General features: G+C 63.0%; 44 protein-coding genes, 2 tRNA genes and 1 pseudogene (2 of these 47 cut by a window edge). 36 read left to right on the top strand and 11 right to left on the bottom strand.

All coding sequences use genetic code 11. From position 1 onward, the window contains the following. From carB to BSE24067_RS10330, 3 genes are all read left to right on the top strand, one after another. Nucleotides 1-915 carry the final stretch of a carbamoyl-phosphate synthase large subunit gene (gene carB, locus BSE24067_RS10340; protein WP_151062940.1) on the top strand. Its footprint begins 2340 nt before the window's first position, so only the last 915 of its 3255 coding nucleotides appear in the window; its start codon lies beyond the left edge, outside the window; the stop codon is at nucleotides 913-915. Between the two features lie 118 nt (nucleotides 916-1033). Next, nucleotides 1034-1510, top strand: a complete 477-nt coding sequence (gene greA, locus BSE24067_RS10335) for a transcription elongation factor GreA (RefSeq protein WP_006476345.1) — start codon at nucleotides 1034-1036, stop codon at nucleotides 1508-1510. Between the two features lie 14 nt (nucleotides 1511-1524). After that, nucleotides 1525-1983: a DUF4149 domain-containing protein gene (locus BSE24067_RS10330; RefSeq protein WP_059449360.1), complete on the top strand. Its 459-nt coding sequence runs from the start codon at nucleotides 1525-1527 to the stop codon at nucleotides 1981-1983. 86 nt (nucleotides 1984-2069) lie between these two features. On the opposite strand, the gene BSE24067_RS10325 is transcribed toward BSE24067_RS10330, so the two are convergent. After that, nucleotides 2070-2597, bottom strand: a complete 528-nt coding sequence (locus BSE24067_RS10325; RefSeq protein WP_151062941.1) for a YhbY family RNA-binding protein — start codon at nucleotides 2595-2597, stop codon at nucleotides 2070-2072. A gap of 193 nt (nucleotides 2598-2790) precedes the next feature. On the opposite strand from BSE24067_RS10325, the gene BSE24067_RS10320 reads away from it, so the two are divergent. The 11 genes from BSE24067_RS10320 (at nucleotide 2791) to phoR (ending at nucleotide 15034) form a co-directional block, all read left to right on the top strand. Beyond that, the gene (locus tag BSE24067_RS10320) at nucleotides 2791-3453 is read left to right on the top strand and encodes an RlmE family RNA methyltransferase (RefSeq protein WP_040143905.1); all 663 of its coding nucleotides are present in this window, start codon (nucleotides 2791-2793) and stop codon (nucleotides 3451-3453) included. Nucleotides 3454-3619: 166 nt separating this feature from the next. Beyond that, a complete protein-coding gene (ftsH, locus tag BSE24067_RS10315) occupies nucleotides 3620-5515 on the top strand; it encodes an ATP-dependent zinc metalloprotease FtsH (RefSeq protein WP_040143906.1) in 1896 nt (631 codons plus the stop codon). A gap of 160 nt (nucleotides 5516-5675) precedes the next feature. Then, nucleotides 5676-6485: a dihydropteroate synthase gene (folP, locus tag BSE24067_RS10310; protein ID WP_477021217.1), complete on the top strand. Its 810-nt coding sequence runs from the start codon at nucleotides 5676-5678 to the stop codon at nucleotides 6483-6485. Between the two features lie 33 nt (nucleotides 6486-6518). Further along, nucleotides 6519-7874: a phosphoglucosamine mutase gene (glmM, locus tag BSE24067_RS10305; protein WP_151062943.1), complete on the top strand. Its 1356-nt coding sequence runs from the start codon at nucleotides 6519-6521 to the stop codon at nucleotides 7872-7874. 457 nt (nucleotides 7875-8331) lie between these two features. Then, the gene (gene pstS, locus BSE24067_RS10300) at nucleotides 8332-9366 is read left to right on the top strand and encodes a phosphate ABC transporter substrate-binding protein PstS (RefSeq protein WP_151062944.1); all 1035 of its coding nucleotides are present in this window, start codon (nucleotides 8332-8334) and stop codon (nucleotides 9364-9366) included. Between the two features lie 94 nt (nucleotides 9367-9460). Continuing rightward, a complete protein-coding gene (gene pstC / locus BSE24067_RS10295; protein ID WP_151062945.1) occupies nucleotides 9461-10447 on the top strand; it encodes a phosphate ABC transporter permease PstC in 987 nt (328 codons plus the stop codon). Further along, nucleotides 10444-11337: a phosphate ABC transporter permease PstA gene (gene pstA / locus BSE24067_RS10290; RefSeq protein ID WP_151062946.1), complete on the top strand. Its 894-nt coding sequence runs from the start codon at nucleotides 10444-10446 to the stop codon at nucleotides 11335-11337. The genes pstC and pstA overlap by 4 nt, the downstream gene beginning before the upstream one ends. A 15-nt stretch (nucleotides 11338-11352) precedes the next feature. Next, the gene (gene pstB / locus BSE24067_RS10285; protein ID WP_151062947.1) at nucleotides 11353-12201 is read left to right on the top strand and encodes a phosphate ABC transporter ATP-binding protein PstB; all 849 of its coding nucleotides are present in this window, start codon (nucleotides 11353-11355) and stop codon (nucleotides 12199-12201) included. Between the two features lie 18 nt (nucleotides 12202-12219). After that, on the top strand, nucleotides 12220-12924 hold the full coding sequence (gene phoU, locus BSE24067_RS10280; RefSeq protein WP_151062948.1) for a phosphate signaling complex protein PhoU: 705 nt from the start codon (nucleotides 12220-12222) through the stop codon (nucleotides 12922-12924). Nucleotides 12925-12955: 31 nt separating this feature from the next. Continuing rightward, nucleotides 12956-13657, top strand: coding sequence for a phosphate regulon transcriptional regulator PhoB (phoB, locus tag BSE24067_RS10275; RefSeq protein ID WP_151062949.1), 702 nt, complete (start codon nucleotides 12956-12958; stop codon nucleotides 13655-13657). 57 nt (nucleotides 13658-13714) lie between these two features. Next, entirely contained in the window at nucleotides 13715-15034 is a 1320-nt protein-coding gene (gene phoR / locus BSE24067_RS10270; RefSeq protein ID WP_151062950.1) for a phosphate regulon sensor histidine kinase PhoR, read from the top strand. A 122-nt stretch (nucleotides 15035-15156) separates the two neighbouring features. On the opposite strand, the gene ppk1 is transcribed toward phoR, so the two are convergent. Beyond that, a complete protein-coding gene (ppk1, locus tag BSE24067_RS10265; RefSeq protein WP_151062951.1) occupies nucleotides 15157-17220 on the bottom strand; it encodes a polyphosphate kinase 1 in 2064 nt (687 codons plus the stop codon). A 279-nt stretch (nucleotides 17221-17499) separates the two neighbouring features. On the opposite strand from ppk1, the gene ppx reads away from it, so the two are divergent. Then, complete coding sequence (gene ppx, locus BSE24067_RS10260) at nucleotides 17500-19014, top strand: exopolyphosphatase (RefSeq protein ID WP_151062952.1); 1515 nt, start codon at nucleotides 17500-17502, stop codon at nucleotides 19012-19014. 67 nt (nucleotides 19015-19081) lie between these two features. Here ppx and BSE24067_RS10255 read toward each other — a convergent pair whose 3' ends face one another. Then, a complete protein-coding gene (locus BSE24067_RS10255; protein WP_151062953.1) occupies nucleotides 19082-19522 on the bottom strand; it encodes a hypothetical protein in 441 nt (146 codons plus the stop codon). Between the two features lie 166 nt (nucleotides 19523-19688). Between BSE24067_RS10255 and BSE24067_RS10250 the strand changes: the two genes are divergently transcribed. The 7 genes and pseudogenes from BSE24067_RS10250 to BSE24067_RS10225 all read left to right on the top strand — a co-directional run bounded on the left by BSE24067_RS10250 (nucleotide 19689) and on the right by BSE24067_RS10225 (nucleotide 27659). Next, nucleotides 19689-19907, top strand: coding sequence for a hypothetical protein (locus tag BSE24067_RS10250; protein ID WP_151062954.1), 219 nt, complete (start codon nucleotides 19689-19691; stop codon nucleotides 19905-19907). Next, nucleotides 19879-20164: pseudogene (locus tag BSE24067_RS32480) on the top strand (PAAR domain-containing protein). The gene BSE24067_RS10250 and the pseudogene BSE24067_RS32480 overlap by 29 nt, the downstream one beginning before the upstream one ends. 514 nt (nucleotides 20165-20678) lie before the next feature. Further along, on the top strand, nucleotides 20679-21038 hold the full coding sequence (locus BSE24067_RS10245) for a hypothetical protein (protein ID WP_151062955.1): 360 nt from the start codon (nucleotides 20679-20681) through the stop codon (nucleotides 21036-21038). 346 nt (nucleotides 21039-21384) lie between these two features. Beyond that, the gene (locus tag BSE24067_RS10240; RefSeq protein ID WP_151062956.1) at nucleotides 21385-23892 is read left to right on the top strand and encodes a type VI secretion system Vgr family protein; all 2508 of its coding nucleotides are present in this window, start codon (nucleotides 21385-21387) and stop codon (nucleotides 23890-23892) included. Nucleotides 23893-23952: 60 nt separating this feature from the next. After that, the gene (locus BSE24067_RS10235; RefSeq protein WP_244130422.1) at nucleotides 23953-26700 is read left to right on the top strand and encodes an SH3 domain-containing protein; all 2748 of its coding nucleotides are present in this window, start codon (nucleotides 23953-23955) and stop codon (nucleotides 26698-26700) included. A 135-nt stretch (nucleotides 26701-26835) separates the two neighbouring features. Continuing rightward, on the top strand, nucleotides 26836-27411 hold the full coding sequence (locus BSE24067_RS10230; RefSeq protein WP_244130421.1) for a hypothetical protein: 576 nt from the start codon (nucleotides 26836-26838) through the stop codon (nucleotides 27409-27411). Continuing rightward, nucleotides 27408-27659, top strand: a complete 252-nt coding sequence (locus tag BSE24067_RS10225; RefSeq protein WP_151062958.1) for a PAAR domain-containing protein — start codon at nucleotides 27408-27410, stop codon at nucleotides 27657-27659. Before BSE24067_RS10230 ends, BSE24067_RS10225 begins: the two co-directional genes overlap by 4 nt. A 1030-nt stretch (nucleotides 27660-28689) precedes the next feature. Here BSE24067_RS10225 and BSE24067_RS10220 read toward each other — a convergent pair. Continuing rightward, a tRNA-Pro gene (locus BSE24067_RS10220) sits at nucleotides 28690-28766 on the bottom strand. Between the two features lie 164 nt (nucleotides 28767-28930). Here BSE24067_RS10220 and sixA point away from each other — a divergent pair. Together sixA and BSE24067_RS10210 are read left to right on the top strand one after the other, a co-directional pair. Next, nucleotides 28931-29392, top strand: coding sequence for a phosphohistidine phosphatase SixA (gene sixA, locus BSE24067_RS10215; RefSeq protein WP_151062959.1), 462 nt, complete (start codon nucleotides 28931-28933; stop codon nucleotides 29390-29392). Between the two features lie 159 nt (nucleotides 29393-29551). Next, on the top strand, nucleotides 29552-30358 hold the full coding sequence (locus BSE24067_RS10210; RefSeq protein ID WP_151062960.1) for a GNAT family N-acetyltransferase: 807 nt from the start codon (nucleotides 29552-29554) through the stop codon (nucleotides 30356-30358). A gap of 215 nt (nucleotides 30359-30573) precedes the next feature. Here BSE24067_RS10210 and BSE24067_RS10205 read toward each other — a convergent pair whose 3' ends face one another. Then, nucleotides 30574-30744: a hypothetical protein gene (locus tag BSE24067_RS10205; RefSeq protein ID WP_167357983.1), complete on the bottom strand. Its 171-nt coding sequence runs from the start codon at nucleotides 30742-30744 to the stop codon at nucleotides 30574-30576. A 135-nt stretch (nucleotides 30745-30879) separates the two neighbouring features. Here BSE24067_RS10205 and BSE24067_RS10200 point away from each other — a divergent pair, with 135 nt between their 5' ends. Further along, nucleotides 30880-31068 (top strand): hypothetical protein, encoded by a 189-nt coding sequence (locus BSE24067_RS10200; protein WP_151062962.1) that lies wholly within the window; start codon nucleotides 30880-30882, stop codon nucleotides 31066-31068. A 29-nt stretch (nucleotides 31069-31097) separates the two neighbouring features. Here BSE24067_RS10200 and BSE24067_RS10195 read toward each other — a convergent pair whose 3' ends face one another. The 5 genes from BSE24067_RS10195 to BSE24067_RS10175 all read right to left on the bottom strand — a co-directional run bounded on the left by BSE24067_RS10195 (nucleotide 31098) and on the right by BSE24067_RS10175 (nucleotide 36614). Next, nucleotides 31098-32468, bottom strand: coding sequence for an MATE family efflux transporter (locus BSE24067_RS10195; RefSeq protein ID WP_151062963.1), 1371 nt, complete (start codon nucleotides 32466-32468; stop codon nucleotides 31098-31100). A 10-nt stretch (nucleotides 32469-32478) separates the two neighbouring features. Then, nucleotides 32479-32805 carry a DUF2288 domain-containing protein gene (locus BSE24067_RS10190; RefSeq protein WP_151062964.1) on the bottom strand — a complete coding sequence of 109 codons (327 nt, stop codon included), beginning with the start codon at nucleotides 32803-32805 and terminating at the stop codon, nucleotides 32479-32481. A gap of 79 nt (nucleotides 32806-32884) precedes the next feature. Continuing rightward, nucleotides 32885-34504, bottom strand: coding sequence for an acyl-CoA synthetase (locus BSE24067_RS10185; RefSeq protein ID WP_151062965.1), 1620 nt, complete (start codon nucleotides 34502-34504; stop codon nucleotides 32885-32887). Between the two features lie 372 nt (nucleotides 34505-34876). Further along, the gene (locus BSE24067_RS10180; RefSeq protein ID WP_151062966.1) at nucleotides 34877-35569 is read right to left on the bottom strand and encodes a peptidoglycan DD-metalloendopeptidase family protein; all 693 of its coding nucleotides are present in this window, start codon (nucleotides 35567-35569) and stop codon (nucleotides 34877-34879) included. Nucleotides 35570-35702: 133 nt separating this feature from the next. Then, nucleotides 35703-36614 (bottom strand): aldose epimerase family protein, encoded by a 912-nt coding sequence (locus BSE24067_RS10175; protein ID WP_151062967.1) that lies wholly within the window; start codon nucleotides 36612-36614, stop codon nucleotides 35703-35705. An 11-nt stretch (nucleotides 36615-36625) separates the two neighbouring features. Between BSE24067_RS10175 and BSE24067_RS10170 the strand changes: the two genes are divergently transcribed. From BSE24067_RS10170 to BSE24067_RS32960, 11 genes are all read left to right on the top strand, one after another. Beyond that, the gene (locus BSE24067_RS10170; RefSeq protein ID WP_170297419.1) at nucleotides 36626-37006 is read left to right on the top strand and encodes a hypothetical protein; all 381 of its coding nucleotides are present in this window, start codon (nucleotides 36626-36628) and stop codon (nucleotides 37004-37006) included. 92 nt (nucleotides 37007-37098) lie between these two features. Further along, nucleotides 37099-37929, top strand: a complete 831-nt coding sequence (locus BSE24067_RS10165) for an undecaprenyl-diphosphate phosphatase (protein WP_040143926.1) — start codon at nucleotides 37099-37101, stop codon at nucleotides 37927-37929. Between the two features lie 184 nt (nucleotides 37930-38113). After that, nucleotides 38114-38190: transfer RNA gene (locus tag BSE24067_RS10160), tRNA-Arg, on the top strand. Between the two features lie 830 nt (nucleotides 38191-39020). After that, nucleotides 39021-40133, top strand: a complete 1113-nt coding sequence (locus BSE24067_RS10155; RefSeq protein WP_151062968.1) for a pyridoxal-dependent decarboxylase — start codon at nucleotides 39021-39023, stop codon at nucleotides 40131-40133. A gap of 583 nt (nucleotides 40134-40716) precedes the next feature. Further along, complete coding sequence (locus BSE24067_RS10150) at nucleotides 40717-48957, top strand: two-partner secretion domain-containing protein (protein WP_244130420.1); 8241 nt, start codon at nucleotides 40717-40719, stop codon at nucleotides 48955-48957. 9 nt (nucleotides 48958-48966) lie between these two features. Next, nucleotides 48967-49245, top strand: coding sequence for a hypothetical protein (locus BSE24067_RS10145; RefSeq protein ID WP_151062970.1), 279 nt, complete (start codon nucleotides 48967-48969; stop codon nucleotides 49243-49245). Nucleotides 49246-49768: 523 nt separating this feature from the next. Further along, on the top strand, nucleotides 49769-51805 hold the full coding sequence (locus BSE24067_RS10140; RefSeq protein WP_151062999.1) for a two-partner secretion domain-containing protein: 2037 nt from the start codon (nucleotides 49769-49771) through the stop codon (nucleotides 51803-51805). A gap of 1 nt (nucleotide 51806) precedes the next feature. Further along, entirely contained in the window at nucleotides 51807-51944 is a 138-nt protein-coding gene (locus BSE24067_RS10135; RefSeq protein ID WP_170297420.1) for a hypothetical protein, read from the top strand. 2 nt (nucleotides 51945-51946) lie between these two features. Beyond that, the gene (locus BSE24067_RS10130; RefSeq protein WP_151062971.1) at nucleotides 51947-53749 is read left to right on the top strand and encodes a ShlB/FhaC/HecB family hemolysin secretion/activation protein; all 1803 of its coding nucleotides are present in this window, start codon (nucleotides 51947-51949) and stop codon (nucleotides 53747-53749) included. A gap of 101 nt (nucleotides 53750-53850) precedes the next feature. Then, on the top strand, nucleotides 53851-54693 hold the full coding sequence (locus tag BSE24067_RS10125) for a peptidyl-prolyl cis-trans isomerase (RefSeq protein ID WP_151062972.1): 843 nt from the start codon (nucleotides 53851-53853) through the stop codon (nucleotides 54691-54693). Nucleotides 54694-55795: 1102 nt separating this feature from the next. After that, a complete protein-coding gene (locus BSE24067_RS32960) occupies nucleotides 55796-56005 on the top strand; it encodes a DUF746 domain-containing protein (protein ID WP_249043802.1) in 210 nt (69 codons plus the stop codon). Nucleotides 56006-56080: 75 nt separating this feature from the next. Here the strand turns inward: BSE24067_RS32960 and BSE24067_RS10115 are convergent, their stop codons facing one another. After that, nucleotides 56081-57671: the 3' portion of a LamG-like jellyroll fold domain-containing protein gene (locus BSE24067_RS10115; RefSeq protein WP_151062973.1), read on the bottom strand. Its footprint extends 635 nt past the window's final position; 1591 of the gene's 2226 nt are visible here — the last part of the coding sequence; its start codon lies beyond the right edge, outside the window — the gene reads right to left on this strand; it ends in the stop codon at nucleotides 56081-56083.

The raw sequence follows: 57671 nt of genomic DNA, 5'->3' as shown, positions 1-57671 counted from the left end.
GAGCACATCGAGCAGGCGGGCGTCCACTCGGGCGACTCGGCATGCTCGCTGCCGCCGTACTCGCTGTCGAAGGAAACCGTGGCCGAGCTGAAGCGCCAGACGGGCGCGATGGCGAAGGCGCTGAACGTGGTCGGCCTGATGAACGTGCAGTTCGCGATCCAGCAGGTGCCGCAGGCTGACGGCTCGAAGCAGGACATCATCTACGTGCTCGAAGTGAACCCGCGCGCGTCGCGCACGGTGCCGTACGTGTCGAAGGCGACCAGCCTGCCGCTCGCGAAGATCGCGGCGCGCGCGATGGTCGGCCAGAAGCTCGCGCAGCAGGGCGTGACGAAGGAAATCGAGCCGCCGTACTTCAGCGTGAAGGAAGCGGTGTTCCCGTTCGTCAAGTTCCCGACCGTCGATCCGGTGCTCGGGCCTGAAATGCGCTCGACCGGCGAAGTGATGGGCGTCGGCCGCACGTTCGGCGAAGCGCTGTTCAAGTCGCAGCTCGCGGCCGGTTCACGCCTGCCGGAGTCCGGCACGGTGCTGCTGACGGTGATGGATGCGGACAAGCCGAAGGCCGTCGAAGTCGCGCGCATGCTGCACGACCTCGGCTACCCGATCGTCGCGACCAAGGGCACGGCAGCGGCGATCGAAGCGGCCGGCGTGCCGGTGAAGGTCGTGAACAAGGTGAAGGACGGCCGTCCGCACATCGTCGACATGATCAAGAACGGCGAGATCGCACTCGTGTTCACGACGGTCGACGAGACGCGCCAGGCGATCGCCGATTCGCGTTCGATCCGGATGAGCGCGCAGGCGCACAAGGTCACGTACTACACGACGATGTCGGGCGCGCGCGCGGCAGTCGAAGGCCTGCGCTATCTGAAGGATCTGGAAGTCTATGATTTACAAGGTCTTCACGCTCGCCTAAACTAAGCAGTCAGTTCCCTGTCGAAGCAACACGTGCCGCGGTTAAGCGGTGTTTCCGGTCCGCCGGAAATGCGCTTAATCGCGGTGATTTTTTTTATAGCCGTTTTTAGCGATTGAGCCGTTTATGAGCACCATTCCGTTGACAAAGCGTGGCGCAGAACAACTGCGCGATGAATTGCAGCGCCTCAAGTCCGTCGAGCGGCCGGCCGTGATCAACGCGATCGCGGAGGCCCGCGCACAGGGCGATCTGTCCGAAAACGCCGAATACGACGCAGCGAAGGAAAAGCAGGGCTTTATCGAGGGCCGTATCGCGGAACTCGAATCGAAGCTGTCCGCCGCGCAAATCATCGATCCGACCGTGCTCGACGCCGATGGCCGCGTGGTGTTCGCCGCGACGGTCGAGCTCGAGGATCTCGAGTCGGGCGATACCGTCAAGTACCAGATCGTCGGCGACGACGAAGCCGACATCGATCACGGCCTGATCTCGGTCAGCTCGCCGATCGCGCGCGCGCTGATCGGCAAGTCCGAAGGCGACGTCGCGGCCGTGCAGGCGCCGAGCGGCGTGCGCGAATACGAAATCATCTCGGTCAGCTACATCTGACGCGGGGCGACGTGATGCCGCATCGCGTGTTCCGTCTGCTGTCGGCCGTATGGGTCGGCAGCTTGCTGACGATCGGGTATGCGGTCGCGCCCGTGCTGTTCCGGACGCTGGAGCGGATGACGGCCGGTTCGGTCGCCGCCCAGCTGTTTCGTATCGAGGCGATCGTCGGTGTCGTGTGCGGCGTGCTGCTGCTCGCGCTGTCGAACCAGCAGGTGCGGCGCGGCAGCGGCGATTACCGGCGCGTGCGCTGGATCGTCGCGGCGATGGTCGCGTGCGTGCTGGTCGGGTATTTTGCGCTGCAGCCGTTCATGAACGCGCTGCGGGTGGCCGCGATGGAAGCGGGCACCGATATCGCGAACTCGCCGTATGCAAGCCGCTTCGGGATGCTGCACGGTGTCTCGAGCCTGTTCTACCTCGTCGAGAGCGTGCTGGGGCTGATGCTGATCTGGCGTCTGCCGGCGCGCGACGCCTGAATGGCCGGCGCGCCCGGCACGGCCTGCGCGGGCTGAGCGTCGCACGGGCCGCGCGGCACGGAGCGCTGCGTGCCGCGCCTGCAGGCTTACTTGCCCTGGTGCGGCCGCTTCGCGCTGGCCTGGCGCTTTTTCGCACGCTTGACGGTGCCGCCCGCGGTCACGCGCTCGTTGCCGCGCACGACGACCTTGGTCGGCTTCGGGCGGCGCACGGGGCTTGCGTTCGGCGATACCTTGATGACCTTCACCGTGCGCGGTGCGCGGCCTTTGCGGTCGTCGGCGGCTTCGGCCGCGCTCGGCAGCGCGCCGGCACGGCGGCCGCGAGCCGGGGCCGCCGCGGGCGCCTCGGGCTTCCAGATCACGAGCAGCTTGCCGATGTGCTGGATCGGCGCCGCGTTCAGACGGTCGCAGATCTCGTCGTAAATCGCGACGCGTTCGTCGCGTTCGTCGCCGAACACGCGGATCTTGATCAGCTGGTGCGCGGCGAGGTGCACCTTGATTTCCTTGAGCACGGCGTCGGTCAGCCCTTCGGCGCCGATCAGCACGACGGGCTTGAGCGCATGGGCCTGGGAACGCAGCGCGGAGCGCTCGGCGGGGGAAAGCGAAAGGGCGGGCATGGGAATGTCGAAATCTAAATAAGGGCGCGTTGCGTGAGAAGCGAATCGCGGGAAGTTACCGCGTCAGCCGCGCGCCGAAACCACGTAAAATCGCGGCTTGGGCTCGAAAGGGGCCGCAGCCGCGCGAAGAAGACGCGTATTATCCGCCAAAAGCACGGCTTCACGAAGCAAATAGCAGCAATCTCTCTCTCGAATGGCAAAAAACCGCTTTAACCAGCACTGGCTGCACGACCACATCAACGACCCGTACGTCAAAATGGCGCAGCGGGAGGGCTATCGCGCGCGTGCCGCGTACAAGCTGAAGGAAATCGACGAGCAGGACAAGCTGATTCGCCCGGGCCAGGTGATCGTCGACCTCGGCGCGGCCCCCGGCAGCTGGAGCCAATATGCGCGCAACAAGCTCGCGCAGGGCAAGAAGCGCGACACGCAGCGCGAAGGCGGCATCGACGGAACGATCATTGCGCTCGACATCCTGCCGATGGAGCCGATCGCCGACGTCCATTTCCTGCAGGGCGACTTCCGCGAGGACGACGTGCTGCACCAGCTGGAGGACGTGCTCGAAGGTCGCCCGGTGGACCTTGTTATTTCCGACATGGCCCCCAACCTGTCGGGGGTGGCGTCGGCCGACGCCGCGCGCATCGAGCACATCTGCGATCTGGCGCTCGAGTTTGCGCAGAATCACCTGAAACCGGACGGCGCGCTGCTGGTGAAGTGCTTCCATGGCAGCGGCTACAGCCAGATCGTCGAAAAGTTCAAACAGCAGTTTAAGGTCGTCGCACCACGCAAGCCCAAGGCGTCCCGCGACAAATCGTCCGAAACGTTCATTTTGGGTCGGCAGCTGAAGCATCCGCGGTGACGCGGAGCGCGATGCCGCAAACGGGCTCCGGCCCTTGCCAGACAAGCGAAGCGCTATCGCGGCGGTTGTCAATGCTTATGGCAGGGGTGGTCGGACTGGATTAGAATGACCGAGGAGCGCCGCAAGGAAAATGTAGGCGCTCGTCTACGAGTGAAGGAGTGGTGCTTTGAACAACAATATGTTTTCGAAGGCAGCAGTGTGGCTGGTGATCGCACTGGTGCTGTTTACGGTGTTCAAGCAGTTCGACAAGCCCCGCGTCCAGGAAGGTGTGTCCTATTCGCAGTTCATGGACGACGCCAAGAACGGCAAGGTCAAGAACGTCGTCGTGCAGGGGCGCAACCTCACCGTCACTCCGGCTGATGGCCAGAAATACCAGATCGTGTCGCCGGGCGACATCTGGATGGTCGGCGATCTGATGAAGTACGGCGTGCAGGTCAGCGGCAAGGCCGACGACGAGCCGAACGCGCTGATGTCCGCGCTGTACTACCTCGGGCCGACGATCCTGATCATCGTGTTCTGGTTCTACATGATGAGGCAGATGCAGGGAGGCGGCAAAGGCGGCGCATTCTCGTTCGGGAAATCGCGTGCGCGGCTGATCGACGAGAACAACAACGCGGTCAACTTCTCCGACGTCGCGGGCTGCGACGAAGCGAAGGAAGAAGTGTCCGAGCTCGTCGATTTCCTGCGCGACCCGCAGAAGTTCCAGAAGCTGGGCGGCCGCATTCCGCGCGGCGTGCTGCTGGTCGGCCCTCCGGGCACCGGCAAGACGCTGCTCGCCCGCGCGATCGCCGGTGAAGCGAAGGTGCCGTTCTTCAGCATCTCGGGTTCCGACTTCGTCGAAATGTTCGTCGGCGTCGGCGCGGCCCGCGTGCGCGACATGTTCGAGCAGGCGAAGAAGCACGCGCCGTGCATCGTGTTCATCGACGAAATCGACGCGGTCGGCCGTCATCGCGGCGCCGGCATGGGCGGCGGCAACGACGAGCGCGAGCAGACGCTGAACCAGATGCTCGTCGAAATGGACGGCTTCGAAGCGAACTCGGGCGTGATCGTGATCGCCGCGACCAACCGCTCGGACGTGCTCGACAAGGCGCTGCTGCGTCCGGGCCGTTTCGACCGCCAGGTCTACGTCGGCCTGCCGGACATCCGCGGCCGCGAGCAGATCATGCGCGTGCACCTGCGCAAGGTGCCGATCGCGAACGACGTCGATGCGGCGGTCATCGCACGCGGCACGCCGGGCTTCTCGGGCGCCGATCTCGCGAACCTCGTGAACGAAGCGGCGCTGTTCGCGGCCCGCCGCGGCAAGCGCATCGTCGAGATGCAGGATTTCGAGGACGCGAAGGACAAGATCTTCATGGGTCCGGAGCGCAAGTCCGCCGTGATTCGCGAGGAAGCGAAGCGCGCGACGGCTTACCACGAGTCGGGCCACGCGGTGATCGCGAAGCTGCTGCCGAAGGCCGATCCGGTGCACAAGGTCACGATCATCCCGCGCGGTCGCGCGCTGGGCGTCACGTGGCAGTTGCCGGAGCATGACAACGAGACGTATTCGAAGGACTACCTGCTCGACCGCCTCGCGATCCTGTTCGGCGGCCGCGTGGCCGAGGAGCTGTTCCTGAACCTGATCAGCACCGGCGCGTCGGACGACTTCAACAAGGCGACGCAGACGGCGCGCGCGATGGTTGCCCGCTTCGGCATGACCGACGCGCTCGGGCCGATGGTCTACGTCGACGATGAAAGCGACAACGGTCCGTTCGGCCGCGGGTTCACGCGCACGATCTCGGAAGCGACGCAACAGAAGGTCGACGGCGAGATCCGCCGCGTGCTCGATGAGCAGTACAACCTTGCGCGCCGGCTGCTCGAAGAGAACCGCGACAAGGTCGAGGCGATGACGGCCGCGCTGATGGAGTGGGAGACGATCGACGCCGATCAGATCAACGACATCATGGAAGGGCGTCCGCCGCGCTCGCCGAAGAGCTCGCCGGCCATCGGCGGCGATTCGTCGGGTGGCGGCACGACCGCCGAAGTGAAGCCCGGCAACGCGCCGGCGCCCGCTTCGCCGGCCTGACCTCCGCTGTAGCACCGTTCACGGGCTGGTGTGGCTTCACACCGGCCCGTTTTGCATTCATCCACGCCTCCCGCCCGTGTCCGAATCCGCCGTTTCCACGTATTCGCCCGCGCCGCTCCAGTGCGGCCGTTTCTCGCTGACGTTCGAACGCCCGCTCGTGATGGGCATCCTCAACGCGACGCCCGATTCGTTTTCCGACGGCGGCCGCTTTCTCGCGCGCGACGACGCGCTGCGCCAGGCCGAGCGGATGATCGCCGAAGGCGTCGACCTGATCGACATCGGCGGCGAGTCGACGCGCCCCGGTGCGCCCCCCGTGCCGCTCGACGAGGAGCTCGCGCGCGTGATCCCGCTCGTCGATGCGCTGCGGCCGCTGAACGTGCCGCTGTCGGTGGACACGTACAAGCCGGCCGTGATGCGTGCGGCACTCGCTGCCGGCGCGGACCTGATCAACGACATCTGGGGATTCCGTCAGCCGGGTGCGATCGACGCGGTGCGCGATGGCAACAGCGGGCTGTGCGCGATGCACATGCTCGGCGAGCCGCAGACGATGCAGGTCGGCGAGCCCGACTACGGCGACGTCGTGACCGACGTGCGCGATTTTCTCGCGGCGCGGGCGCAAGCATTGCGCGACGCGGGCGTCGCACCGGAGCGGATCTGCGTCGATCCGGGCTTCGGATTCGGCAAGGCGGTGGTCGACGACAATTACGCGCTGCTGGCCGCATTGCCGGACACGGCGCCTGCGCGGCCCGACGGGCGCGCATATCCGATTCTCGCGGGCATGTCGCGCAAGTCGATGCTCGGCGCGGTGATCGGCGGCAAGCCGCCGATGGAACGCGTCGCGGCGAGCGTCGCAGCCGCGTTGTGCGCGGTCGAGCGGGGCGCCGCGATCGTGCGCGTGCACGACGTCGCGGCGACGGTCGACGCGCTGAAGGTATGGAACGCCGTGCGCGAAGCCGCGCGGCAACGATAAGCAAGTCAGAAAGACGAAGGAGGAAGGTTCGCCATGGGACGTCGATATTTCGGCACGGACGGCATTCGCGGCACGGTGGGCGATGCGCCCATCACGCCTGATTTCGTGTTGCGTCTCGGCTATGCGGCCGGCAAGGTACTGGCCGGCACGGCCGACGTCGCGCCGGGCGCGCGGCCGACGGTGCTGATCGGCAAGGACACGCGCGTGTCCGGGTACATGCTCGAGGCCGCGCTCGAAGCCGGCTTCTCCGCGGCAGGCGTCGACGTGATGCTCGCCGGCCCGATGCCGACGCCGGGCGTCGCATACCTGACGCGCGCGCTGCGCCTGTCGGCCGGCGTCGTGATCAGCGCGTCGCACAACCCGTATCAGGACAACGGGATCAAGTTCTTCTCCGCGGACGGCAACAAGCTGCCCGACGATACCGAAGCCGCGATCGAAGCGTGGCTCGACAAGCCGCTCGAATGCGCGTCGTCGGACCGTCTCGGCAAGGCGCGCCGCCTCGACGACGCAGCCGGCCGCTACATCGAGTTCTGCAAGAGCACGTTCCCGGCGGCGTACGACCTGCGCGGGTTGAAGCTCGTGATCGATTGTGCGCACGGCGCCGCATACCAGATCGCGCCGCACGTGTTCCACGAGCTCGGCGCGGACGTGATCCCGATCGGCGTCGCGCCGAACGGCTTCAACATCAACGACGGCGTCGGCGCAACGGCGCCGGACGCGCTGATGCGCGCGGTGCGCGCGAATCATGCGGATCTCGGCATCGCGCTCGACGGCGACGCCGACCGCCTGCAGGTCGTCGATTCGACGGGCCGGCTGTTCAACGGCGACGAGTTGCTCTATGTGCTCGTGAAAGACCGGATCGCAACGGACGGCAAGGTCGACGGCGCGGTCGGCACGCTGATGACGAACCTTGCGGTCGAGGTCGCGCTGCAGCGCGAGGGCGTGCAGTTCGTGCGCGCGGCGGTCGGCGACCGCTACGTGCTCGAACAGCTGCGCGAGCGCGGCTGGCAGCTCGGCGCGGAAGGGTCGGGCCACATCCTGTCGCTCGACCGCCATTCGACGGGCGACGGCATCGTGTCGGCGCTGCTCGTGCTCGCCGCGCTCAAGCGCAGCGGCCGCACGCTCGCGCAGATGCTCGACGGCGTCACGCTGTTCCCGCAAAAGCTGATCAACGTGCGGATGAAGCCGGGCGCCGACTGGAAGGGCGACGCATCGATTCGCGCAGCGATCGACGCGGCCGAAAGCGCGCTCGCCGACCGCGGCCGCGTGCTGATCCGCGCGTCGGGCACCGAGCCGGTGCTGCGCGTGATGGTCGAGGCGCAGCACGCGGCCGACGCGACCCGTCATGCGGAAGCGATCGCCGAAGCGGTGCGCGTGGCGACGGCCTGACCGGCACGAAGAGCGGCCCGCGCGCGACGGTTCGATCGCATGTGCGCCGGCCGTTCGCCGAATCACGATGGCGGCGCCTGCGGGCGCCGCCATTCTTCATACGCAAAGGTTTGCGCTATTAACTAGGCGCCAGTTTCACTGCGGATATTCGTCCGAAGAAGAATGTTCGCCAGACCGGCGAATCGTGGTATCCGGGCCAAGGGTATTCCCGCAAGGTCGCGCGCCGATACGATCGGCTGCGCCCCACGCGCCAGCGGCGCGTGCTTCCCTCCAGCCGGCAATTCTTGCCGCCCTCCGCGCCGCGCGTGGCCGGCGCAGCGGCCCGCGCGGGGCCGGATTCACCCTTTCAACCAGTCATGTTACTGTCACGCCAGTTTCATCGATTGTCACATTATCGTCATGAGCAGCCCCTAACCTTCGCGGTGCCGTAGTCATCCGCTCACACACTGGAGGTCTCATGAAATTGATGCAAACCGCGATTGCCGGCCTGGCTGGCGCGCTTTTCGCCGTCGCCGCTCACGCTGCCGACATCACGGGCGCAGGCAGCACGTTTGCGATGCCGATCTATACGAAATGGGCTGCCGACTACCAGCAGTCCGGCGGCGCGAAGGTGAACTACCAAGGTATCGGCTCGTCGGGCGGCCTGAAGCAGATCAACGCGAAGACGGTCGATTTTGCCGGTTCGGATGCTCCGCTGAAGGATGAAGAACTCGCGAAGGAAGGCCTGTTCCAGTTCCCGACGGTCGTCGGCGGCGTGGTGCCGGTCGTCAACGTGCCGGGCGTGAAGGCCGGCGAACTGACGCTGTCGGGCCCGGTGCTCGGCGACATCTACCTTGGCAAGATCAAGAAGTGGAACGACCCGGCGATCGCCGCGCTGAACCCGAAGGTCAAGCTGCCGGATACGGACATCGCGGTCGTTCGCCGCGCCGACGGCTCGGGCACGAGCTTCATCTGGACGAACTACCTGTCGAAGGTCAACGACGAGTGGAAGTCGAAGATCGGCGAAGGCACGACGGTCAACTGGCCGACGGGCACGGGCGGCAAGGGCAACGACGGCGTCGCGGCCTTCGTGCAGCGCCTGCCGGGCGCGATCGGCTACGTCGAATGGGCGTACGCGAAGAAGAACAACATGGTCTACACGGCGCTGAAGAACTCGTCGGGCACGGTGGTCGAGCCGAAGACCGAAACCTTCAAGGCCGCTGCCGCAGGCGCGAACTGGTCGAAGTCGTTCTACCAGATCCTGACGAACCAGCCGGGCAAGGAAGCATGGCCGGTCGTCGGCGCGACGTTCGTGCTGCTGCACGCGAAGCAGGACAAGCCGGAGCAGGGCGCGGAAACGCTGAAGTTCTTCAGCTGGGCGTTCAAGAACGGCGAGAAGGCTGCCGACAGCCTCGACTACATCTCGCTGCCGGCGACGGTCGAAGCGGAAATCCGCAAGCAGTGGAAGACGAAGGTGACGGACGCATCGGGCAAGCCGGTGGCCGCCGAGTAAGCAGTAATGCGGTTCGCTGCCCGGCCGTGCCGGCCGGGCAGTGTGTGCGGTAAGGCCGGGCGTCACGGCGCCCGGCGATCCAAGACAGGCGCCCATGTCTGAAATTTCATATCCGTCTTCCCGGTCCGCCGACGCCGCGTCGCAACGCGCGCCGGGCCGTCTCGGCGACGTCCTGTTCGGCGGCCTCGCACGGCTCGCCGCGATCGTGACCCTGCTGCTGCTCGGCGGGATCATCGTTTCCTTGATCATCGCGTCGATGCCGACCATCCAGAAGTTCGGCGTCGGCTTCCTGTTGCAATCCGAGTGGGATCCGAACTCGGACATCTACGGCGCGGTCGTGCCGATCTACGGCACGCTCGTCACGTCGCTGATCGCGCTCGTGATCGCGGTACCGGTCAGCTTCGGCATCGCGCTGTTCCTCACCGAGCTGTCGCCCGTGTGGCTGCGCCGCCCGCTCGGTATCGCGATCGAGCTGCTCGCCGCGATTCCGTCGATCGTGTACGGGATGTGGGGTCTGCTCGTGTTCGCGCCGATCTTCGCCGAATACTTCCAGAAACCGGTCGGCCGCATCTTCAAGGACGTGTGGGTCATCGGTCCGCTCACGTCAGGGCCGCCGATCGGCATCGGCATTCTCGCGGCCGGCGTGATCCTCGCGATCATGATCATCCCGTACATCGCGTCGGTGATGCGCGACGTGTTCGAAGTCACGCCCGTGCTGCTGAAGGAATCGGCGTACGGGATCGGCTGCACGACATGGGAAGTGATGTGGAAGGTCGTGCTGCCCTATACGAAGACGGGCGTGATCGGCGGCGTGATGCTCGGCCTCGGCCGCGCGCTCGGCGAGACGATGGCCGTGACCTTCGTGATCGGCAACACGAACCTGCTCGACAGCGTGTCGCTGTTCGCGCCCGGCAACAGCATCACGTCGGCGCTCGCGAACGAATTCGCGGAAGCGCAGCCGGGCCTGCATACGTCCGCGTTGATGGAGCTCGGGCTGATCCTGTTCGTGATCACGTTCATCGTGCTGTCGATCTCCAAACTGCTGCTGCTTCGTCTCGAGAAGGGAGAGGGCAAGAAATGAGCGAGCCCGTCATGAATTTCCCGGGGCCGAACGGCGCCGCGCTCGACGCGATGCGCAACCGCCTGCAGCGCAAGCGCAAGGTGACCAACGCGATCGCGCTCACCGCGTCGCTCGCGGCGATGGCATTCGGCCTGCTTTGGCTCGTGTGGATCCTGTACACGACCGTGCATCTCGGTGTCGGCGGCCTGTCGTTGCAGCTGTTCACCGAATCGACGCCGGCACCGAACACGGAAGGCGGCGGCCTCGCGAACGCGATCGTCGGCAGCCTGCTACTGTGCGGCTTCGGCACGCTGGTCGGCACGCCGATCGGCATCCTCGCGGGCGTCTATCTCGCCGAATACGGGCAGAAGAACCTGCTCGCGAGCACGATCCGCTTCATCAACGACATCCTGCTGTCGGCGCCGTCGATCGTCATCGGCCTGTTCGTGTACGCAATCGTCGTCGCGAAGTCGGGGCGCTTCTCCGGCTGGGCCGGCGTGATCGCGCTCGCGCTGCTGCAGATTCCGATCGTGATCCGCACGACCGAGAACATGCTGAAGCTCGTGCCGAACGCGCTGCGCGAAGCGGCCGTCGCGCTCGGCACGCCGAAGTGGCGCATGGTGCTGAAGATCACGCTGCGCGCGTCCGTCGGCGGGATCGTGACGGGCGTGCTGCTCGCGGTCGCGCGGATCGCCGGCGAAACGGCGCCGCTGCTGTTCACGGCCCTGTCGAACCAGTTCTTCTCGGTCGACATGAGCCAGCCGATGGCGAACCTGCCCGTGACGATCTACAAGTTCGCGATGAGCCCGTTCGCCGAATGGCAGTCGCTCGCATGGGCGGGCGTGTTCCTGATCACGCTCGGGGTGCTCGGACTCAACATCCTGGCGCGCTCGATCTTCTCGAAAAAGTAACGGCGGAGCAATCCGATGAATATGGCAGAAAGCCACCTGAATCCCGTCGAGCGCACCGCTGCGCCCGCCGGCACGCACGACGCGGCACACGGCCGTCCGCTGGCGCCGCTGAACGCGAAGATCGAGGTCAACAACCTCAACTTCTTCTACAACAAGTTCCACGCGCTGAAGAACATCAACCTGCGCATTCCGGAAGGGAAGGTCACGGCGTTCATCGGCCCGTCGGGCTGCGGCAAGTCGACTCTGCTGCGCACGTTCAACAAGATGTTCGCGCTCTATCCGGAGCAGCGCGCCGAAGGCGAAATCCTGATGGACGGCGAGAACCTGCTGACGACGAAGCGCGACATTTCGCTGCTGCGTGCGCGGATCGGCATGGTGTTCCAGAAGCCGACCCCGTTCCCGATGTCGATCTACGACAACATCGCGTTCGGCGTGAAGATGTTCGAGAAGCTCACGCGCTCCGAAATGGACGACCGCGTCGAGTGGGCGCTGACGAAGGCCGCGCTGTGGAACGAAGTGAAGGACAAGCTGAACCAGAGCGGCTACGGGCTGTCCGGCGGCCAGCAGCAGCGTCTGTGCATCGCGCGCGGCATCGCGATCCGTCCGGAAGTGCTGCTGCTCGACGAGCCGTGCTCGGCGCTCGACCCGATCTCGACGGGCCGCATCGAGGAGCTGATCGCCGAGCTGAAGAGCGACTACACGGTCGTGATCGTCACGCACAACATGCAGCAGGCCGCGCGCTGCTCGGATTACACCGCCTACATGTACCTGGGCGAGCTGATCGAGTTCGGCGAGACCGAAAAGATCTTCATCAAGCCGGTGCGCAAGGAAACGGAAGACTACATCACCGGCCGTTTCGGCTGATGACGGAGAACCACAACCATGTCGGATAAACATCTGTCGAGCCAGTTCGATGCGGATTTGAATGCCGTGTCGTCGAAAGTGCTGGAAATGGGCGGGCTCGTCGAGTCGCAGATCGTCGGCGCGATGCACGCGCTGAACGAATTCGACCGCGAGACGGCCGAGAAAGTGATCACGGCCGAGGAAACGCTGAACGCGATGGAAGTCGAGATCGATCAGGAGTGCGGCAACATCATCGCGCGGAGGCAGCCTGCCGCACGTGATCTGCGTCTTCTGATGTCGATTTCGAAAACGATTACGAACCTCGAGCGCGCCGGCGACGAAGCCGAAAAGATCGCGAAGCGCGTGCGCCGCCTGATCGACGAACCGGCAGCGCGCACGGTCAACATCGCCGAGATCAAGGTGTCGGGCGAGATGGCCGTGACGATCCTGCGCCGCGCGCTCGATGCGTTCGCGCGCCTCGATACGGTCGCGGCCGCGCAGATCGTCAAGGACGACAAGGAAATCGACCAGGAATTCCGCGCGTTCGTGCGCAAGCTCGTGTCGTACATGCAGGAAGATCCGCGCACGATCTCGGTCGGCCTCGAGTACCTGTTCATCGCGAAGGCGATCGAGCGGATCGGCGACCACGCGAAGAACATCGCCGAATTCATCATCTACATCGTGAAGGGCACCGACGTGCGGCACCAGCCGCGCGACACGCTCGATCGCGAAGCCAACAGTTAATCGACTCCGTACAGGAAGAACAGAGGTGCCGATGCCCAGCAACATTCTCGTCGTTGAAGATGAGCCCGCGATTTCCGAACTGATCTCGGTGAATCTCCAGCATGCCGGCCACTGCCCGATCCGCGCGTACAACGCGGAGCAGGCGCAGAACCTGATCAGCGATGTGCTGCCCGATCTCGTGCTGCTCGACTGGATGCTGCCGGGCAAGTCCGGTATCGCGTTCGCGCGCGACCTGCGCAACAACGAACGGACCAAGCACATCCCGATCATCATGTTGACCGCACGCGGCGACGAGCAGGACAAGGTGCTCGGCCTCGAGATCGGCGCGGACGACTACGTGACGAAGCCGTTCTCGCCGAAGGAGCTGATGGCGCGCATCAAGGCGGTGCTGCGCCGCCGCGCGCCGCAGCTGACCGAGGACGTCGTGTCGATCAACGGGCTGCGGCTCGATCCGGCCACGCACCGGGTCGCCGCGCACGGCGACGGCAACGAGATCAAGCTCGATCTCGGCCCGACCGAGTTCCGGCTGCTGCATTTCTTCATGACGCATCCGGAGCGCGTGCACAGCCGCACGCAACTGCTCGACCAGGTATGGGGCGACCACGTGTTCGTCGAGGAGCGTACCGTCGACGTGCACATCAAACGATTGCGCGCGGCCTTGAAACCGGCCGGCTGCGATGCGATGATCGAGACCGTGCGCGGCAGCGGCTACCGGCTCGCGAAGCACGCGTAACGTACCAAGGCGTGTCGTATGCCACGGCATGCCGTTCATTCTCTCGGGCGCTGAATCATGAACATCATCTGGGCGCGCTTTCTCGTGTCGCTCGTGCTGCTCGTGCTGATCAGCGTATTGGTCGGCGTATTCGTCGGCCCGGCCGCGGCTCTCGGGTTCGCGGTCGTGATGCTGGTCGCGCAGGGCTTCTTCAGCACCTTCCATACGCAGCAGCTCTGGCGTCTGCTCGATGCGCCCGTCTACGGCGAGGTGCCGAGCGCGCCGGGCATCTGGGGCGAGATCTACTATCGGCTGCACAAGCTCGCGAAGCAATGGCATGCGCAGGTGCGGCAGGTCGAGCAGCAGCATTCGCGCTTCATCCAGGCGATCCAGGCGTCGCCGAACGGCGTCGCGATGCTCGACGATCATGATCAGATCGAGTGGTGCAACGCGATCGCCGAGGTGCACTTCGGCCTCGATGCGAAGCGCGACCTGCGCCAGCACATCACGAACCTAGTCCGGCATCCGGATTTCGTCCGTTACCTGAATGCGCAGCATTACGAAGAAACGCTCGTGATGCGCGGGATGGGCGACTCGCGGCAGAACGTGCTGGAAGTGCAGGTGTTTCCGTACGGCGAGAATCGCAAGCTGCTGCTCACGCAGGACATCACCGAGCTCGAGCGGACCGACGCGATGCGGCGCGACTTCGTCGCGAACGTGTCGCACGAACTGAAGACGCCGCTGACCGTGCTGTCCGGTTTTCTCGAGACGATGCGCGAGCTGCCGCTGAACGAGGAAGATCGCGCACGCTATCTCGACATGATGGAGCAGCAGGCGTCGCGGATGCGGCACATCGTCACCGACCTGCTCGTGCTCGCGAAGCTCGAGGGCGAAAGCAAGCCGCCGATGGATCATGCGATCGACATGCGCGCCGTCTTCGACCATCTGAAGGAGGATGCGCAGACGCTGTCGAACGGGCATCACGAGATCACGTTCTCGATCGACGAAACGCTCGGCGTCACGGGTGCGCAGACCGAAGTGTTCAGCGCGTTCGCGAATCTCGTCACCAACGCGATCCGCTATACGCCCGACGGCGGCAAGATCGCCGTGTCGTGGCGGCGCGAGGGTGCGCAAGGCGTGTTCTCCGTCACCGACAGCGGCTACGGCATTCCGGCCGCCGACCTGCCGCGGCTGACCGAACGCTTCTATCGCGTCGACCGCAGCCGCTCGCGCGATACGGGCGGCACGGGGCTCGGCCTTGCGATCGTCAAGCACGTGCTGCAGCGGCACGACTCGCACCTGTACGTGCAGAGCGAGGAAGGGCGCGGCAGCACGTTCACCGCGCGCTTTCCGGCGTCGCGGATCATCGCGATCCGGCCGGCCGCGTTCGAGGCGTGAGCGGCACGAGCGTCGAAACATGAGCGCTGCGCTGCGCCGTTCGGCCTGAAACGAAAAAGCACAGCCCGCGGGCTGTGCTTTTTGCTTTCCGCACCGCGCGCGACAGGTGCGCGCCGCCCCGCCTACGAACAGAACTTCGCGAGCAGGCCCAACTGCGCGTTGCGGATCGTCTTGCCCGCGCGGCGCCGGCGATAGTGTCCGTCGCTGTGCATCTGCCATGCCGACTGGTTGTCGCCGAGGCACACCGACAGCCCTTCGGCGATCACGCGGCGCTTCAGCTTGCGCTCGCGGATCGGGAACGCGACTTCGACACGGCGGAACAGGTTGCGGTCCATCCAGTCGGCGCTCGACAGATAAACGTCCTCGGCGCCGCCCGCATGGAAATAGTAGATGCGGTGGTGTTCGAGGAAGCGGCCGACGATCGAGCGCACCGTGATGTTCTCCGACAGCCCCGGCACGCCCGGCTTCAGCGCGCACACGCCGCGCACGATCAGGTCGACTTTCACGCCGGCTTGCGACGCTTCGTACAGCGCGGCGATCACTGACGGCTCGAGCAGCGCGTTCATCTTCGCGACGATGCGCGCGCGCTTGCCGGCGCGTGCATTGTCGATCTCCGTCTGGATCGATTCGATGATGCGCGGATGCAGCGTGAACGGCGACTGCCACAGCTCGTGCAGCGTGAGCTCGCCGCCGATCCCGGTCAGTTGCTGGAACACGTGGTGGACGTCCTCGCAGATCTTCTGGTCGGCCGTCATCAGCCCGAAGTCGGTATAGAGGCGGGCGGTGCGCGGGTGATAGTTGCCGGTGCCGAGGTGCACGTAGCGGCGCAGCACCGCTTTGCCGTCCTGCACGACGCGGCGCACGATCAGCATCATTTTCGCGTGGCACTTGTGACCGACCACGCCGTATACGACATGCGCGCCGACCGCTTCGAGCTGCGACGCCCAGTTGATGTTGGTTTCCTCGTCGAAACGTGCGAGCAGCTCGACGACGACGGTCACTTCCTTGCCGTTGCGCGCGGCTTCCATCAGCGCGTCCATCAGCGGCGAATCGGTGCCGGTGCGGTAGATCGTCTGCTTGATCGCGACGACGCTCGGATCCTTCGCGGCCTGCTGCAGCAGTTCGAGCACCGGCTGGAAGCTTTCGTACGGGTGGTGCAGCAGGATGTCGCCATCGTCGATCGCGTCGAACATGGTCGGCGCGTTCGCGATCGCGGGCGGGATCGACGCGACGAACGGCGCGAACTTCAGGTCCGGGCGATCGACGAGATCGGGAATCTGCATCAGCCGCACGAGGTTCACCGAGCCTGCGACGCGATAGCAGTCCTTGTCGTCGAGCAGGCTTTCGTCGAGCAGGCGCCGCACGATGTGCTGCGGCGTGTCGGCCGACACTTCGAGCCGCACCGCGTTGCCGAGGTGGCGCGCGGGCAATTCGCCCTGCAGCGCGACGCGCAGGTTGGTGATTTCGTCTTCGTCGACGAACAGCTCGCTGTTGCGCGTGATGCGGAACTGGTTGCAGCTCTTCACGACGAGCTGCGGGAACAGTTCGCCGACGAAGCGCTGCATGAACGAGCTGAGCAGCACGAAGCCGTGCTCGAAGCCCGACAGTGACTGCGGCATGCGCACGACGCGCGGAAGCGCGCGCGGCGCCTGCACGATGCCCATCACCGCCTGGCGGCCGAACGCATCGCGGCCTTCGAGTTCGACGACGAAGTTCAGGCTCTTGTTCAGCACGCGCGGGAACGGGTGCGCGGGATCGAGGCCGATCGGCGTCAGCACCGGCAGCAGCTCGTCGAGGAAGTAGCGGCGCGCCCATTCGAGCTGCTCGTCGTTCCACGAGTCGCTCGCATGGAAGTAGATGCCTTCCTGCTCGAGCGCGGGCAGCACGGTTTCGTGCAGCATCGTGTACTGGCGGTGCACGAGGCGCTGCGCGCGTTCGACGACGAGATCGTAAGCGTGCTGGAGCGACATGCCGTCGGGCGTCAGCGCGCCGGGATTGTCGCGGATCTGTTCCTGAAGGCCGGCCATCCGGACTTCGAAGAATTCGTCGAGGTTGCTGCTGGTGATGCAGATGAAGCGCAGCCGCTCGAGCAACGGGATTTGCGGGTCAGCCGCCTGGGCCAGCACGCGCTCGTTGAAACCGAGGATGCCGAGTTCACGATTGAGAAGCGGATAACGGACGGACATCGGCAGAGTAGGCGGTAATTCGGGCGATGATTCGAAAGGACGCTCGGAAACTCTCACGGTACGATGACGTGCTGATGACAGTGGTGTATTTGTATCGGGAAATTCTACGCCGGAACCGATTCATCGCATAAATGTTTCGGCCATATACAATCGAGCTGTGTACATGCCCGTGAAGCGTGGCAATGGCAAGCGTTCCACGCTTAAAATGTCGCCTTTGATAGATCGCCCAGCGGCGCCGGACCGGCGGCCGCGGGCGAACGCGCACGGAGCCTCCTTCTGATGGTTACATCCCCCCACTTGCTGGCTGCCGTCGATCTCGGCTCGAACAGCTTCCGGCTGATCGTCGGGCGCGTCGAGGAAACGCCGGCGGGCAGCCAGATCTATCCCGTCGATGCGCTGCGCGAGCCCGTTCGACTGGCCGCGGGCCTGTCGAGCGACAAGATGCTCGATCGCGCGTCGCAGGAGCGTGGCTGGGAGGCGCTCAAGCGGTTCGGCGAGCGCCTGCGCGATTTCCATCCCGACCATGTGCGCGCGGTCGCGACCAACACGCTGCGCGTCGCGAAGAATGCGGGCGAATTTCTCGGCGAGGCCGAAGCGGCGCTCGGTTTTCCGATCGAAGTGATCGCGGGCCGCGAAGAAGCGCGGCTGATCTATGCGGGCGCCGCGCACTCGGTGCCGGCGAGCGCCGGCAAGCGGCTCGTCGTCGACATCGGCGGCGGCTCGACCGAATTCATCATCGGTTCGCACTACACGCCGATCGTGATGGAAAGCCTCTACATCGGCTGCGTGAGCCACAGCCGTGCGTTCTTTCCGGCCGGCAACGTCGACGAATACACGATGCGGCAAGCCGAACTCGCGGCCAAGCGCGAGATCCAGATCATTTCCAGCGAGTACAAGAAGGCCGGATGGGATCAGGCGATCGGTTCGTCCGGCACCGCACGCGCGCTCGCGGAGCTCGTCGAGGCGAACGGCTTCAACGATGCCGGCATCACGCACGGCATTTCGCGCGGCGGGCTCGAACGCCTGAAGCGCGCGCTGATCAAGGCCGAGAACGTGAACCGGCTGAAGCTGATCGCGCTGAAGCCCGATCGCGTGCCGGTGCTCGCCGGCGGGCTTGCAATCATGCTCGCCGTGTTCGAGGAACTCGGCGTCGACTATGTCGACACCACGGACGGCGCGCTGCGTCTCGGCGTGCTGTACGACCTGCTCGGGCGGACCCAGCACGAGGACATGCGCGCGGTGACGGTCGAGGGCTTCACGCGCCGCTACGGCGTCGATCGCGCGCAGGCCGAGCGGATCGGTGCGCTCGCGGTGCGGTTTTACGACGAGCTCGGGGAGTCCGACAAAGAGGCGCGCGAGGAAGGCCGGATGTTCCTCAGCTGGGCGGCTGCATTGCACGAGATCGGCTTGTCGATTTCGCACAGCTCGTATCACAAACATTCCGCGTATATCGCGAGCAATGCCGACATGCCGGGTTTCTCGCGCACCGACCAGGCGCGGCTGGCCGCCCTCGTGCTCGGTCACGCGGGCAAGCTCGGCAAGCTGTCGCAGGCGCGCGACGTCGAATGGCCGCTGCTGTTCTGCCTGCGGCTCGCGGCGTTGCTGTGCCGGCGCCGGACCGACGCGGGGCTGCCGGATATTTCCGTATCGCAGATGAAGAAGGGCGGCTACGAGGTGCGCCTGCCGAACGCGTGGGTCGAGCAGAACCCGCTGACCGACTACAGCCTCAGCCAGGAAGCGGCCGAGTGGGAGAAGGTCGGCATTCCGTATCGCGTCGTTTATACCGGCGCATAACGCGACGGCGCGGACGGCCGCCGCGCGACAACACCTGCGCGCGTCGCGCGGCCGTTTTACGACTCGCTTATTCCGAACACACGATTGCGGTCAGGAACGGGAACGCCTGCTTGACGGTGGCGTCGCTGCCGGCCTTGCGCACGGCCTCCTCGACCGCGCTCTTCGTGCCGCGCACGACGACGCCATAGGCCCAGTCGCCGATCGGCGTGCCGTCGCCCGGCCGGAAGATCGGGTCGTTCGCCTGGTAGCCGAGCACGACGTACACGCCGAAACCATAGGCGGTCAGCGGGTGGTTCGTGCGGAATGCGTTCACCGAATTCGCCTCGACGTGCATCGGCTCCGACTGGATGTCGCCGGCCGCGAGCAGCGGCGCGACGAACTTGTGGCCGTTCGAGCGGCAGTCGAGCGCGGCGTCGAGCGACTTGGCCGACGCGGTGCCGGATGCGGCGGATGCGCAGAGTGCGAACAGCGCGCCGAGCAGGGCAGTCTTGAAAACGTGGTTTTTCATGCGCGGTTGCGGGTTGGTCATGGATATTATCGCGTGGAATCGCAAGATTCGTGCGCGGCCGGGGGCAGCGGCGCGGGTTGGGGATGGGATCGGCGGGTAAAACGAAAAAGGGAATGCAAGCACGAGCACTTGGATAGCCTGTCGGTTGTGCCGCCCGGCGTACGGGGTGGACGTCGAGGAGGTGCTGTTCGCGTTGAAGGAAGACGAGATCACGTCATGTCGCTTCTACCTGCTCGTGCCGGGCGATCCGAGCATGCTGGCGAAACCACATGCCGCTATTCGGTTGCTGCTCGGGGCGAGCAGCCCCGATGAACAGCCTGCGACTGCGGCCGGGCGCGGTCTGAGCGGGAGGCGACATGCGACGCTACGACATCGTGAAAGGTGACAGGACGATCATCGGAGGCATCGTGCAGGGCGGTGACGGACAAGACATCCTGCACGGCCGAACAAGCGTATGAACGCGATCCGGTGTGGTGCCCCGTGTGCAAGACCCTCGGCGTGATCGAGTGCGACGGCCCACGTCATTCGAGCACAGGACCGGATGGCCGACAGTCTGCGCTGAGCGACGACCTCTGTCGGTGCGCATGTCCGGTTCCGCCGAAACTGGTGGCGTCACAGTCGGCGTCGTATGCCGAGGTCTGAGCGGGCGAAAAGCGGCAAACCCCGATCGATCGCCGATCGAGTTGTACTGCCGGCACTTTGAACTCGTCGAGTGTCAGATACGCCAAGCTTGCTTTGCGTTCACGCCTGGCGCCATCATGTCCGATGGGGCCCGGCCTGCAAGATCGTCGCCGGATGGAGGTGGAGGGGCGATATCGGCGAAGCCGGGAGCCTCAATGTAGATTAGATCGACCTGGGCCGGATCGGGTTACATGAACCGAAAAAGAAAAAGGGGTTGCACGCTTTCCCACAAGGGATGCTGGTACAAATTTGCGGTGTGGCGACGAAGAATCCGACAATGGGTCGCCGGGTCGGCTGTCGGAGTCACGCTCGCCTTCGGTGCGGTAGGAGTGCCTGCGCGACCGTTGTCGCTATAACGTTTCATCTGCTCTGTATGATTAAACGGCGACCACCACGCTCCCGGCGGCCGATGGCGAAACAGATGTTGTTACCCCTCGCGGCATCAGTCGCTCGCCGGAAATCCATCGAACATCACATGGCATTCCATACCCTCGTGACCGGCGAGGGCAACGGTTCGGCCGTGGCCCAGTTGTTCGGCGCTATCTATGGCGCGTACTACGTTCACGAAGCGACCGTGGGGCGAATCGACCTGGATGTTTTTCGGCTTGCTGAAGCGGCACTTCATGATTGCGCCGTCCGCGGCAAGGCTGAAGGCAAATTCACGACTACGGCCGATGGCATGGCCGCGATCCAGAAGGTGCTCATCTTCCGCGATGAACAATTGCTGAACCTCCCCGCCTACATCGTTGCCGACGCCCAAGCGCGGCTCAGTGAATTTGTGGCCAATGACTCGCTGTCGCCGATCGTGCCTGAGCGAAAGCATCCACATCAATGATGTGCTCCATCTTTATCGAGCGAGTTAATCACTCTCTATTTGGGACCACATGATATTGGAAACACACAAAAAATCTGAGAAAGAGCGATTCAACCGATAGCATCGACGGGAAGGTCAAAAATCGTCACCGATCCGTTATTGTGCCGAACTTACTTTGGTATGATCTTTGCGCTATCGAACTACATTCCGCGCCCTGGCTCTTTAATCGGCTGCGGCATCTGGACGAAGGCTTAATTTAATATATTTGTTATTTATTTGTAATTTTGTGTCGTGCCACATACGCAGTCCCGGCGCTTAAATGTCTAGCTAACGATCGGACGCGTCCTGCACGAAACGGGGTGACTGCATGAGCGGGGAAGCTTTGCTGAAGGTGTTGCGCGGTGGCTACGCGCAGTTCGATCGCATCGTGAAACTTGACACGCCGCTCGGCGACGACTGGCTCACGCCACTGTACGTCAAGATCAACGCGCGGCTTGGCCGCAATTTCGAGGTGACCGTCGACGCCTCATCCGTCATGGGGGACAAGATCAAGCTCAACGCTCTGATGCTGCAACCCGTCACGCTTTGGATCCGCCAGACTGACGGCGGCTATCTGCCAATCCATGGCTATGTGCAGCGGGTTCGCCGCCTTGGAAACGATGGGGCCGTCTCGTATTTTCAGCTTCAGTTTTCTTCTTGGCTGAGCTTTTTGAAGCTCAGCAGCGATCGGCGCGACTGGCAGGAAGCCAGTGGCTGGCAAATTCTCACCGACGTATTCGACAAGCATCCCCAGGCGTCGGGCAATTATGGTCAGGAACTGCGCACGGCGATACGCTCGTATTCACACCGCGTGCAGTGGGAAACCGACTGGAATTTCGTGCACCGGAGTCTGGAGGAAGTCGGCGTGTTTCCGCGCTTCGATTTCGCGAAGGATGGCAAGTCGCACAAGGTCGTCGTGATGGACGACCTGTATTTTGGGCCATCGCTACCGAATTCGGAGATGAAGTTCAGCCACGCGGGTACCGACGAGGATTTCGACGGACTTACCCAGTTGAGCGAACAGCAGGACGCCCAAAGTGCGACGCTGACGCTCGGCACCGCCGACTATAAGCGACCTGACCTCGATAAACAGGCGAGCACGCCAGCGGCTGAACTTGATGAGTTACCAGGTCAAGGAGAAGACTATCTCTATACCGGCTCGCAGACATGGGCCGAATCCGATGCTGGACAACAACAGGCCCGCATCCGCACTGAAGAATGGGCTTCGCGAGCAAAACGCTATTTCGCGATCGGCAGTCCCCGCTATGCACTGCCCGGCTACTGGTTCAAGGTGTCGGGACATCCCCTCTTCGATGCATTGCCTGAGGAGGAGCGCGAGTTGTCGATCATCGCGAGCGACTGGCTGATCCAAAATAACTTGCCGGGCATAAACGCGCTCACGCGATTCCCGCGCAGCCTGCGCAGCGAGATCGAACAGGTCAAGGCGGCCAGAACCGGTACGACCGTGAGCCACCGCGATGGCGGTATCGGATTTTTTCACGTCGAGATCGAAGCGCAACGCCGCAAGACGCCGTTCCGCAGCCCGTTCGAGCATGAGAAGCCCGAAATGCATTTGCAGACAGCGATTGTCGTAACCGATAGTGACGAGGAAATCGTCACAGACGACGGCAATCGTGTGCGGGTCCGGACGTCAAACAGTCGAAAGGATCGCAATACGAAGTCCACGTCATGGATTCGCGCGGCGATGCCGGACGCCGGCGCTAGGCGCGGCGGCTATTTCCCGTTGCGCAAAGACGATCAGGTGCTCCTCGGGTTCGTCAATGGCGACTGCGACCGGCCGGTGATCATCTCGCGACTGCACGGTGGCGCAACGATGCCGGTGTGGCACACGCACGGCCTACTGTCTGGCTTCCGCTCTCGCGAATACGGCGGTGATGGCTTCAACCAGCTCGTCATGGACGACGCTACCGGTCAGAACCGGGTCCACCTCTACTCGTCGAGCTACAGTTCTCACCTGCATTTGGGCTATCTGATCGAACAATCCGATAACACGCGGGGCTCGTTCCTCGGCAACGGATTCGACCTGAAGTCGGGCGCGTACGGCGCGGTACGCGCCGAGCAGGGGCTCTATGTATCGACGCAGCCAGCCACCGCCCAGCCGCTGAACGTAACGGCCGCCACCGATCCGCTTGCCGGCGCGGAAGCCGTGCTCGAGACCGTGTCGAAGGCTAGTGAAACGAACCGTGCCGAAAGCCTCCAGGACGGTCAGGCCGCGCTGAAGTCGTTCACCGACGCAACGCAGCGCACGGTCGCCGGTTCTGCTAGCGGCGGCCGTACAGCGGGCGGCGGCACGGGCAATGCGAACGGTTTTGCGAAGCCGGTGATGCTGCTGTCGAGTCCTGAAGGCATTGCCGCGTCGACGCAGCAGTCTGTGCATGTCACGGCGAACCAGCACGCGAACGTCGTTGCAGGCAAGAACGTCAACTTGGCCGCCGGTAAAGCGTTACTGGTCAGTGTGCTCGACAAGATCAGCCTGTTCGCGCAAAACCTCGGCATCAAGATTTTCGCGGCAAAGGGACCGGTAGACATTCAGGCGCAAAGCGGCTCGGCCTCGCTGGTGGGGCTGCAGGATGTGAAGATCGAAAGCGCGGACGGACGCCTGATTCTGACGGCCGCGAAGGAAGTGTGGATCGGCGCGGGCGGCTCATACATCAGTATCAAGGGCGGTCTGATCGAAAACGTGACGACCGGACAGATTCTGGAAAAATGCGGGAGTTGGGACAAGCCAAGTGGTGCGAGCGGGACGATTCGCGATCCGTTGCAGGCAACGCCAGTGTCAACTGACGGCGGACGAGGCTCGCTTTTCTCCGGCTGATGCCAAGCCGGACAGCATCCGAGCAGCAAGAAAAACGAGAAACGAGAGATTCCGAGAAACATGAGCAATAGCCACCCTACCACGAAGCCAGCCGCGCCGGCCAAGCCGGCGACCGCCCCGAGCGCACCTGCGACAGCACCGTACACGCCGCTAAACTGGGCCTTTCCGTTCTCACCGGTCGGCAAAGATGACCCAGCCAACCCGATGACCTATATGAAGGCGCTGGCAGCCGCCGAAGATGGGTTCTATCCACTGGGTGCGAATGGCATGTGGCACGGCGGCATCCACTTCGACCAGAACACGGCTGCGCAGTTGAAGCAAGGCGACGGCATCCGTGCGATCGCCGATGGCGAAGTCGTCGCGTACAGGCTCGACAGCAAGTATCCGGAACAGGACTACCAAGACGGCCGCCACGCGTTGTATTCGACGGGCTTCGTGCTCATCCGTCATAGGCTGAAACTGCCTCCGCCCCCACCTCCGCCCGCAAAGCCGGAGCCAGCCAAGAATGCTGCAGCCCAACCGGCAACCTCATCCACAGCGCCAGCAACGGCGACGCCAGCTCCAACGTCGAGCACGACACCACCCGGCAAGAACGAAACGCTCACGTTCTTCAGCCTGTACATGCACACGATGGACCACAATAGCTACCAGTCGGCGGCAGAACAGGCCAAAGTCGCTGAGGTCGACCGCTTCAAGCTGAACATGGGGCCAATGCCGTATTGGGAAGGCGATCGTTACTATCGGGTCGGCGACAAGGCGAAAGACAAGCAAGAGGTCCCGCTGCCAAAGGTGCCCGTGCCATCATTGCGTGACACGATCAATCGCGATGTACTCGGAGAGTTCATCCAGAGCGATTTCAAGAAGGTGCCCGAACCGGAAGAAGACACGAAAGACACAACACCGCTCCCGCCCCCGGTCACGGGCCTCCGCATCCGTGAACTGCCGAACGGCAAGAGCAAAATCCTCGGCATCTTGCCGCAAGGCACAGAGTTGACCGTCTCGGACACGGACGACCAAACGAAAGCGAACCCCGGCTGGGCGAAAATCAAGGCGATCAAGTCCGGGACTCCGGCTGCGGCCGTTGTCGGCCAGTCCGTATCGCCGCACGCGCCATACGGGTACGTCTTCCTCGGAGAACTAGATCCGATCGTCGATCCGAAACCGCTGGATACAGTCGTCGTGCTAAAGCAGCCTTATGCGGTGAAGGCTGGCGACGTCATCGGCCAGTTCGGCCACTATCTGCGGTACCCGGACGCGAAGCTATTGCCAGCGAAGCCAACCCGGCCACTGCTGCACCTGGAAGTGTTCGCAGGCCCCGAACTCGAAGCATTCATCCAGAAGAGCCGCGAGCGGGCAAAGCAGTTACCTGCCTCCAGAGCATTTCTGGAAATCTCGCCGGGTGCGCGGCTCGTAACCGACCTCCCGGAACCGGACCAGAAACTGCAGCCCGGTACCAAACTTGTACCTTTCGCCGCCGACGCAAAGGGCAAATGGGTCAAGGTGCAACCGAAAACAGCCGCACCAGTACATGGTGGCCGACACACGAAGCCGGTATTCAACGACGCCGGTGCGCCCGTTTGGGTCGATAGCAACCTCGCCAATACGACGACCACCGCAATCGTGCCCGGCTGGAAGGATTTTCCGTTGAGTTTCTCAAACGCGAAGGGGCCCGGCGCAGACTTCCGCTACGTGTTCCGGAGCGTCGACTTCGAGAAGAACGGTGTGGAAAGCAGCGCTAAAGATGACAAGGGGCGTCGCTGGTATTACGTGACAATCGGCACCAAGGACGGAAGTGCTCGCAACGGATGGGTATGCGAGCAGGACCATCCTCTCGTGCGCATGTGCGGTCCGTGGGATTGGCCGGGTTTCGAACTGGTTGACAATAGCAGCATCATGCCGATCGACATGCTCAAGCGCTACATCCATGTCGCCGAGCAATATCTGGCCGATGAAAGCAAAACCGAATTCGAGACGAGCGCCGCAACGGTCAACTCGAGCCCGCTTATCACAAAGCTGGAGAAGGCGATTGATACCAATCACGATGGAAAGGTGACTGCGCAAGAGTTGAAGCATGCGCAAGAAACGCCGTGGTTGGCAGAAGCCCTTTCCCACCTCGTCGTGCGGTGTGAAAGCGAATGGGGCGGGGGCTTGGGTAAGTGGGAGGCATTGTCGCCGCTAATGAAGAAGCTGCTTTGGCTTTGGAAGACCGAAATCGAGCGGATCGGAAAATTGCAGTGGTGGGAGCAAGTCACCAGTGTCGACGGCTTCCCAAAGGAACCCAGTCCTTGGCACTTCCATCCGATCGGGATTGTCGGCAATTTCATCGCAAAGCCTGTCACTGGCGAAAACAACTTCACCGAAGAAGACGCTAGGGACGCACTAAAATACATTTTCGACAAGTATGGACGTACCATCGCCGAGACGGTTGAGCGTATGTATCGGACGGAAACGAGACACTTCCAATCGAGTCAATATCGTCGATGCGGAACGGGCGGCATGGAAGTACATGGTCCAGCGCCGTACTATGGATGGACTCCCGATTTTTACAGCGAACCGCCGATTGGGACATGGGCAGCCTTTGAAGGTGCCGGCCTCAGCGGCGTAGGTGGAAATGCGCAAGTTACGAACCGAAAGAAAGTGTTTGTCGTGGTTTCGTCGGTGCGCGTAGGCATGGAATTCAAGGCCAAGTATATAGTGCACTACAACGGAAATTACGCACGATGGTTTTCGACCGACGCAAATGCACAAGCGGTTTACAGAAAGACACTCGAATCCATAACACCACGAATCGTGAATTCATTTCAGTGATCCGACATGAGAATCGTTGATAAAATCGTAACACTCACCCTCCTTCTGTTGATTTCATGCGGCGTCCACGCCTCAGCTGATATCTGCAAAAGCGAATTAAGAGAGTTGGTCGTGCCTCCGCTTGAGCACGTTGCAATGAACAAGAAGGACATCCACGCTGATATTGAGGATGTGACCGATGGGGTCTATAGCGTCAGACTGTATGTTGCTGCGGATAGCCCCGACAATCTTGACAGGCAAGTGTCCATTGGCTGGGTGAATTTGGATACAAATTCGATGAAGGCGTTGGATGTGACACGAGACCCTGAACATCCAGACGTACTGAAGGTGAATGAGTCAAAATACCGAAAGTTCATTTCGGATTGTATTTATAAGCCATCGAAAGCGGCTTCGAACTGCGACGAACTCAATAAGCAGGCGTCGAAGCTTGCTATTGACATACCTCGATCGCAAAGCGGGATGGCAGTCATTGGAAGCGGTCGCCTTCAGTTCTATTCAGCACCAGATTATACGTGTAAAACCCCAGGGGTTTTTATTTTGACTGGAGAATCCGTCGATGCGTACACTAGCTATCATGGATTCACGTTTGTGGCTTACCAAAATCCGAGGAAAACCAGCCCAGTTCGCGGCTGGGTAAGAAGTAACCGACTGCGATCCAACAGCCTTGGCACTGCCCCGCGGCAACCGGCTGTCAGCGAGACCACGAAATGATGAATCTCATCCGCATCGGTGACGACACCGATCACGGCGGCAAGGTTGAAACCGGCTCAAATACGATGCGTTTCGACGGCCGCTATGTCGCGCGCAAGGGTGATCGCGTGTCGTGCCCGCAGCATCCTGATGTGTCGCCTAACCTCATCGAGGAAGGCGACACGTCGATGACGGACGGTGGCGTCCCGATCGCACGGCACGGCCATCGCGCCACGTGCGGCTGCCACCTGATCTCAAGTCTCCTGTGAGCCTGAGATCGAATCGTTTGCACTGTGTCGACAGCCGTAATCGGACGTGTATCGAAATCTGCGCATCGCTGATGTGTAGCACCTAATACCCGGCACACTTTTTCCAGGCGGGATTGTTGGGTATCACATGGTTTCTTATTGGTAACACGAGCGGTTTTTATGGTCCCCGGCAGCGATCGCCTCTCGAAAATTCGTGACTACCTCGCCACGGCGGGATTCACGCTGATGGCCCGCGAGTGGCGCGGTGTCTCGCATCAGTACCGGTTTCGTTGCGAAAACGGACACGTATCTTCCCAGTTGGGTGCCAGTCTTTTGCGCCTCGTCCGAGTGACGCAGCGCTCGGTACGATGCCTTAACTGCTGGGGCGAGCAGACGATGACTCAAATGCACGAGACGGCTGTCTCGGCTGGAGGTCAGTGTCTCAGTAAGCGGTATCGTGGAAAAGCGCACACTACCGGTTTGTCTGTGCTGCAAGCCATAAGTTTGAGGCCAGCGCCACTTCGGTCTTGGCCGATCATTTGTGTGCAAAGTGCTCCACCGAACGACGAGCTGAGCGTCGTCATATCAAGGCGGCCTGAAACCGATACAGGATCGTGCGCGAGAGCGCGGAGGCGAATGCTTGTCGCCCGTCTATAACGGCCGCATGGCGAAGTATCGATTCCGATGCGGGCATACCTTGCAAGGTTTCCGGATAGCAGAAGTATCGATCGAGGACATTCTGGGAAACGGGACAGGGGGGACATCCTTGATGCGGTGATACCAGTCGGCATAGCCCTGCGCGTACTAATTGTTGCGCCGAAGTAGTTCCCAAGCCCCCATGGTGGGATCGTCGCGGAGTACTTTGGGGTAGGCGCTCATTTCCGGGAGTCGGCGCGGACGATGAAAAGGCGGTGCTGGATCGGGACAGGACGGCGTGCCATCGGGTGCGGTTCCTTATGGAAATCGCTCTAGACGGTAGCAAAGGAGTATCAATACGGCTGGATGCGACAAAAGAAAAAGGGGTTAGCATCAGCTAACCCCTTGATTCCTTTGGTCGGAGCGAAAGGATTCGAACCTTCGACCCTCTGATCCCAAATCAGATGCGCTACCAGGCTGCGCTACGCTCCGACGAGCCGAAGATTCTATCGCCTAATCGGAGCCCGGGTCAATCACGTTATTCATACGGCACCTGTCATCACGAATTGCTCACGATTGGCGACAATTCTCGAGGATGACATCCGGCACGCGATGTGCGCGACCGGATCGTTCGCCCCGACGCATGGAGAGACATCATGATGAACCTGATCCTGTGGCGCCACGCCGAAGCGGAAGACTACGCGGCAAACGACCTCGCACGTCAGTTGACGGCCCGCGGCCGCAAGGAAGCGCAGGCGATGGCCAAATGGCTGCGCGGCCGGCTCGAATCGAGCTCCGTGATCCTCGCAAGTCCGGCGGCGCGCACCGTGCAGACCGTCGAGGCGCTGACGGACCAGTACCGCACGGTCGACGCGCTCGCACCCGACGCCAGCGTCGACGACGTGCTGACAGCCGCCGGCTGGCCCGAGGGCATCGCACCGACCGTCGTGATCGTCGGGCACCAGCCGACGCTCGGCAGCGTCGCCGCGCGGTTGATCGTCGGCAACGGCGACAGCTGGAGCATCAAGAAGGGCGGCATCGTATGGGTCGCGAGCCGCACGCGCGACGGCAACCGTCAGGCCGTGCTGCGCGCCGTACTGACGCCGGACCTTGTCTGAAGCGGTTTGAAGGCATTGTTCGTACGGTTCCGCAAGCTTTCTGCTAAAGTCAATTCGGCGACACGTCATTGAAAGGACACGGTCGTGCCACAGAACGGTAACGACCGGTTACTACATTGGCTGGCATGTCGTCCTATTCCTTACGATCAGGAAAGCCTAATGCGAGAACTGCCGACGCCTACGCTCCCTTTTGCCTCGCTTCCCCTCGACACGTCGCGGCGTCATCTGCCGCGCGCTGCTGAAACCGTCACATCCGAGTACCGTCTGCGTGCCGCGTGGGCGCGCACGGAAGACGAGCTCCGCGAGGCCCAGCGCCTTCGTTACACCGTGTTCGCCGAAGAGATGGGCGCGCAGGTCAGCGGCCCGTCCGGTCTCGACGTCGATCCGTTCGATGCGTATTGCGACCACCTGCTGGTGCGTGATCTCGACACGCTGAAGGTGGTCGGCACGTACCGCGTGCTGCCGCCGCATCAGGCCGCGCGCGTCGGCCGCCTGTACGCGGAAGGCGAATTCGACCTGTCGCGTCTGACGCACCTGCGCGGCAAGATGGTCGAGGTCGGCCGCTCGTGCGTGCACAGCGACTATCGCAGCGGTGCCGTGATCATGGCGCTGTGGGGCGGTCTCGGCGCGTACATGATGCAGAACGGCTACGAGACGATGCTCGGCTGCGCGAGCGTGTCGATGGCCGACGGCGGCCACTATGCGGCGAACCTGTACCAGTCGCTGCCCGCCAGCTCGCTGACGGCGCCGGAATATCGCGCATTCCCGCACACGGCACTGCCGGTCGACGAATTGCAGACGGGTACCGTCGTCGCGCCGCCGCCGCTGATCAAGGGCTATTTGCGCCTCGGTGCGAAGATTTGCGGCGCACCGGCGTGGGATCCCGACTTCAACTGCGCGGATTTCCTGACGCTGTTCCGCCTGTCGGACATCAACGCCCGCTACGCCCGGCACTTCCTGGGCTAAGCGCACCGGAACGCGGCGCGCCTGCCACGGCGCGCACGTGAGCGAACGCCGTCGCGCGGCAACCCGCCACGCGACGGCGTTCGGCCATTCGGCCGATGCCGGTTTATCCGGCCCCGTTAATTTGAACGATACGCGACGTCCACCGTGCGGCCATGCGCACGTTCGGAGCGGGCCGCGCGTGCGGCGCCGCGGCCCGGGACGGCAGGGCGGCTCGGCTAGTGCTTGCGCCGCCAGTCGAGCAGGTGGTGTTCCGCCATCCAGTGATGGATCATCCCTTCGCCGCCGTGGCTGCGCTTGTATTCGCGCGACTCGAAGTACGACAGGGCGACCAGCACCATCAGGCCGATGAACAGGCCGATCAGGCCAGCGATTTCTTCAGACGTCATGGCAGCCTCCTTTCGACGGCACAGCGCCATGGCTACATAGTAGGACATGCGCGGGACGACCCCTAAGCCGGAATTCCGCTAGACTCGGCGCGGTCCTGGCGCGCGATGGGCGCGCCGTTTTCCGGAGCCTTCCCGATGACCCGTTTCATGCTGGCCGTGCTGGCCGCATCCATTCTTGCCGGCTGTGCGAGCGATCCCCGTCACGCGCGTCGCGGCCCGCCGCAAGATCCGGCCGACTATCACGGCGTCCCGACCGACATGACGCCGCCGTCGATGCTCGGCCAACCGGCCGCGTCAGCACCAACGGCTGCGCCAGCGCAATAACGGGTGCGGACGGCGGCGCGGTATGGCCGTCAGGCGCCGGCCGCCGGCGCGTCGGCCCCGATGCGCCGTGTGAGCGCCGGCAGGTGGCGCGCGAGCGTCGCCCCGCGCGCGACCATGAACAGCAGCAGCGCGAACCACAGCCCGTGATTCCCGAACGGGCCGACGGCAGCGAGCGTTGCGGCGATGAAGATCGCGAACGACGCGACCATCGCGCGCATCAGCGATTGCGTCTGCGTCGCACCGATGAACATACCGTCGAGCAGGAAGCCCCACACGGACACGATCGGCGAGATCGCCGCCCATGGCAGGTAGCGGAGCGCAACCGCGCGGATCTCGGCCTGGTCGGTCAGCCGCGCGACGATCCAGCCGCCGGCGCCCCAGTACACGAGCGTGAACAGCAGTGCGCCGAGCGCGGACCACAGCAGCGTGACGCGCACGGCCTGGCGGAACGCGGTGCGGTCGCGTGCACCGGCCGCCGCGCCGACGAGTGCCTCGGCCGCGTGCGCGAAACCGTCGAGCCCGTACGCCATGAACGTCTGAAAGTTCAGCAGCAGCGCGTTCGCCGCGAGCGTCGCGTCGCCCTGTTTCGCGCCGAGGTGCGCGAACCAGCCGAACGCGCCGAGCAGGCACAGCGTCCGCAGGAAGATGTCGCGATTGAGGACGATCAGCCGCTCGAGCGCCGCGCGGTCCGCCAGCGCACGCGCCGCGATCGGCGCAAGGCCGCGCGGCCGCAGCCGCCACAGCATCCATGCGCCGAGCGCGAAGCCGCATGCGTCCGCGGTGGCGGTGGCCGCGCCGATGCCCGCGATGCCCCAGCCGAAACCGTACACGTACAGCAGCACGGCGCCGATGTTGACCGCATTGATGAAGACTTGCGCGACGAGCGCGAGCCGCACGCGCTGCACGCCGAGCAGATAACCGAGCACGACGTAGTTCGCGAGCGCGAACGGTGCGCTCCAGATCCGCGCGTGAGCGTACGCCAGCGCGGTCGTGCGGACGGCGTCGCTGCCGCCGAGCGCGGTCAGCGCGAGCGAAAGCAACGGTCCTTGCAGCGCGAGCACGGCGACGCCGAGCGCGAACGCGACGATCAACGCGCGCAGCACGTTCAGGCGGATGCCGGCGGCGTCACCGGCGCCGTGCGCCTGCGCGACGAGGCCCGTCGTGCCCATGCGCAGGAAGCCGAAACCCCAGAACACGAAATTGAAGAACAGCCCGCCGAGGGCGACGCCGCCGAGATACTGCGCGCCGTCGAGATGGCCGGCGACCGCCGTGTCGACCGCGCCGAGGATCGGCTGGGTCAGGTTCGCGAGGACGATTGGAAACGCGAGCGCGAGCACGCGCCGGTGCGAGACGGCAGCCGACGCGGCGCCGGCTCCGTGCGGTAATGCGGATTCGGACATGGCGAACGCGTCAGGCGCGTTCCTGCACGCACACCCAAGGCGATACGACGACCGCCCACAGCTCCGGATTGCGCGCCGCGAAGTCGGCAGCGGTTTCGGCCGGCATGCGCGCGACGAGGCCGGACGACAGCCAGCGCGTGACCTGTTCCGCGTCGTCGCTAGCGATCGCTTCCGCGACGCTCACGAGATCGAGATCGCGCGCGACCGACAGCAGCTTGCCCTGCGCGAAGAAGCGTTCGAGATCGCACCAGTCGATCTTGGCGGTTTCGCCGAGGAGCTTGGCGTAAAGCGGGCTGTGCGACGCGCCCGCGGCGGATTCGTGTTGGTCGGAGGACATCGATGTGTGCTGAAAAGACTGCGTGGGCGCCACTATAAACCATCCGCGTCGATCCTCCGCGCGGCCGGCAGCGGCCGTCTCACGCGTCGCGCAGCGCGCGGCGCACGATCTTGCCGGTCGCGGTCATCGGCAGCCCGTCGACGAACGCGATCGCGCGCGGGTATTCATGCGCTGCCAGCCGCGTGCGAACGTGCGCCTGCAGCGCGCGGACGAGCGCGTCGTCGCCGACGTGCCCGGGATTCAGTACGACGAACGCCTTGACGATCTCGGTGCGCGTCGCGTCGGGCACGCCGACGACGGCCGCCATCCGTACCGCCGGATGCGTGAGCAGGCAATCCTCGATCGGTCCCGGGCCGATCCGGTAGCCGGCGCTCGTGATCACGTCGTCGTCGCGGCCGACGAAGCGCACGAAGCCGTCGGCGTCGAGCGTGCCGGTGTCGCCGGTGAGCAGGTAATCGCCCGCGAACTTGTCGCGTGTCGCCGCGGGATTGCGCCAGTATTCGATGAACATCACCGGGTCGGGGCGGCGCACTGCGATGTGGCCTTCGACGCCGGGCGGTAGCGGCGTGCCGCGCGCGTCGACGATCGCGACCGTGTGGCCGGGCACGGCCTTGCCGATCGCGCCGGGCTGCGCGTCGAACAACGCCGCGCACGACGACAGCACCATGTTGCATTCCGTCTGCCCGTAGAACTCGTTGATCGTCACGCCGAGCGCGTCGCGCCCCCAGGACGTCAATTCGGTGCCGAGCGATTCGCCGCCGCTCGCGACGGATTTCAACGCGAGCGTGTAGCGTTCGCGCGGCGCCGGGACCGTGCGCATCAGCTTGAGCGCGGTGGGCGGCAGGAACGCGTGGGTCACGCCGTGCCGCGCCATCAGCGCGAACGCGGCCTCGCCGTCGAATTTCTCGAAGCGGCGCGCGAGCACGGGTACGCCGTGATGCCACGACGGCAGCAGCACGTCGAGCAGACCGCCGATCCACGCCCAGTCGGCAGGTGTCCAGAACAGGCGCGCGTCGCGCGGAAAGCATTGCTGCGACATTTCGACGCCTGGCAGATGACCGAGCAGCACGCGATGCGCATGCAGCGCGCCTTTCGGCTTGCCGGTCGTCCCGGACGTATAGATGATCAATGCCGGATCGTCGGCGGCAGTGTCGGCCGGGACGAACTCCGGCGATTCGGCCGCGATCGCGGCGTCGTAGTGCAGCACGCCTCGCGCGTCGGGTGCCGCGTCGCCGATGCAATAGCACGTGCGCAGTGCCGGCAGCCGCCCGCGCAGCGGCGCGATCTTCGCGAAGCCGGCCGCGTCGGTCACAAGCGCGGCGGCTTCGCTGTTCGCGAGCCGGTATTCGAGCGCGTCGGCGCCGAACAGCGCGAACAGCGGCACCGCGATCGCGCCGAGCTTGTACGCGGCGAGATGCGCGACCGCCGTTTCGGGGCCCTGCGCGAGGAAGATCGCAATGCGGTCGCCGGGCTGCAGGCCCGCACGCGCGAAGCTGTTCGCGAGCCGGTTAGAAGCATTCCTCAGGTCGTCAAACGTGATGCGCGACACGTCGCCTTGTGCCGTTTCGTGGATCAGCGCGAGGCGTCCGCTGCCGTCGGCCCATTTGTCGCAGACGTCCACGCCGATGTTGTAGCGGGCCGGAACGTCCCACACGAAGCGGGAGAGCAGGTCGTCGTAGCGGTCGGCGGCGGGCAGCATCGCGTGTCTCCTTGGCGTCGGTCGTCGTCGCGGCGACGGTGTACATCGGCATTTCACGCGACCGAAATCACAATGGCGTCTGATGGATAGGGGAATGTTCTGACTCGTGCAACCGGTGCGGCTCAGTGCACGATTCCACAATGACGCATAAGATCACGACAAAACAGTGATGTGACCATGGATTTGCTTCTGATAGCTGCGGGGTTCAGCCTGTTCGGAATCGGGGCGCTGGTGGCGTTTGCCAGCTGCGTCGATCCGCTGTCCGGCCGTTTCACCGGCCGTCTGCGCAAGCGCTGACACAACCTTCCCGATTGCCCTCGCGACGACATGCGATGCATGCCGGCATCGCGTGTCGCCCGTCGATCGCCGCGCTCAGCGTGCCGGCAGGTAGCGTGCCGGGTCGATCGAGCGGCCGCCGTAGCGCAGTTCGAAGTGCAGCGCGGTGCGATCGCTGTCGCTGTTGCCCATCTCCGCGATCGTTTGCCCCTGCGTGACCGATTGCCCTTCCTTCACGAGCAGCGCGCGGTTGTGCGCGTAGGCCGTCAGGTAATCCGCGTTGTGTTTCAGGATGATCAGGTTGCCGTAGCCGCGCAGCCCGTTGCCCGCATAGACGACGGTGCCCGGTGCGGCGGCCACTACCGGCGTGCCTGCCGAGTTGGCGATGTCGATGCCCTTGGACTTCGAGCCGTCGAAGGTGCGCACCACGTTGCCGGCGGCCGGCCAGATCAGCGCGATGCTGGAGGCCGGCTTCACCGCCGATTCGACCGGCGCGGCAGGGGCAGGCCGGCTGCGGCCGGCACTGCCGGTGCCGGTGGTCGATGCGCTCGTCGTGCCGGGCGGCGGCGCGACGCGCAGCACCTGGCCGACTTCGATCGCGTCGGGGTTCGAGATCTGGTTCCAGCGCACGATGTTCGCCATCGACGTGCGATTCTCGCGCGCGATCTTGTACAGCGTGTCGCCGCGCTCGACGCGGTAGAACCCGGGGCCGACGGGTGCGGAGCCGCACGCAACCAGCAGCGCGGCGCAGGCGGCCGCGACGAGCCGCTTCGTTGTTGTTCCGAACATTGAACCTCGCAAAACCCTGCCGCGCGCGACGCGACAGGCAACACAAAACGTCAGATTTTAACGGGTTCGACCCGCGCACCGCAGTTTCGCGGCCCGCGCACGGCCGGCGCGCATCGCCGACGTGCGTCCGTGGTCAGCCGGCGAGCGGCAGAACGCGAATCCGCAATGAGGCCGTTTCGGTCGCGCCCGGTGCGAGCATGCGCAGCCCGCGGCCGTTGTGGATCGCGTCCGGCAGGCCGAGCCACGGCTCCACGCAATAGAAGTCCGATTCGGGCTTTTCGGTCCACGTCGTGACCGCATACCACGGGATCGAGCCCGGCACGTCGAGCGCGATCTCGATCGTGCGGCCGCGGCCCGGCATCACGATGCGCACCGGCGTCGACGGCTGGCCGTCGATGCAGTGGAAGCGATCGAGGATGTCCGGATCGCCGAGGCTGTACGACGCGTTGCCGGGTTCGAGCGGGCTGATCGAGCCATCGGCGAGCTGCATGCAGCGGCGCGTCGGCGGCAATTCGAGCGTGGTCTGCGCGCGTTCGCCATGCGGCAGCGCGAAGTAGAAATGGTGGCCGGCGTAGTACGGCAGCGGGGTGTCGCCGCGGTTGGTGGTGGTGAGCGCGACGTCGAGCGTGTGCGCATCGGCGAGCCGGTAGGTCGCTTCGAAGCGGAAATCGAACGGGTAGCTGTCGCGCAACGCGTCGGTTGCATCGAGCGTCATCGACAGCGCGGCCCCGTCGGGCGTCGGGTGCGCCACGAACGGCAGGTCGCGCGCGAAACCGTGCATCGGCAGGTCGCGAACCACGCCGGCAGCATCGCGCCAGCGGCCCAGTTCGCCGTCGACGCGATGGCGGCCGAGGAACGGGAACAGCAGCGGATTGCCGCCCCGGACGCGCGCGAGATTGCTCCAGTCGGCCGTGTCCGGCCAGAAGATGACCGGTTCGCCGTCGACGTGCCACGACAGCAGGCGGCCGCCGAATTGCGGGGCGACCCGGACGAGCGACGGGCCGGCGTGAAGTTCGTGAATGTCGTGCTGCTGGAAGATCGGCATGGCGAATCGGTATGAACGAGGTGGACGGGATGCGCGATGGCGCGCTCCATTATCGGGCCGCGATGCGGTGCGGGAAAACCCTTCTCGGGAAATTGCGAGTTTTTCAGCGTGCCGACGGTCCGGATAATGGCGCTAAACCGGTGATGTTGCCGGGTCATGACACTTTGTGGAGAGGCCATGGATCTGGCAATGGCAATGGGAATCGCACTGTTCGGCATGTTCACCGGCAGCACGGTACTATTTTTCTACCAGCTCGGCCGCTGACTGCAATTTGTGCCGGATTCGAAAAGCCCGCCATGCAAATGGCGGGCTTTTTGCTTTCTGCGCGCTTACATATTGCAAGCGTTTGTGTGCATCGCCGCAATAAGCTGCCAAATGCCTTGGCGCGGTAATCCTTGCTCGGCATAATCGGGGCGCGTTTTTCGGACGCGCGCTGCGTCGTCCGCTTTCCTACCCGATCGATCACCACTAAAAGGACCGACGCGTGAGTCTCTGGTTTCTGGTATTCCTAAGCGTCCTGCAGGGCGTTACCGAACTCTTCCCCGTCAGCAGTCTCGGCCACACGTTGCTCGTGCCGGCGCTGTTCGGCATGCACATCGACAAGCATGCGCCCCAACTGCTGCCGTTCCTCGTCGCGCTGCACCTCGGCACCGCGCTCGCGCTGCTGTGGTATTTCCGCGCGCGCTGGATCGCGCTGATCGGCGGCTTCTTCGCGCAGCTCGGCGGCCGCAAGAACGACGACGGGCACCTGATGTGGGCACTGATCATCGGTACGATCCCGACCGGGATCGTCGGCCTGCTGCTCGAAAAGCGCATCGAGCGCGTGTTCCACGACCTGCGGATCGTCGCGATCGCGCTGATCGTGAACGGCGTGCTGCTGTGGATCGGCGATCGCATCCAGCGCAGCCGCGCGCACCAGCCGCCCGAGAAGATGACGTTCAAGCAGGCGTTCTTCGTCGGTCTCGCGCAGATCGGCGCGCTGATTCCCGGTTTCTCGCGCAGCGGGCTGACGATGATCGCCGGCAACGCGGCCGGGTTGACCGCAGAGAAGGCGGCGGAGTTTTCGTTTCTGCTTGGCACACCGATCATTTTCGCGGCGGGTGTGCTCGAACTGCCGAAGCTGTTCCATGCGCGGGATCAGCTCGCGGATGCGCTGCTTGGTGGTGTGTTGACGGCGATCGCCGCCTATCTGAGCGTGCGGTTTTTGATGCGCTATTTCGAAGGGCGCGGGCGGTTGGCTTCGTTCGGCGTGTATTGCGTGATTGCCGGGCTGTTTTGCCTCGGGTGGTTCATGCTGCATCCGCAGCCGGTTTGAGGGCTGCGATGCCGGTCGCGCGTCGCGCGTGATATGACGCGACGATCGGGTATAATTTCGGGCTCGGCTTCATGCCGGGCCCGTTGCGTTTCGGGGCTTCGAATTTCGCGATTGTGTTTGCGTTGATCGAGGCCTCGTATGTCACATGCGGTCCGGGTCGTGCGGCCGTGTCTTTTCTCCGCGACCGCCCTTAGCTCAGTTGGATAGAGCAACGGCCTTCTAAGCCGTAGGTCACACGTTCGAATCGTGTAGGGCGGGCCAGTGAAATCAATGGGTTACATGTTTATGTGTATGGGCCCTATTTTCTTGTGACCGGTCAGGTCTACACTAGGTCTACACATCTAACGACATGATTGGCCGTCGTTGCCGCACAGTGCCATTTCTGTGGATCACCGACAGTTCGGCCGGGATTTGTCGCGTGAATTTTTGCGGCTCCATTGCGGTTCGTTGGCGCGTGGGAGCAATGGCGTAGGTTCTCCGTGATCCGCGAAACCCGTCCGAGAAATTCCACAAGGCGATCTGAAGCCCGAGCGCGCGTCCCAGTCGACATGCAAGGAAGGCATCGAGTATTGCGAATCGGCGCAAGACTACGTATTTCGGGAGATCCTCTAGCACATTCTCGACGGCGCCCTAGCGCACATCGACTGGCTGGAGACGCATCTCGATCGATCAAGAAGGTCGGTATTCGGAATTAGCTGCAATCGGGCATGACGTCGCTCTGTTGGTGTGTTCCCTGACCGAACCACATCTTGGTGCTTCGGTAGTCCTGATACTTGGTTCGCGTATCTGGGCCGTCTGCGCGGCCATCGGGCCGTCAAACTTAATCGCCTCCCTTCTGCGCCCGCCAACAAGATCCACATACGCACCCGCTAGTTCAAGGGGCGGGCCTTTCAGGCAATCGACGCTGTTTTTTCCGCAATTGCGACCAGTATCTGGGCATTCGAAGCGTTCATGCGTGGATTGTTTAGATTCTTTTCACATTTGTTGCATTGGAAATAGCGTCAGCACAGATCTATATTTGCACGGAGATTGCGGCCAGCCAAAAAATAGCACCAATATTTATATTGCTAATTAACGTTGACGAGAAGAAAATGTTAAATGCAGACGACCAGGCGCTACTGAAAGGTTTGTACCAATGGATGCGAAATGCGAATGCGCGGAGCATCGGGCGCGCATATGCACGCGGATTTGACGTTGACTCCCTGGCGCCGTTTCTTGCACTTCCCGCTGCTGACTATGAGCAATCGCTCGGCTTCGAATGTAGTGACTCGGGTCCCAAGCGATTCGAGCAAGAAATCAAGGATTTCTTCGTTAATTTGTTTCGAGGAAATCATCGCGAGTGCCAAGGGAATTTGACAGGCGGAGAAATAGAGGGAAATGTTTTGGGGCTGCACTTCGCGCGCAAGTCTTTTCCAAATGGAATAGTTTATTTTTCTCGAGAAAGTCGACGCAGCATCCGAGATGCCATATATCTATTGGGGCTTCGACATGTCGAAGTGAAAGTCAGCGACTCGGGGGAAATGGATTACGAGGATCTTTGTCTGCAGGTAAGAGCGCGACGACGGCATCCAGCCATCGTCGTGGCCAACATTGGATCTGATTTGAAAGAGGGGCGAGACGACATTGCAGTGATTCGGCGTATTATGGCTGATTGCGGAATGGAAGACATCTATATCCATTGTGATGCCTCTCTTTGCGGTCCTTACGCTCCATTTGTTGAGCCGCGATCGGCATTCGATTTTTCAGACGGAGCCGACTCAATAACGGTGTGTGGCCACTATTTTCTCGGTTCCCCCGTGCCATGCGGCATCTTTTTGAGGCATCAAAGCGACGAGCGGCGCGCCACTCGGGGGTACCACGAAACTTCATTGTGCGATTGGGCTCCCGTTTTTCTACAGAATCACATTTATGCCACCCTCACTCTGTGGCATACAATTCGAGAGCACGGGGTGGAAGGAATTCGAACTCGATTCGTCGAATGCAATAGAACAGCCAACGAGGCAAAGATGCTGCTGAATGCCTACGGAATCGACGCCCGGTGTAATCCGGGTGCAATCACCGTTTTTCTTCCTGCCCCCGCGGAAAATGTCAGAAGAAAATGGCAAATGCCGCCGGGAGATGTGAGTCATTTCGTTGTAACGCCAGGCACAGGCAAGGCGCAAATTGAAGAACTAATTCGAGACATCACACGGCAACAAAGTTAACAGGGTTGTAAGGGCATCATTCAGCACTTGAAGGGCTCAATGTAGAGGTATGGGCGCGGCGCATTTTCCTGGAGCGAGGGTAGATCGACGTCACGTACAGGTTCGAATTCCGAATCCGCGCAAAGACGGAGATGCCCGTTTTGCACGGCTTCCTCCAGCTCTGTTTTCTTTCGAGCACAGGCGGGTACGGCAGTTGGTGCCGGGACGCCAGCTACGCAGGCCACGGTAACCGATTACGGTATCGAGCGGATACGCAAGCTCGCTCACTTTGTTAGCTGATTGCTGCCGAACAGGTAGACTCTTTCGTCGTCGTGATCAGATCAATTCGTTTGTTCCGCTAACGGCATCGTTTCTGGTGTCAGTGCTGAGCCACGTCTGGTGCTACTGGTGCGACGAGATCGACGTTTGTTGACTTCCGGCGGAAATCGCGGGCCGGAGTTCGTCGCATTGACGAATCGATTTTGTGGCTGTTGGAGCGACTGTGTTCAATTCGCGGCATGACATTTGTTGAGAATCACTCGATCCAGCGTATGCGAGTATCCCGGCAAAACGCACTGAGTGAGAACGACATATGCGCCGCGTCATGCGCGAGATCGAAAAACGGCACGTTCAACGGGAAACGGCCAAACAAGCAGCCATCTTCGATCGCGCTTCACTGAAAGAGAAAGGCCACCCGCCTTGGCTCAAGGCGACTGCCTGGCTCATGACCGTGGTGATGTATTTCAGCCCGGCCGTCTTTCTCGCCGATCAAACCGCGCACGCTGCACCCATCACCGATCCGCGCGCGCCGATTCCGTTCCAACCTTCCGTCACGCAGACCAGCGCGGGCGTGCCCGCTATCAATATCCCGGGTGCCAATGCAAACGGGATCAGCGTTGGACAATACCAATCGTTTGATATCGATTCGCGAGGTTTAGTGCTCAATAACAGCACCGTCTCAGGTACGGCGCTGTTGGGAGGCACGTTGGGCGCTAACCCGAACCTGAACGGCCGACCCGCGACGACGATCATCAACCAGGTCACGACCAACAACATCGCGACGCTGAACGGGCCGCTCGAGGTCTTCGGCTCGCCAGCGGCTGTCATCGTCGCGGCCCCCGGCGGTATCTCCGTGAACGGCATGGCGCTGACGAACGTTCCGAGTCTGACGCTGACCACGGGCACGCCGCAATTCTTGACGGGCGTCGGTGGCACTGCAACCGATTTTGCACATGCCGGCGCCGTGGCTTACGACGTGCGCTCGGGCAACATTTCAATCAACGGGCCGGCGGGTAATGACGGTACGCCCGGCGCAGGCATTGAAGGCACCGTGGGCAACCTTGACCTGGTGGGCCAAAGTGTCACCCTCAATGCCCCACTGCGCGCGGATCAGCGCATCAACGTGGTGACTGGCAACCAGCTCGTCACGCCCACAGCCAGCGACACGACCGGCACCACGTATGGTGCTGCGGCGAACGGCACCGCGAATACCGCCGCGGCCGTCGGCAAGACCGTGGCGGTCGATGCGAACCAGTATGGCTCGGTCACGTCGGGCACCGTCTATATCGTGTCCACGGCGTCCGGAATGGGCGTGAACACGCAAGGCCCGCTGTCGGCAACGGCCGGCAATGTGGTCGTCAACGCCAATGGTGACGTGTCGGTTGGTCAAACGTTCGCGAGCCAGAACGTCGCGCTGACTAGCTCAGGCAACACGACCATCGGCGGCACGGGGCTCGCGAACCAGAACTACACGGTCAATGCGAACGGCGACATCAACGCGCCGGGTTCGGTATCGGCTGGGCAGAACGTCTCGATGACGGCCGGCGGCAATCTGAACGCTGCTTCGGTCGCAGCCAATGGCGCGGCCAATCTCACGGCCGGGCAGTCGATGACTGTCGGTTCGCTGACGGCGCATGATGTCGCGTTGCAAACGATCAATGGCGACTTGACGGTAGGCGGTCTGAGTGCGCCCGGCATGATATCGGCCAAGGCAGGGCGGGATCTGACCGTCAACGGCGCGGTCTTGGGCGGCAGCACCGTCGCGCTCAGCGGCGCGCGCAACGCGACCGTGAACGGGCAGGTATCGGGTGTCGGCGACACGACGATCGCCGCGCAAACGGGTTCGGCGACCGTCAACGGCAACGCGCAGTCGAATGCTGCGCTGTCGGTGACGGCCGGGCAGGACGCTGCTGTCGGCGGCACGGTGCAGGCTCAGGGGCCAGTGACCATTGCCACGCAAGCCGGCTCGATCACGGGGCAAGGGAGCGTCACTTCCTCGCAAGGCGCGGTGAATCTGAACGCGGGACAGGCCATTGCTCTGAACGGCGCCGTGCAAAGCGGCAGCACGATCAACGCGACGGCCGGCACGAACGCGAGTCTCGGTGGCACGGTATCGGCGCCCGGCGCAGTGACGATTCAGGCGGGGCAGGACACGACGCTCGGCGGCAACGTCGTGAGCGGCGGCAATCTGAGCGTGACGTCGGGCGGCAATACGAGCGTACAAGGAACCGCCGCATCCATTGGCGACATGACGCTCGCGGCAAACGGCGGGTCGCTCTCGACGATCGGCAATGTGGTATCGCTCGGTGCGCTGAACGCTAACGGCAAGCAGGGCGTGAGCCTCGGCGGCACGGTCTACAGCAGCGGCAATGCCTCGATCGGATCGAGCGCCGGCAGCGTTTCTGTCGCGGGAGCCGTTTCGACGCCGGGCACGGTGAACATCAATGCTGGGCAGGACGTGACCGTAGCCGGCAGCATCCAGAGCGGTCAGAATACGACGATCGCTGCAACGCGTGATGCGAACTTGAACGGTGGCGTCGCGGTTAACAATACCGGCAACGCGAGCGTGACGGCGGGCCGCGACATCAATGGCACGGGTGGGCTCAGCGTCGCGAACGACACGACACTCAATGCTGGGAATAACGTTGCCATCTCGGGCGCAATCCAGACCGGGAACAATCTGAGCGCGACCGCTGGGCAGAACCTAGCGCTGGGTGCAACGACCGCGGTCGGCACCAGCACGCTCACGGCGACCAACGGCAGCGCGACGCTGACTGGCGATGCACTGTCGGGTGGCGCGACCACGATCACGGCCGGTACGGACGTCAACGCACAAGGCAGCATCACGAGCCTGGGCGATCTGAGCGTGAATGCGAAGGCTGGCAATCTGACGGCCGCCGGTCCGGTGGCGACGGCCGGCAACGCGACCGTGAGCGTGGGCCAAAATCTGACGCTCAACGGCCAGATGATCGCATCGAAGAATGCGAGCCTCACGGCGGCCAACATCACGACGCAGGGCGTGGCGGCCGGTGGCAATCTGACTGCGACGGCAACGAATAATCTCGACACGTCGGCGGGTCAACTTAACCAGCCTTTTAGCGCAACGGCGCCGGCGCTGTCGGTGGGCGGCAACGCGACCCTGTCGGGCGCGAACGTGACGACCGCAAACGCGGTCGTGGGCGGCACGACGAAGATCACGGGCTCGCAGAGCGTCACGACGGGGGGCACCGCCGCCTTCAAGGGTGACGCGACGCTGGCAGGCGGCACGGTCAATAACGTCGGCAGGCAGATGGCGGCCGGCAATCTCAACGTGTCGGGCACGACCGTCTCGAACTCGGGCAGCTTGTCGTCGCTGCGGACGGCGAGTGTCACCGCGACGAACCTCAACAACTCGGGGACGATCTACGGGCCGGCGGCGAATTTCAATATCTCGGGCGCAACGACCAACTCAGGCAGTCTGCTCGCGACGAATGCGCTGAATCTGACGACGGGGAGCTTGAGCAACACGAACGGCCTCATCTTCTCGGGTGATGTCAACCGTCCGACCGCCCCGATCGGCAACACGACAGTGACGGTCACGGGCGGCAATGGATCGTTCGACAACACGAACGGCCGGATTCTTGCGCAGAACATCGCGACGCTGAATCTGCCAAACCAGACGCTCGACCCATCGGTAGCCAGTTATGGGACGGTCAATGGCGGCAACGGCCTGGACCTGTCCGCGCAGTCGGTGAGCAATTCCGGGACGTGGACGTTGCCGGGTACGGCCGTCACCGTCTCGACGACCAACGGCATCAACAACGCCGGCACGATCAACCAGGGCACGGGATCGCTGATCCTGAACGGTGCGGTCGGCAATACGGGCGCGATCAATGGCAACGATCTGACGATCAACGGATCGCTGGCGAACGCGGCGAGCGGGACGGTGACGGCGAATGACGCGTTCACGCTGAACGGATCGGGAACGAATGCGGGCACCGTCCAGGCCGCCAACACGTTGACGATCTCCGGCACGAGCTACGACAACTCGGGCGGTACGACGAAGGCTGGCAACAGCAATAGCCCGGCAGGCAGTGGCAACGCGACGATCCAATTGTCGGGGGATCTGGTCAATGCAGGCGGCAAACTGACCGCGCTCAACGACTTGTCGATCAACGCGAACAATGTCATCAATTCGACCGCGACGAGTGGTGGCACGACGACCACGACGAGCACCACGGTCACGAATTCGCCGCTCATCATGTCGCTGGTGGTCGGGACGGATATTTGGGATCACAGCGAGTTCTACGGATCCGAAGGCGGTTATTGCTGTCAGGTCTATCAAACGCCGCAGACCGTTACGCTGGCCGATGCGTTGTCGCCGACGGGGGCCACCAACGACCCCAACGTACCGAATAGCACGCCTGTGGCAACTAGTGGGTCGGTGACGTTTGTGCAGGTGAACGCGCCGACTGGAAACAGCGGCACGGGAAATCCCACCACCGCAAATCTGTGGTTTGTCCAAACGCCGAAAAACAAAAGCGCGGCGCTCGCGACCAAGACCGTGGTCTTGCCGACGGTCACGGAAACAACGACGACCACGGGTGGCGTTGCTGGCGCGGCGTCAACCATTGCCGCCGGCCACAACCTGAACCTGACGGCCAATGCTCTCCAGAATCAGGGTGGCACCGTAAGTGCGGGCAATGATGCCAACCTGAATCTTCAGTCGCTCTCGAATGGGGGATCGACCTACACATCGACCGTGACGGACACGGTTGACCTTGCATCGATCAACCGGTTCCTGTCGCAGGCGCCCTCGGCGATCTCGATCTGGAATGACTTTTTTGGCCCGGTGGGCGCGTTGACGCTTGGACCGTATCCGGGCGACTACCTCGATCCGTCGGGCATCAAGCTTAGCCCCGTAGGCGGGGTGACGCCGCTGTCCACGTCGTCATCGGTGACGGTGCAAGGCGGAGCAGGCCAGATCATCGCGGGCCATAACCTGAATCTGGGCGGCGGCAATCTGACCAATGCCGGGACGCTTGCCGCTGGTAACGATGTAACGATCCGGTCGGCCAGTTTCACGAACCAAGGCGCAAATACCGGTTCGAAGACCGTCACGGCTGGCTGTGCGTCCGGGTTCTCGGGATGTAATGGGTCGACCACGACCAATCCGAACTCGGAAACCTACAGCTACCAGCAGACCAACAGCAACGTGACGGCGGGCAACAATCTCGTCATCGCCGCCGATCAGGTCGCCAATACCTACGGGAATCTGGTCGCTAAAAACACGGTCGTCATCGGGGGCGCAGGCACGACGGTGGTCAGCCCGACGCAGACTACCAGCGTGACCAATACCTCGGGCGCGATCGAGGGGAACGACGTCACGATCAATGCAGCGACGCTCACGAATACGATTGCCGCGCCGGCGCAGGTCCACCAGAACTACGGAACTGCAACACCGTTTACGGGTTGCACGAGCAACTGTGAAGCGTATGTTGATGTGCAATCGGCGAGCCCTGCAACTATCACCGCCAATCACAACGTCAGCCTGAATGCAGGCACGTTCAGCAATACTGGCAGCGTCGTGACTGCCTTGAACAACGTCACGATCAATGCGACGAACTCGGCACACTCGGACAATCAGTACCTGTCCGCGTATTGGGCCAGCAATCTGACGCACTACAACGCGTCCTATCCGGCATGGGGCTGCGCGAACAATCCGGCGCTGTGCCAGCAACTGTACGGGAGCGCGTACAGCAACGGCGCGGCGCAAGATCCGGCCGGGCTGCCGTCATCGGTCGGAATGTCGGACTTCGTGCCGGGCACGATTCAGGCAGGCAATACGCTGTCGGTTAATTCGCCGACGCTGACCAACACCGGGAACGTGATTGGTCAGCGCGTCGCCCTGACCGGTTCGCAGCTGGTGAACGGGATCACGAACCCTAACGTCTATACACCGCCCCCGGTTGTATCTGGCCAGGTCGTGTCACTCGGTCCGCAGGCTGTCCCTGGCAGCGTGGCGACGACGGTCAACGCGGCGGGCTTCGTGACGAATCTCAACGGCCAACGCACGTCGGTTACGGGTGCCGCCGGTTTGCCGCCAAATACGCCGGTTGGGGTAGAGACGATCGGCAAGCCCAAGGCACCGAGCGTCGCGCAGACGATTACGCCGACCATCAAGACGGTTCAGACAATCTCCGGTGAAACGGTCACGGCGACTTATCTGACCAACAACCCGGCTGCGCAGGTCGTCAACTCCATTTCGTCGGCGTCGCTGATCGCCGCCCTGCCATCCAACCTGCGGCCGGGTAGCGTGCCGTTCTACTACGATCCGTATACCGAGAACCAGCAGATCGAACAGGCCGCGCTGCAAGCGACCGGCAAGAGCAGTTTCTACAGTACGCCGAACGCGACGGACAGCACGAGCCAAGCGTCAATCAACAATGCCGACAAGGCGGCGTTGTACGGTGCCGCGCTCGAGTATGCGAAGCAGAACAACATTGCGCTGGGCACGCAGTTGAGCGACGCGCAGCTTGCGCAGATCAATGCGCCGATGCTCTGGTACGTCGAGCAGACGGTGCCGGAGCCGGGATGCTCGGCGATTGGCGGTGCAGCATGTCCGACGGTGCAGGCGCTCATGCCTGAAGTGCTGTTGCCGAAGAACTATGCGGTCGTCAGCGCCGATGGCGAAATTACCGGCACCAACGTTGCACTCAATTACGCGAACAGCATCCTGAATACCGGGGCCGTGTCCGCGCAGAACCTGACGGTAAACACGCAGAGCCTCACGAACGAGCAACGGTCGACCAATGTCGGCACGATCTATCAGGAGGTCGACGGTGGGGTCGCGGTAACGACGGGCACCGTGACGCAGCAAGGTGGCTTCATGTCGGCGATGAACTACGACATGAACGTGCAAAGCCTGAACCAGATCGGCGGAGCCTTGCAGCAAATCAACGCCGACGGCAGTGTCAATCAGGCGGCGACGCAGCAGATGCTGGCGAACCTGAAGGGCCAGCTTGGCAACCAGTTCACGCAGTCCACGGTAAGCAACAATCTGCACACCGACGTCATTGAGGACGGCGGTATGGGGCCGATCATCGTTGTGCAGATGGCGATGATCGTTGCGATCTCGATCCTGACGGCGGGTGCGGCGTCGGCGGCCGTGGCCGGGATGCAAGTGGCCGCGGCCGATGCGGGGATGGCGACGCTGGCGGCCGGCGGCACAATTGCCGAAGCAAACGCGGCGGCCGGTATTCTGGCAAGTTCGGCGTTCGCGGCTGGTGGAGCAGCGAATGCTGCGATTGCAGGTGCGGTTGCTGGTGCAGTAGGTAGCGCGGCGAACGACTTCCTGTCGAACCTGTCGTTCAATATTACGGATGTCGCGAAGGCTGCGGCCGTCGGTGGTCTGACGGCGGGGCTCACGGATGGCCTGACGCTGGATGGCAGCGGCCTGGGCTTTAGCGCAAGCGGTTCGCCCAATAGCATTGCGTCGCTGGCCGGCGTGCAGAACCTCGGAAACACGTTGGTGCCGCAGGCGGGCGCGTCGACAGCAGGTTCGCTGCCGATGCAAATGACAGCGCTGGCGGCAGATGCGGCGCTTCGTGCGGGGATACAAACGGGGATCGAAGGCGGTAGCTTTCTGACGAATCTACGCGATAGCGCGGCGAGCGATGCGGCGGCTGTTGGTGCCTATGCAATCGGTAACGCGTTTAATGATAGGACCGGTTTCTGGACGACGAGCAATCCGCTTTATGTTGCTGAGCATGCTGCACTCGGCTGTGCCGCAGGTGCCGTGACAGGAAAAGGATGCGCAGGTGGTGCGATCGGCGGGGCCGCCAGCGCAGTACTTTCGCCGCTTGTGTTGGGTACGATTGATCCGACGCATGCGCCGCTTGATCAGGCACAGATCGCCGCACTGGCTGCATTCGCGACCCTCGCAGGTGGTGGTCTTGCCGGACTCGCCGGTCAGAATGCGCTGGCCGGTGCGACGGCCGCGCAAAACGAGGCGCTGAATAATAGTAGTGCGGGCGACCACTGGGGCGACAAGAACGAGAGCGAGGCGCAGCGCGCGCAAGATGAACTACACAAGCAGCAAAGTAAGGAGCGAGCCCAATTCGGCGAAAGTTCGGTCGTCGATGAAGGAAATGGCGTTAGTGTCCTAACCCCAAATCCGATGGCGTTCGGTGGAGCCAAGAATACGATCGCACCACCGCCGAATACGTACGCCGTATATCCATTGGGTGCGGGCGCTGCCAGCGGTCCATTGCCGCCAGATTATGTTACGGTTTCGCGATGGGTATCTCCCTCCGAGGCATCACTGTGGGTTCAAAATCAAGGAACAGCAATTCCTTCCGGGATACCGCAAAATGGAACACCGCAAGTCTACGTGACTACCGCGGGAGCACCATATCCTCCGGGCGCAAAGGGGACCGTGCGAATCGATTTCGCCGTGCCAAGTGGTATGCTGCAACCCGGAAATGCATCTAATAATTTCCAGATATTGCAACCGTCGGCGAGCCGGCCGATCTACAACGTTAAAATTAATGTGCCGAATGGCGTGATTCTGCCAAAAGCTAAGTAGGAGGTAGGCATGCGAGTTTCTTCAGATTTCGGAATTGTGGTGCGCCGCAAGGCTTTGGAGGAAAAGCGAGTGGATTTGTCTCCGGTCCTTGCTGAATTTCACTTTGAACGATATTTTGACCAATCAAATGAATTAATCTCACTGGGGCCGTTTTTCGGCGGCGATGCAGCAGATGACTGTATGAGAACGCTTGAGAAGCTTGGGCTTAACTACATAGACGACTTTTTCATTTTTATGGGCGATTTCCCACAATGGTGTCGGTTCGAGGTATTCGCGCTGCCATTATGAGAGGACAAGGTGGTGCGATGAAGTGGCGTGTTGGTGTGTCATGTGGAAAGGCGCGTCTGGCCAAAAACTGAAATGACGATCCGGATTTGGGCGGCGGTTGCTGGCGTAGCCACGCCGCGTCTAGGGCCGCGGGGTGTTGCGAACGCGTGACGCGTAAGGTGCTGGATTCGGCGCGATTGGTTGGGCGACAAGCGTGGTGCTGTCGCCGCTGGCGCTCCGCACTTTGAGCAGGCTCTGTGCGGGAGCTGCTTCGTTCTAGATTCCGTACCTCGCGGTGCGTTGATCTTTAACCAAGTGCGTGCGCCGAGCTCGAAAGGCGCGTCGGGGCGAAAAACTGGGATAACGAACTGCATCTAGACCGCCGTTGGCGAAGCCGCTCCGCATCTATGGACGCGGGTATGCGAAGGCGAGCGCGCAGGGTGCTGATGCGTTGCCATTGGCAATGACAACGCATACCGTTCTGTCGCCGATGGGACCGATCAAAAACATACAAGTTTGTAATCCTTATTTAATTGCAGGTGATATGCAGCCGAGAAGACTCTCTCAGTACTTGATCGTTGCTTGGGCAAGTCTTGCAGGGGCGGCCTACGCGGCTGGCATCGTACCGGACGGCGGCACCGCGACGTCGGTATCGCCCGGCGCGGGCGGCCGGCAGAGCGTCAACATCGCGCCAGCAGTCGCCGGTGTCTCGAACAACACCTACTCGTCGTTCAACGTCTCGAAAGCCGGTGCCGATCTAAACAACGTCGGCATCAATGCGCGCACGATCGTCAATCAGGTCACGAGCACGAACCCGTCACTGATCCAAGGCAACATCAACGTGCTTGGTCCGCGCGCGAACGTGATCTTGGCAAATCCGAACGGGATCACAGTCGACGGTGGAAACTTCACGAACACGGGCCACGTCGTGTTATCGACCGGGCAAGTTGGCTTCAGCGACGTGACGATCGCTCCGGGCGTGATGCAACGCAACGTGGTGCTCACCACTGACCGCGGCGCGATCACGATCGGTCCCGGCGGGCTGTCCGGCACGTTGGTGAACCTCGATCTGATCGCCAAGCAATTGAGCGTCAATGGACCGGTGACCAACGATTTCACCAGTTCGACGGGCGGCATTCGCGCGATCGCCGGCGATAGCACTGCAACGTATGACACAAGCTTCTCGCCGTCCGACAACGGCCACGACTGGCTGATCGGCACGTCGTCGCCCAGCACAAAAAGCAACGCCGTCGCGGTCGACATCACGGCGGCCGGTGGCCTGACGGCCGGCCGCGTGCAGTTGATCGTAACCGACCAAGGGGCGGGCGTGCACAGCCTTGGCAAGATCTACGCGAACGCCGGCGACGCCGTTGTCGCGGCGAACGGTGACATCACGGTCGCCGACGGTTCCCTGAAGGCAGAGCGCGATGTCGTGTTGACGACACCCGGTTCCGTGTCGCTGCAGGGCGCACAGGTGACGGCGGCGAACAACGTGAACGTCCACGCCGGCAATATCATGCTGTCCGACGACGCCACCGGCCCTGCGACCGTGAGCGCAGGCAACACGGTCGATCTGACGAGCAGCGGCGCGATCACAAACATCAGCAGCCTGATCCAGGCCGGCACCACCGCGAGCGACGGCACCACGATCGGCGGTGACGTGATCCTTACCGCCGCCGGCGACATCACGAATCGCTCGAGCGCGAACAATCTCGGGATCGTGTTTGCCGCCAACGGTCAGACCAAGCTGACCGCCGGCGGCAACATCATTAACGAAAACGCCCGAATCGTGTCCAACGGCGCCGTGAGCCTCACCGCAGGCGGCGACGTGCAGAACATCATCGACCATACTGGCGGCACGAACGGCGGCCAGCCTGCCGCCTATTCTGATCGCGGCGGCAGCTTCCTGTTCTTCACGCATACGACGAGCGGCTTCAATGTCGACTACGGCACGATCGGCAACCCCGACCAGCTTTCGTTGATCGCGGCGACGAAGGGGCCGGTGACGATTTCGGGTCGTAACTTCACGAATTCCGGTGGGATCGTTCAAACGAACGACGGCGACATCAACATCACCGCGCGGGACGCGTTCACCAATGCCGCCGTCTTCACTGGGCAGGCGAGCTATACGCGCAGCTGCTGGATCTTCTGCCACGCGGACGCGTCGAGCAACGTCACGCCCTACGGCGGCACGATCCAGGCTGGCGGCAACATCGGCATCAAGGCCGGCACGGCCGCTCGCAACATTGGCGGCAACGTCTTCGCGACCGGCGACATCAAGGTCGACGCGCCGATCACGTACGCCCAAGGCGTGACCGGCTATTCGGCGATCAACCAGCATCGCGGCTTCAAGGCATTTTTCGGCAGCACGTGGGCACAGATCATCGCGATGGACGTCGGCGGCGGCTTCACCGCGAACGGCAGCGTGACGCTGACTGGCGATGGCGTGATCGATGGCGGCTCGTTCAGCGGCGGCAAGGGCGTCTCGGCGGCCGGCGGCATCACGACCGTACGCGCGCCGTCGCGCACGCCTGTCCATATTGACCAGCACCTGGGCCTGACGACGTGGTGGTGGCGCTGAAATGAATAAAACGCTTCTGAACGTGTTTGGTCTGGTGACCGCCGGCTTGCTTGTGACACTCGTGATTGTCCTGGAGACGGCCCCACGCCCGCAGGAAAACGCCGCCCTCGCGGCAGCAAAGACGGCAAAGGCGAGGTGAGGATGCGAGTATTGCTGAAGCTCTGGCTGGGGACATCGGTTCTGGTTGTCTGCGTTGCATGGCTCGCCTATCGTCCTGTCCATGCCCAAACCGTGCCGTCGGGCGCCAGACCTGTCCAGGACCCGGCGCAACCGATCATTGAGCAGCAGCGCGAGCAGGCGCGACAGCGGCAGCTCGAGCAGCCGCCGGCTTCCATTACCGTTGCGCTGACGTCCGAGACAACGCTCGATGTTCCGCCGGACACGCCTGTGAACGCAATTGCCGAATCCGGGCCGACCTTTGCGGTGAAGCACATCGCACTGCAGGCGCCTGACGGCAGTTCGTTCGAACCGCCGCGCGGCGTTTCAGAGACGCGGCTCGAGGCCGCCGTCGCACCGTTCGTTGGTCAGGAGCTCGGTTCGCACCGAATCAATGTGCTGCTGAAGCGGATCACGGACGTATTCGTGGAGCGCGGCTTCGTGACGACGCGCGCGCTGCTCGGCCCGCAGAATCTGTCCACCGGCACGCTGAAGATCACGATTCAGGTCGGCACCATCGAAGCGTTCGCGGTCAATGGCAAACCGATTCACCGGCTCAAGACGGGCGAAGCATCGGCGGGCGGCGGTTGGTTCACGGACGCCGGCTACGAGAACGCATTTCCGGTAACGTCCGGCGATCCGCTGCGCCTGCCTGATATCGATCAAGGCGTCGCGCAGATCAACCGCCTGCGCCGCAACCAGGCGACGGTGCAAATCCTGCCGGGCCAGAATCCCGGCGAATCGATTGTCGACATTGGCAATAAGCCGGGCGATCGCCTGTACTACACGTTGGGTGTCGACAACTACGGCAGCTCGGCCACGGGCGTGACGCGCTATCGCGCCGGCGTCGAGGCCGACAACCTGCTCGGCCTGCAGGAGTCGTTGAGCGTCAATTTCCTCGACAGCCTCGACAGCAATGCGATCGTCGGGTCATTCGCAGTGCCGTTCGGCCGTCACACGTTCAGCTATACGATTTCCGACTCGGAATACCAGCAGGTGATCGGCACGACCGCGCTCGAATACGGCCGCACACTGTCGCACATCTTGGGCTGGAATTATCTGGTGAGCCGTAGCGTGAGCGACATCACGAGCGTCGACGCGACGGTGTCCTGGCGCCGCACCGACCGCGAGGTCAACGGCATCGACCTGGATCCGCAGCGCGTGGCCGTGCTGCGGCTCGCCGGCAACTGGCTGCACAAATTCGTGATGAACGACGCGCAGGGGAATTTCACGCTCAACGGCGGCTTGTCGCAGGGCTTGCCGTGGTTCGGTGCGAATCACGATCCGCACGGCATCACGCGCGACGAAGCGCACAGCCAGTTCACGAAGGTGGATGCGACGGCTGCGTTCACGCTGCCGCTGCCGAAAATCGGTCCTGCGCTGGTCGCGTACAAGGGCGTGCTGGGTGGGCAATATACGAACATGGCGCTGTTCGGATCGGAGCAGCTGTACCTTGGCGGCATGGACACGATACGCGGCTTTCGCTCCGGCGAAGTCGCCGGCGACCGCGGCTTCTACTCGCGCAACGAACTCGCGTGGGTGAACGCGCCGGCGTGGAAGGACGGCCGAATCGAACCGTATGTGTTCGTCGACGCGGGCAAAGCCAGCCTGATCGCGGTCTCGGGTTTCCCGACGCTCGCCGGCGCGGGTGCGGGGCTACGTGCGCAATGGCAGTGGCACAAACAGATGCTCTCGGGTGAGCTGATGGTTGGACGCGCACTGACGCAACCGACCGCCCTCGGCCCGAAGGCGACGCTCGTCCTGGGCACGGCGAACTGGCTGTACTGACTATTCCCCTGTGTCCTAACTTCATCCCTCCGAGAATCAGGGCACCTTTGCGCGGCAGTGGATTGCCGCGCCCTTTTTATTCGATGTATGGAGAAACGATCATGAAAAAGACGCTGAACCGCGTGCTGATCGCTGTAGCTGTTGCTGGAACGTTGGGCGGAACGGCTTATGCACAGACTGCCGCCTCATCTCTGCCTGCGGGAGTCATCGCAACAGTTAACGGCGCGGCGATCACGCAGGCGGAAGTCGATGCGGTCCTGCGGGCGTCACGCCAGCCGGATACTCCGCAGCTGCGTCAGGCGATCAAGAGTCAACTGATTGCACGCGTACTGATCCAGCAAGCTGCGGAGAAAGCGGACTACGGCAGCAAGCCCGAAGTGAAGCAGGTGATGCAGGTCGCGAAGGCAAACGCCGAGACGCAACTGTTTCTGAAGGACAACGTGAAGCCGGAGCCGGTGACGGACGCCCAGATCAAGGCGCGCTACGACGAGATCGTCGCGTCGCTTGGGAAGGACGAATACAAGCCGCGCCTGCTCCTCGTGAAGGACGCTGCGACGGCCGCGACAGTCTTGAGCGAACTGAAGGCAGGCAAGTCGTTCGATAGCCTGGCACGGCAGTACAGCCTCGCAACGAGCCGCGATGTCGGCGGGCAGTTGCCGTGGGTAAGCTTTAAATCGCCGGCGATGGAGGGTAAAACCTCTGGTCTGCCGACGGTAATTGCGCAGGCACTGGAAAAGCTGCCGGTCGGCGCCGTCACGCCTGAATCGATTCCAGTAGACGGAGCAAGGGCAATCGTAAAGCTCGATGCGAAGCGGCCGACGCACGTGCCGGCCTTCAATGAGGCCAAGGCGACGATACAGAAGCAATTGCAGGCACTTGCGCTGGAGAAGGCGAGTGCAGAGCTCATTGGCGGTCTGATGAAGAACGCGACGATCCAGCAATAGAGACCTCGTCGAAGGAGGCGCGTATGGAGACTCAAATCTCAGACGAAGAGCGCATTGCACTAGAACAGATGTCGCCGCGTGTTCAATCATTTCTCGGCGAGATTGGTCGTAGTGGCGTGTCCGACACGGCGTTCAAACTGGCCCTTCTTATAGTGCCGATGCTTCGCGTCGGATCATGGCAGAGGGTGTTCCTGGGAGAAGTCGCCAAACGCGCAGGCGTATCGCGAAGGGATGCAACCATCGCAGTCAGCGAGTTAGTGTGCCTGGGCGCGCTCAATCGCCGGCAATCTGGAAGCGCTGCCTGCCGGATCGACTCGTTTCGACTTCGCGAGCGATTTTGGACGCGCGACTGCAAGCCGACGTCGTCCCCGCACCGATGCAAAGACACATCGGATCCGTCCCAATAGCACATCGACGCAGAAGTTCATCGAGATCATGCCTGTGAGCCGCGGGAGCATATCTTGGTGGGGTGGACAATCGGCTGAGCGGATCTCGGCTTTCTGGCTCGACACCCAGCAACAGGAATGGCTGCTCAGCGTGCGAGAGAAATGGGACGGCGATGTGGTGATCCAGATCTACGGTGGCTCGATACGGCTACGCACCGAGCGCGGCGACTGGCGCTTCTCAACCCAGGAGGCGATGAGCTTGGCGACGTAGCACCGCTAGCATCAAAACCTTTTTGCATCGTATTGATCCACGCAGCGAGTTCAAGCAAAGGCAACCACTGCTCCGGCACGGCAATTCGATGTGACCGTCGGCGCGATCACGGCGAAGGAGCACGTGCCGGATGACGAGACTGAAGATCTCGCATTTACCGATTACCTGACACGCGCTTGGGCCGACCTGGTACACGCAGGCGCGACACCGATGCCTCGATGTGGTCATTGCGACAGCCTACGTGTTCGCTGTAACGGCATCCCGAGAAAGTCGGATATCCCGCAGTTTTACTGCCACACCTGCAAGCGCAATTTCAATCGCTTCACGAATACACCGTTCGCGGGTCTACAGAATCGGCGCAAAGGCGCCGCGATGATCCCGTTGCTGTCGCGGCAGATGTCACTGGCGCAGGCCGGGGGAGAGATTGAGACGTACTCAAAAGGCCGTGCTGTCGTGGTTGCTCGCCTTTCGCCGCTATTTGCTCGAGCTCGATTCGACCGGCCATTGGGAGGCTCGTGTACGTTTGGGCGGGCGTGTCGCACCCCATGCCCGTTGTATCCGATGCGGGTTCGAAGGCGGTTCCGTGGCCAGCGCATGCGATCCGGAGAGGCGCCGGTGTGCGTGTGCATTGCGTTATACACATCGTTTTGCCTAATCCGAAATTCGTTCTTACGAGAGCGGGACTATCAATCCCCGCCAGCATCGCTGGCGGGGACGAGCGATGCAGTTATCACATCACATCACGGGTCAACGCTACAACGTCCGCGGCGCTCAATGCGCCTGCGTACACGCGGAAGCCCTGGATGCGGCCGTTGAACGATGGATGCGCCCAATTGCGGCCCAGGAAGGTGACCTGATCGCCAACCTGGCGCGGCGACAGCAGGATTTCGTCGGATTTCCCGGCCTCGGTACCGTCAACGTACAGGCGGCAGGTATTGCCCTGCAGCGTGACCGCGAGATGGACCCAGCGGCGAATCGGCAGGGCCCACGGCGCCGCCACCACTTGCGCATCCTTGAATGTCGCGCCAAAGATCGAGAAGCACAGCGTGCCTGAGCCGGTCAGGGGTGCGATGCACATGGCTGCGTTCGCGTCCAGCCCTGCGTAGAACACGCAGCTGTCCCAGTGCAACCCATTTGCGTAGACCCACAAAGACACGCTGAAGTCGTCAAGGTCGCTGAATACGCCCGACGGCAGCTGCAGGCCGGCTTTCAGACCATCGAACACGATGGCCTTGTCGTTGCGGCGCCCGTCGCCCCAGGTCGCGCCGTCCAGCAGCGTGCCCTCGATGAAGGTGATGGTGTCGGCGGCGGTCCGCAGCACGCCATGCATGCCGGTGCCGTTCGGGTTGTTCAGCGGCAGGGACAGGCGGACCTCACCGGGAACGGCGATACGAACCACATTGGAGCTGGCTCCCCGGGCGCCGGGGCTTTGCGCCGTGATTTGGTAGAACCAGACGCCGTTGGGCGGTATATCGCTGTAGGTGAGCACCTCGCTCGCGGAAACTGTGCCCAGCAGCCTGAACGGGCCGTTGGCCCGGCTTGCGCGCTTGACCTCATACGAGCTCGCGCCGACGCTGCCCCACCACGACAGCACGACGCGGTTGCCGCGCAGGGAGGCCGTGAGGCCAGACGCCGGCTTCATGGGGCCGGCATAGTCCGGGCGGCGATGGATCAGAGTCGGCCACCAGACGTCGTCGCTGCTGCCCCCGTACTTCGGCTCGCACAACTTCACCATGCGCGCGACGTTCGGCGCCGCCAGCCCCAGGCGGTTGACGTAGTGGTTGTAGATGGGCTCCCAGCAGTTGCGGCCCATCTGGCCGTAGTTCACCTGCGTCCAGAAAGACGGGTGGGGCTGCGACGGATTGTTCTCGCGCACATAGGGCATCGGGTAGTTCTTGCCGTTCTCGTCGAGCAGGTTCGAGCGCGCCACATACTCCGCCGCTGCCAGGAAGCGGTTGTTGTACAGCCCGTAGAGATCGTCGCCCTGGTTCCAGGCGATCTCCAACAGGTCGCCGCCCAGCGACATGCCCAGCGTCGAGTGCCCCTGGTCGCGGCCGCTCTCCTCCCACTGCCCGAAATGGCCCGGGTGCATGAAGTACACGCCATGCCCGATGGCGCCGTTGCCGAAGTTCCTGAGCTTGCCGCGGTTGTTGCCCGCATAGCAATCGTAGGCCTGGCGGTACAAGTCCGGCTTGTCGCAGAACACGCCGATAGCCATGGCACCCACCATCGAGGCCATGTCCCAGTTGGCATGGGAGCCGATGCGCCCGTCGCTGAGGAACCACGACGATACCGGGGCGAAGATATTCAGGAGCATGTCC

The organism is Burkholderia latens, from assembly GCF_902499045.1.
GTDB lineage: Bacteria > Pseudomonadota > Gammaproteobacteria > Burkholderiales > Burkholderiaceae > Burkholderia > Burkholderia latens.
The sequence above is the reverse complement of the archived record's forward strand: the minus strand, read 5'-3'. Positions and strand labels throughout refer to the sequence as shown.

Excerpts from the sequence above, each read along its gene's own strand:
- BSE24067_RS10210 (WP_151062960.1), top strand. The coding sequence starts at position 29,552 with ATGCGAGAACTGCCGACGCCTACGCTCCCTTTTGCCTCGCTTCCCCTC.
- BSE24067_RS10200 (WP_151062962.1), top strand. The coding sequence starts at position 30,880 with ATGACCCGTTTCATGCTGGCCGTGCTGGCCGCATCCATTCTTGCCGGC.
- glmM (WP_151062943.1), top strand. The coding sequence starts at position 6,519 with ATGGGACGTCGATATTTCGGCACGGACGGCATTCGCGGCACGGTGGGC.
- pstC (WP_151062945.1), top strand. The coding sequence starts at position 9,461 with ATGTCTGAAATTTCATATCCGTCTTCCCGGTCCGCCGACGCCGCGTCG.
- pstA (WP_151062946.1), top strand. The coding sequence starts at position 10,444 with ATGAGCGAGCCCGTCATGAATTTCCCGGGGCCGAACGGCGCCGCGCTC.
- BSE24067_RS10180 (WP_151062966.1), bottom strand. The coding sequence starts at position 35,569 with ATGTTCGGAACAACAACGAAGCGGCTCGTCGCGGCCGCCTGCGCCGCG.
- BSE24067_RS10145 (WP_151062970.1), top strand. The coding sequence starts at position 48,967 with ATGCGAGTTTCTTCAGATTTCGGAATTGTGGTGCGCCGCAAGGCTTTG.
- BSE24067_RS10245 (WP_151062955.1), top strand. The coding sequence starts at position 20,679 with ATGGCATTCCATACCCTCGTGACCGGCGAGGGCAACGGTTCGGCCGTG.
- BSE24067_RS10155 (WP_151062968.1), top strand. The coding sequence starts at position 39,021 with ATGTTAAATGCAGACGACCAGGCGCTACTGAAAGGTTTGTACCAATGG.
- BSE24067_RS10330 (WP_059449360.1), top strand. The coding sequence starts at position 1,525 with ATGCCGCATCGCGTGTTCCGTCTGCTGTCGGCCGTATGGGTCGGCAGC.
- BSE24067_RS10230 (WP_244130421.1), top strand. The coding sequence starts at position 26,836 with ATGAACAAGAAGGACATCCACGCTGATATTGAGGATGTGACCGATGGG.
- BSE24067_RS10135 (WP_170297420.1), top strand. The coding sequence starts at position 51,807 with ATGAATAAAACGCTTCTGAACGTGTTTGGTCTGGTGACCGCCGGCTTG.
- ppx (WP_151062952.1), top strand. The coding sequence starts at position 17,500 with ATGGTTACATCCCCCCACTTGCTGGCTGCCGTCGATCTCGGCTCGAAC.
- BSE24067_RS10325 (WP_151062941.1), bottom strand. The coding sequence starts at position 2,597 with ATGCCCGCCCTTTCGCTTTCCCCCGCCGAGCGCTCCGCGCTGCGTTCC.
- BSE24067_RS10195 (WP_151062963.1), bottom strand. The coding sequence starts at position 32,468 with ATGTCCGAATCCGCATTACCGCACGGAGCCGGCGCCGCGTCGGCTGCC.
- BSE24067_RS10185 (WP_151062965.1), bottom strand. The coding sequence starts at position 34,504 with ATGCTGCCCGCCGCCGACCGCTACGACGACCTGCTCTCCCGCTTCGTG.
- BSE24067_RS10175 (WP_151062967.1), bottom strand. The coding sequence starts at position 36,614 with ATGCCGATCTTCCAGCAGCACGACATTCACGAACTTCACGCCGGCCCG.
- BSE24067_RS10240 (WP_151062956.1), top strand. The coding sequence starts at position 21,385 with ATGAGCGGGGAAGCTTTGCTGAAGGTGTTGCGCGGTGGCTACGCGCAG.
- pstB (WP_151062947.1), top strand. The coding sequence starts at position 11,353 with ATGAATATGGCAGAAAGCCACCTGAATCCCGTCGAGCGCACCGCTGCG.
- folP (WP_477021217.1), top strand. The coding sequence starts at position 5,676 with ATGGGCATCCTCAACGCGACGCCCGATTCGTTTTCCGACGGCGGCCGC.
- phoU (WP_151062948.1), top strand. The coding sequence starts at position 12,220 with ATGTCGGATAAACATCTGTCGAGCCAGTTCGATGCGGATTTGAATGCC.
- phoB (WP_151062949.1), top strand. The coding sequence starts at position 12,956 with ATGCCCAGCAACATTCTCGTCGTTGAAGATGAGCCCGCGATTTCCGAA.
- ppk1 (WP_151062951.1), bottom strand. The coding sequence starts at position 17,220 with ATGTCCGTCCGTTATCCGCTTCTCAATCGTGAACTCGGCATCCTCGGT.
- BSE24067_RS10190 (WP_151062964.1), bottom strand. The coding sequence starts at position 32,805 with ATGTCCTCCGACCAACACGAATCCGCCGCGGGCGCGTCGCACAGCCCG.
- BSE24067_RS10205 (WP_167357983.1), bottom strand. The coding sequence starts at position 30,744 with ATGACGTCTGAAGAAATCGCTGGCCTGATCGGCCTGTTCATCGGCCTG.
- sixA (WP_151062959.1), top strand. The coding sequence starts at position 28,931 with ATGATGAACCTGATCCTGTGGCGCCACGCCGAAGCGGAAGACTACGCG.
- BSE24067_RS10125 (WP_151062972.1), top strand. The coding sequence starts at position 53,851 with ATGAAAAAGACGCTGAACCGCGTGCTGATCGCTGTAGCTGTTGCTGGA.
- BSE24067_RS10130 (WP_151062971.1), top strand. The coding sequence starts at position 51,947 with ATGCGAGTATTGCTGAAGCTCTGGCTGGGGACATCGGTTCTGGTTGTC.
- pstS (WP_151062944.1), top strand. The coding sequence starts at position 8,332 with ATGAAATTGATGCAAACCGCGATTGCCGGCCTGGCTGGCGCGCTTTTC.
- phoR (WP_151062950.1), top strand. The coding sequence starts at position 13,715 with ATGAACATCATCTGGGCGCGCTTTCTCGTGTCGCTCGTGCTGCTCGTG.
- greA (WP_006476345.1), top strand. The coding sequence starts at position 1,034 with ATGAGCACCATTCCGTTGACAAAGCGTGGCGCAGAACAACTGCGCGAT.
- BSE24067_RS10140 (WP_151062999.1), top strand. The coding sequence starts at position 49,769 with ATGCAGCCGAGAAGACTCTCTCAGTACTTGATCGTTGCTTGGGCAAGT.
- BSE24067_RS10320 (WP_040143905.1), top strand. The coding sequence starts at position 2,791 with ATGGCAAAAAACCGCTTTAACCAGCACTGGCTGCACGACCACATCAAC.
- BSE24067_RS10235 (WP_244130422.1), top strand. The coding sequence starts at position 23,953 with ATGAGCAATAGCCACCCTACCACGAAGCCAGCCGCGCCGGCCAAGCCG.
- BSE24067_RS10255 (WP_151062953.1), bottom strand. The coding sequence starts at position 19,522 with ATGAAAAACCACGTTTTCAAGACTGCCCTGCTCGGCGCGCTGTTCGCA.
- BSE24067_RS10225 (WP_151062958.1), top strand. The coding sequence starts at position 27,408 with ATGATGAATCTCATCCGCATCGGTGACGACACCGATCACGGCGGCAAG.
- BSE24067_RS10150 (WP_244130420.1), top strand. The coding sequence starts at position 40,717 with ATGCGCGAGATCGAAAAACGGCACGTTCAACGGGAAACGGCCAAACAA.
- BSE24067_RS10170 (WP_170297419.1), top strand. The coding sequence starts at position 36,626 with ATGAACGAGGTGGACGGGATGCGCGATGGCGCGCTCCATTATCGGGCC.